The sequence below is a fragment of the Paraburkholderia solisilvae genome, from assembly GCF_902859875.1.
GTDB lineage: Bacteria > Pseudomonadota > Gammaproteobacteria > Burkholderiales > Burkholderiaceae > Paraburkholderia > Paraburkholderia solisilvae.
The window spans coordinates 56,408-113,513 of sequence record NZ_CADIKF010000017.1 but is presented as its reverse complement, the minus strand read 5'-3'; the positions used below and the strand labels follow the sequence as shown (position 1 = coordinate 113,513).

Here is a 57,106-nt window from a genome sequence, read left to right as displayed (position 1 = left end):
GCAGCGTCGACGATGTGCTGGCGCGGCTCGCGCACGACGGCACGCATGACGGGAGCGGCGTGGCCGGTACCGCCGACACTGAAAGCGGCGCGACCGACGCCGCGGACACGGCGGGCGTTGCCCTGGCGCGCGGCCGCGGCCGGCCGAAGCTCGGCGTGGTTGCGCGTGAGGTCACGCTGTTGCCGCGTCATTGGGAATGGCTGAATGCGCAGCCGGGTGGCGCATCGGTTGTACTGCGCAGGCTGGTCGAATCGGCGCGTCTCGCGGGCTCGGACAAGGAGCGGATGCGGCAGGCGCAGGAAGCGGCTTACCGTTTCATGACCGCAATCGGCGGCAATCTGCCGGATTACGAGGAAGCGACGCGTGCGCTTTATGCGAACGATCGCGCGCGCTTCGAAAGCATGACGGATGGCTGGCCCGGCGATGTACGCGCGCATGCGAGAAAGCTCGCGGCTGCTGCGTTCTGCGAACCGTAGTGACAAAAAAAAGCCGCTCGCACCGGGGAGTGCGAGCGGAAAGTCGGAGAGTTACAAAATCGCTTACGCTACACATGGGGTCGCGCAGCCAAACCAGTGTAGTGAGGCTGGTGGGTGCTGATAATCAGACTAGTCCCAATCCGTTCAGCGAATCGACAAGAGTTGGCGCTTCAGCGCTTATCCCGTCTCATATCTCGTGCTGCGTGCGTCATGGTCGATGCCTCGATGCTCATCTGAAGTTGTGTATCGAATCGACTCGAATTGGCGCTTTAACCCCAACTTCAGCCCCACGCAAGATGGGGTTGCCTTGCTTGTCAGTGGAATGGCCTCTCCGTACACTCGCGCGTAGCTCAGCCGTCCTATGCGGCTGATCGATGCATAAGCCATAACCAGACCAACATTGACGCCGTACAGAGGAGAACCCGCCATGGCCGAATCCTATTTCCCGCGCTGGCGCCTCGCGCAACGCACCGGCGAGCGCGTGATCTCGACCGATGAGCGGCTGCCGTTGCCGCAGATGTTCGCGATGGGCATTCAGCATGTGGTCGCGATGTTCGGCTCGACCGTGCTTGCGCCGCTGCTGATGGGTTTCGATCCGAATCTGTGCATTTTCATGTCGGGGATCGGCACGCTGTGGTTCTTCGTGATCACCGGAGGCCGGGTGCCGAGCTATCTCGGCTCGAGCTTTTCGTTCATTGCGCTCGTGATCGCGGTGACCGGCTATGCGGGGCACGGGCCGAACCCGAATATTCCGCTTGCGCTCGGCGGCATCATCGCGTGCGGCGTCGTTTATATGATCATCGGGGCGATTGTCGCGGCGTTGGGCACCGCATGGATCGAGACCTTGATGCCGCCGGTCGTGACCGGCTCGATCGTCGCGGTGATCGGTCTGAACCTCGCGCCGATCGCGGTCAGGAGCGTGAGCGCGAGTGCGTTCGACTCGTGGATGGCGCTCGTCACGGTGATCTGCGTCGGCGCGGTCGCGGTGTTCGCGCATGGCATGGTCCAGCGTCTGCTGATTCTCGTCGGCCTGCTGATCGCCTACGTGATCTACGCAATAGTCGCGAACGGCATGGGTCTCGGCGCGCCGATCGATTTCCCGGTCGTCGCGCATGCGCCGTGGTGGGGCATGCCGCGCTTTATGGCGCCGGCGTTCGATCCGCATGCGATGACGCTGCTCACGCCGGTCGCGGTCATTCTGGTGGCGGAGAACCTCGGCCACATCAAGGCGGTGGCCGCGATGACCGGGCAAAACCTCGACCGCTATATCGGCCGCGCGTTTATCGGCGACGGCTTCGCGACCGTCGTGTCCGGCTTCGCGGGCGGCACCGGCGTCACCACGTATGCGGAAAATATCGGCGTGATGGCGGTCACGAAAATCTACTCGACGCTCGTGTTCGTGATGGCCGCCGTCATTGCGCTGCTGCTGGGCTTCTCGCCCAAGTTCGGCGCGGTGATTCAGACGATTCCGGGGCCGGTGCTCGGCGGCGTATCGATCGTCGTGTTCGGTCTGATCGCGGTGACCGGCGCGCGCATCTGGGTGGTCAATAAAGTCGATTTCTCCGACAACCGTAATCTGATTGTCGCGGCGGTGACGCTCGTGCTCGGCGCCGGCGACTTCTCGCTGAAGCTCGGCGGCTTCGGTCTCGGCGGCATCGGCACCGCGACCTTCGGCGCGATCATTCTCTATGCGCTGTTGCGCCGCAAGCCGGCGCAGGAACCCGCGATCTGAGCTTTCACCTCCAGACGTTTCTTCACGTTGAGCTTTCACCTCCAGACGTTTCTTCACGTTGCGCATAGCCGATCCTGCATCGAACCCTGGTTGCCGCCGCCGCTAGCGCGCCTAAGCTAAAGAGGTGCGCGCGCAGGATGCGGCGCTGCGCGCGGCGTCCTGCGCCCGTATCGTCCGCCATCGGGCGCCGCGCACCGTCGCAGTGCGCCGCGCCCCATGCTCGACACGCGGACCTTGAGAGCGGTGCAAGTCTCACGGCAAAGCATGCGCGATCGTGCGCTACCGTGCGCATGGAGCTTGCTTAACAGGGACCGATATCGCACATTTTCAGTACGGGGCTCGCGGGATCGCATTCGCGACGGATGCGGCTTCGCTCTCGCGTGAGAGGAACGCATGACCACAGCGCAACAGGAAAGGACGGCCGCAGCGCCGCATGGATTCGAATTGAGCATGACCTCGGGGCTGCAGCGCTACTCGGTGCAGCACGGCGGGCTCGCGCTGACGAGCGTATTCCAGCCGATCTTCAGCGTGTCGCATATGCGCGCGGTCGGCTACGAGGGTTTATTGCGCGCGCACGATGCGTTCGACCGTCCGGTGTCGCCCATCGATGTATTCGGCGAAGCCGCTCGGGTCGGCGACCTGCTGCAGGTCGACCGGCTCGCGCAAGTGCTGCATATGGAGAATTTCCGGATGCTCGGCGCTGAGCGCGAGTGGCTGTTTCTGAACGTCCATCCGGGTGCGCTGATCGATCCTTATCATTCGGCGTCGCTGCTGGCGAACCTGCGGCGCCTGAACCTGCCGCCGCGGCGCATCGTGCTCGAGGTGCTCGAGCAGAGCGCCGACGATATCGAGCGTCTTGCCGAAGCGGTGCGTCAGTTCCGCGAGCGCGGCTTTCTGATCGCACTCGACGACTTCGGCGCGGGACACTCGAATATCGAACGCATCTGGCAGCTGAATCCGGATATCGTGAAGCTCGACCGCATTCTGCTGTCGCACGCCGCGCATCGCGCGGATGTCGCCGCGATTCTGCCGGGCCTTGTCGCGCTGTTGCACGAGGCGGGCAAGCTGGTGCTGATCGAAGGCGTCGAGACCGAGCAGGAAGCGCATATGGCGCTCGATTGCGACGTCGACTTCGTGCAAGGTTTTTACTTTGCGCGGCCGGCGCCGGGCATTGCCGACAGTGCGCATGCCGCCGCTTGCATCAGCGAGCTGAGCGAGCGCCACCAGACGCTTGCCGAAGCGCGCGAGCGGCGCGCAGCGACCCGGCTTGCGCCGTACCTGCGCGCATTCGAGCGTGCCGCGGAACGCCTCGCGGCCGGCGAAGCGCTCGATGAAGTGTGCTGGAACTTCCTCGCGCTGGACGACGCGGCGCGTTGCTATCTGCTCGACGCAAAGGGACGTCAGGCCGGGCGCAACGTGATGTTGCGCGCGGACCGCGCGACGCACGAGACGCGCTTTCTGCCGTTGGCCGACGCGCAAGGCGCGAACTGGCTCAGGCGTCCGTACTTCCGCACCGCGATGGCGGAGCCCGGGCACGTGCACGTCACGCGGCCGTATCTGTCGATCAACGAAGCGGTGCCGTGCGTGACGCTGTCGGTCGCGACGCAGATCGCCGACCGCACCTGCGTGCTGTGCGGCGATATCGACTGGCTCGACGACGGGCGCGTCTGACATCATGTCGTTTTCGACGACGACACGTGAGAGCCATGCCCGATTCCGCTGAACCGAGTACAGACACAAACGGAAACGCAACCACGCGCATCCTGCTCGAAGTGATTGCGACGACGGTCGCGGATGCGCAAGCGGCCGCGCAAGCCGGCGCGGACCGTCTCGAACTGATCACCGCATTCGGCGAAGGCGGCCTGACGCCGAGCATCGGCACGATTGAAGCGGTGCTCGATGCGGTGCGCATTCCAGTGAATGTGATCGTGCGGCCGCATAGCCACTCGTTCGTGTTCGATGCGCATGACCTGTCGGTGATGCTGCGCGATGTGCGCGCGATCGCGGCGGCGCGTGCGCACGGCATCGTGATCGGCATGCTGACGCCGGCGGGCGAGATCGATCGCGATGGGCTCGCGCGAGCGGTGGACGCGGCAGATGGCTTGCCGATTACGTTTCACCGCGCGTTCGATGAAGCGCGCGATTTGCCGCGCGCATTCGACGTGCTGCTTGGCTTCGACACGGTGACGAACGTGCTGACTTCGGGCGGTGCGCGGTCGGTTTTGCAAGCGGAGCCGGTTATCCGCGCGCTGGTCGCGCAGGCGCGGGGCACGCATTGCACGGTGCTTGCGGGGGCGGGGCTGACGGTTGATGCGCTGGCGGGTTTTGTCGCCGCGACCGGCGTGCGGGCGGTGCATGTCGGCAGCGGCGTGCGCGTCGGCGGCCAGAGCGGCGCGCCGATCGATGCGGACAAGGTGGCGCGCGCGAGGGCGCTGCTGGATGCGGCGGCTGGGCCGCGCGGCTGATTGAAACGTCAGACTTGCCGTGTCGCGTTGCGCCAGTTCACTTTGCTGTTACTACCGGAATGCTCTTGACCGCTCGCGCCTCGCGCATGTTTCAGCGCGTGCCGCGCTGCTATGCCGGAAGCTGCCTCAAGTTCCAACCGGCTCACTTCGCGACCACTACCGGAATACCCTTCAACGCGCCCGCGCCTCGCGCATGTTCCATGCGCGTGCCGCGCTGCTATGCCGGATGCGGCCTTAAGTTCCAACGGGTCACTTCGCAACCACTACCGGAATACCCTTCAACGCGCCCGCGCCTCGCGCATGTTCCAGCGCGTGCCGCACCGCCATGCCGGTTGCCGCGTCGAGATTCAGACGCGCAGCCAGTTCGCGTTCGCTGCGCTTTACCGCTGCGAGATTCGCGAGCTTCACGTGACCGTACCCGCGCACACGCGCATGCAGTTCCGCGAGTTGGGCGATGTCGTCCGCGGTGTCGATGGTGAGAATCGTCAGCGCGCGCTCGATTGTCGCCTGATAGTCGTCGGCGAGTTGCCGTTCCATGCGGCGCTCCGCCGTGCGTCCGAACGGATCGAACGGCGTGCCGCGCAGACGCCGGCCTCTCGCCAGCACGCGCAGCACGGGCCACATCCATGGGCCGAAGGTCCGCTTGCGCGGCGGCGAATCTGGCGTGCCCTTGGCGCTGCCACCGTGGTTCACCGCGCGCGACAAAGCTGGCGGCGCCATATTGAACTTCACGCGAAAGTCTTTGCCCGCGATGCCTTCGAATTGCGCCTCCAGTGCGGCGCGGAACGCCGGGTCCGCGTAGAGCCGTGCGACTTCGTATTCGTCTTTCACCGCAAGCAGGCGGTAGAAGGTCGTCGCGACTGCGCGGCTCACACGCTCGCCTGACGCATTGGGCGCGGCGGCGCTTGCATCGCGTTCGTCGTTTGTACTGCCAGCACCGCCAACACCGCCAACACCGCCAACACCGCCAACACCGCCAACACCGCCAGCACCGCCAGCACCGCCAACACCATACGCGCGGCGCTCCGCACGCCGCGCCGCATCGACCAGCGCGCGGTAGCGCGTCACATACTTGCGGCCACCATAAGCAGCGAGCCGCGCCTCGCGGTCCGCGACAAGCGCATCGAGCGTGCCGCCCGCATCGACAGCCGCAGTTCGCGGCGCCGCGCCCGCATGTCGTTGTTGCCACAACCTTTCGAGCGCGTCGGGGCCGGCGGCCGCGAGCCGCCCGATCGAAAACGCGAGCTGATTCATCGATACGGCGACATTGTTCAGCTCGATCGCACGCATCATCGCCGCGAACGACACCGGCACGAGTCCGAGCTGCCACGCAAAGCCCAGCGTCACGATATTGGCGCCGATCGTGTCGCCGAGAAAACGCGTCGCGAGCGCCTGCGCATCGCACGACGCAAGCCGTTCACCGCCCGCCGCGTCGCGCATCTTGTCGAGCAGTGCACTCGCGTGCAGGTTCGCATCCGGATCGCGCACGAAGGTCGCGGTCGGAATCGCGTGCATATTCACGACGATTCGCGTGCGCCCGTGCCGTACCGTCTGCAGTGCGTCGGCACTCGCGCCGACCACCATGTCGCACGCGAGCAGCACGTCCGCCTGCTGCGTATCGATGCGCACCTGGTTCAGCCATGCGTCGCGCGCGGCAAAGCGCACGTATGACAGCACCGCGCCGCCCTTCTGCGCGAACCCCATGAAGTCGAGCACCGACGCACTCTTGCCTTCCAGATGCGCAGCCATGCTGATCAGCGCGCCGACCGTCACTACGCCGGTGCCGCCGACACCCGTGACCAGAATGTCGTACGGCGCCGCATCGAGCGCGATGGCCGGCTGCGGCAGCGCATCGACTTGCGCGACGAGCGCCGCGCGATCGAATGCCACACCCGCGGCTTTCTTCAGCGCGCCGCCTTCGATCGTGACGAAGCTCGGACAGAAGCCGTTCACGCACGAATAGTCCTTGTTGCACGACGACTGATCGATGCGGCGCTTGCGGCCAAGCGGCGTCTCGACCGGTTCGACCGACAGGCAGTTCGACTGCGCGCCGCAATCGCCGCAGCCTTCGCATACCGCCTCGTTGATAAAGAGCCGTTTGTCGGGATCGGGGAACTCGCCCTTCTTGCGGCGGCGACGCTTCTCGGCCGCGCAGGTCTGGTCGTAGATCAGCACGGTCACGCCGTCGATATCGCGCAACTGGCGCTGCACCGCGTCGAGCTCGCTGCGGTGATGGAACGTCGTGCCCTTCGGAAAGAGGTCATGATGGCCATCATATTTTTCCGGCTCGTCGCTGACCACGACGAAGTGCGACACGCCCTCCGCCTCCACCTGCCGTGCGATCTGCGGCACCGAGATGCTGCCGTCGACCGGCTGGCCGCCGGTCATCGCGACCGCATCGTTATAGAGAATCTTGTACGTGATGGTCGCTTTGGCCGCGACTGCCTGGCGGATCGCGAGAATACCGGAGTGAAAGTAGGTGCCGTCGCCGAGGTTCTGGAACACGTGGCGCGTGCGCGTGAACATCGAATGCGCGGCCCAGTCGACGCCCTCGCCGCCCATCTGGATCAGTCCGGTCGTATCGCGCTCCATCCACGACGCCATGAAATGGCAGCCGATGCCTGCTTGCGCAATCGAGCCTTCCGGCACTTTCGTCGAGGTGTTGTGCGGGCAGCCCGAACAGAAGTACGGCGTGCGCCGCACCGCATCGGCTTCGTTCGACAGGATCTGCGGCGCGACCAGATCGACGACGCGCTCGCGCCGGTCGAGCGCCGGCTTGTGCCGCGCGAGCCAGCTCGCGAATACCGGCAGAATGCGCGACGGCCGCAGCTCGCCGAGTGCGGACAGCAGCGGCGTGCCGTCCGCCGCGTGTTTGCCGATCACGACGGGGCGCGAACCTGTCTGCCGGTTGTACAGGTAATCCTTGATCTGCTGTTCGACGACCGGGCCTTTTTCTTCGATCACCAGCACTTCGGTGAGTCCGCCGACGAATGCGTCGATGCGCGTCATCTCAAGCGGAAACGACAGCCCGACCTTATAGATTCGTACGCCGGCCGCATCGAGGTCGGCGGCTGTCAGATCGAGGCGGCGCAGCGCCTCCATCAGATCGGGATGCGCCTTGCCGCAGGTCACGATGCCCACATTCGCATGCGGGCTCGGCGCGATCCATTTGTCGATGCTGTTGATCCGCGCGAAATGGCGTACCGCGTCGAGCTTGGCCGCGAGGCGCGCTTCGATCGCGAGGCTCGGCAGGTCGGGCCAGCGATTGTGCAGACCGCCTGCCGGCGCCGCGAAGTCGCCGCTGGCGGTCCAGTCGGTGCGTAGCGCGTCGAGGTCGACCGTCGAGCCGGATTCGACCGTCTCCGAGATCGCCTTGAAGCCGACCCACGCACCCGAGCAGCGCGACAGCGCCCAGCCGTAGAGACCGAACTCGAGCATATCGGCGATATTCGACGGGTTCACGATCGGCATCGACCACGCCATCATCGCGTAGTCGCTTTGATGCGGCATCGACGACGATACGCAGCCGTGATCGTCGCCCGCGACCACCAGCACGCCGCCGTGCGGCGACGAGCCGTATGCGTTGCCGTGCTTGAGCGCGTCACCGGCTCGATCGACGCCGGGGCCTTTGCCGTACCACATCGCGAATACGCCATCGACGGTGCGCTGCGGGTCCGCTTCGACGCGCTGCGTGCCGAGCACCGCGGTGCCGCCGAGTTCTTCGTTGATCGCCGGCAGAAAGCGGATGTCGTTATCGGCGAGCAGCGTGCCGGCTTTCCACAATTGCTGATCGACCACGCCGAGCGGCGAGCCGCGATAGCCGCTGACGAAGCCGGCGGTGTGCAGACCGCGCGCGTGATCGAGCGCGCGCTGCATCAGGACGAGACGCACCAGCGCCTGCGTGCCGGTCAGAAAGATCCGGCCGCGCGTCGCGGTGAGATTGTCGGCAAGCCGGTAGGCGGCGAGTGCGGGCGTGTCGTTATCGGACGCGCCGGGGGACGGGGTGTTCGGCGCGACGTCATCCGGCAGGCGTGCGGTCATGGGGGCGTCTCCATGCCGCGTGACTCCCGGTTAGTGATTCAGCGCTTACCAGGAGTTGTGCGGCGAGTTATCGACCGGAGTCGCAGGTCGATCGGAGCGGCGCTTTGGCGCCGGCAACGAACGGTCCCATGCTTCCCCCGGCGCTCTGCAAGTTGCTTGCGTTTGCCGTTCGCGTGCTGCGCCATCGCGCCTGATGAGCTCAATGGCAGCATCGCAACGAAAGACACTCTATTTTTTCGCGCCGATGGGGGAAGATTTTTGCTAAGTTCGCGTGCCGTTGGAGCAACGTCGCGAGCGGCCGGGCGAATTCCGCCTTTTTTGAGATAAATCTGCCGAAGCCGGGCGCGCCGCGCGCGACGCCTCGGCGAGACTGGTTACGCGTGCTCGTGCCGGGCCGCGTCAAGTGCCGACGACTCGAACGGCATCACGTCGTGAAAGTATGTGTAGTCGACGTGGGTCACGCTGCCCTCTTCCCGTATCACGTCGACATAGCGATGCTGCCAGCGGATATCGTCGCTCGGCCATGCGTACCGCGCCTGCATCGTCTGTGCGGTATTTTCGTCCGAGCCTTCGATCGTGATCAGCAATTCCGCGTGGTGCTTCGCAAGCGATTCGGCGGTCTCACCAAAGAGCGGACTCGTCTCGTCGATCACATGCATCAGGTTCCAGCCGAACATGAAGAGCGGATGCTGATCGCGCACGAGTTTCAGATCGAGAATACGGCGGATGCGATAGCCTTCCGCCGTTGTTTCGAGGCGCATCAGCCGCAACCGCGCGCGCGCTTCCGCAATGACGTTTTGCCGCGCGTTCGCGGTGCGCACCATCAGCGTCGTGCGTCCTTCAACCGGATGCACGACCGCATAGCGCGCGAACATGATGTGCGCGCGCGGCCTCGAGAAGCGCGCGAACACGATGCCGGTGGCCAGCGCGATGCCCGACATGCCGACGAAGATTTCGAGCGTCGCGACCAGGTGCGCGTAGACGGTTTGCGGATGCATGTCGCCATAGCCGACCGTCGCGAGCGTTTCGACGCTAAAGAAGAACGCGCCGCCGAAGCCCGGCGGATACTGGTTTGCGATCGGCGCGTCGCCGAGCATGTAGAGCGACGCGAAGGCCGTGTTGAGCACGAGAAACAACCCGCCGAGCGACCCGAAGAAGACGGGCCACTTCATCGTCAGCGCGCGGTGGTAGATATCCTGCCAGAAGCGCAACGGCAGGCCTTGCGTGACGATCGTATGCGCGCGGATGCGCGTCGTGCGAGTGGTCACGCGCGCGTCGTGCTGACGACGATCGTGACGGGAAGGGTTCGGCTCGTCTGGCCGGGGTGACGTGCCGTGCGCCATCGCGTCCTCTCGGTTAGAAAAAACGCGCAAAGCGTAGCACGCGGCATACAGTCAGCGAGTGGATTTTCGTCACACCGGTTCGCGCCGACGTCGCGCCCGGCCGCCGCTCTGCATTCCGTCAGATCATGCGGCGGCCGGTGCGTGCTTCAAGGAAACGCGTGCTTCAAGGAGACGCGTGCTTCAAGGAAACACGTGCCTCAAGAAATGCGTGCTTCAAGAAATGCGTGCTTCAAGAAATGCGTGCTTCAAGAAATGCGTGCTTCAAGAAATGTGTGCTTCAAGAAATGTGTGCTTCAAGGAAACGCGCGCGGCTTCGGAATACCGGCGCCGTGTTCGATATCGGCCACCGCCTGCTGATGCGCGGATTCGATCGCCTCGGCTTCGGTCGCGTAGCCGGCGTCGCCGCCGACGGTCGTCCAGCGTTGCACCGCGTGGTCGCGATGCCGGATTTCATACTCGGCGTCCCAGCGCGCGCCTTGCAACGCGAGCGGCCGCACGTGTATGGCGTATACGCCGTAAAGGAAGAGCGGTTCAGTCATGTTCGCCTCCGCCTGTTGAGCACGACAATGCGCGACGAGATGCATTCAAACGATGTCGATGCATCGGCACGAATACGGTGAGGTGAGCAGCGGGACGGGACGCGGCACGCGGCGAACGCACGCCGCGTTCGCCCGCTAGAACTCGATTTCGCCGAGGATTCGATGGGCGAGTGCCTTCGCCTCTTCAAGCGCTTCTTCGGAACTGGCCGATACGCTTTCGACTTCGTAGACCGTGTTCTCGGTCTCGTCGCCTTCGTCGCGCTCGAGCGCGACGACGCCCTGATAGCGTCCACCGTCTACCGGCCGCACGCTTGCTGTGGCCGTGTAGATGCCTTTGGTGTAGGTGACGTCCTCCATGGTGCATCTCCTGCAGGAAGGAGATTCCATCCTAGCACGCCGTTGGGTCGCTTTCAGAGTGTGCGGCCCGCGTGCATCGATCAGACAGGTACGTGCTCCGGACCCTGAACGCCGGCGTCAGTCGTCGTCAGTCGTTCAGCAGCGACACGATTTCGTCGAGCGTCGGCGAGTGCGCGCCCGCATGGCGGCACGCGGCCGCGCCGGCTGCCAGCGCGAACGCGAGATGCTCGTTGCACTTGCGCTGCGGCGCGCTGATCAGACTGAACAGCAGGCCGCCGATCGACGCATCGCCGGCGCCGACCGTGTCGACGACTTCGACGCGCGGCGGCGCCGCTTCGACCGTCAAACCGCCTTCGCCGATAAACGTCGCCTTGTCTGCGCCGCGCGTGACGAGTATGTGCGCCTTCGGGTTCATCGCGCGCAACTGGTCGAGCGCGCTCGCCTCGCTGGTCTTGAACAGCAGGCGCAGGTCTTCGTCGGAGACCTTGATCAGGTCCGCGAGCGCGGCCATCTTGCGCAGCGTCGGCTCGTAGCCGTGCTCCATCAGGTTGCGGTAATTCGGGTCGAAGCTGATCTTCACGCCACGTTCGCGCAGTTGCGCCGCGAGGTTCGCGAGTGTCGTGCCAAGCGGTTGCCGCACGAGGCTGATGCAACCGAAGTGCGCCCACTTCACTTGCGACGTCCAGTCGTCAGGCAGCCGTTGCGGATCGAACGCGAGATCCGCAGCGTTTTCGCCCATGAAGAAATACGCGGGCGGATGCGTCTGATGGACGATCGCAAGCAGCGGCGGATGATCGACACGCTGCATGAAGCGCATGTCGAGACCAGCTTCGACGCTGGCCTGCCAGATTTCGTCGGAGAAACAGTCGGTGCCGAGCGAGCCCGCGCAGGCGGTCGGCAAGCCGAGCCGCGCGACCGCGCGCGCAACGTTCCAGCCGGCGCCGCCGGGGCGCGACAGCCAGTGCGAATCGCCAGTGCGCACGAGGTCGGTCAGGATGTCGCCGGCGGATACGAAAACAGGTAATGCGGTGCTCGCGGTCATGGTGCTCACCGTGCGGTTCGATTCAGGGGTAGGGCGGCGTGCGCGGCCGGGTTTGCCGTGCCGCGCGCGGTTGCGTCTGCTGCTGCGTCCGAGGTTGCGTCCGCTGTCGCGTCGTCGCCGAGCGCATGCATCAGCACTTCGTAGCACGCGCCCATCGTGTGATAGTCGGTCTTGCCGGCCGGGCTCTTTTCGTCGCTGTATTTGCGGTTGTCGCAGGTGAGAATGCGATACCACGCGCCGTAGCGGTGATCGACGAAATGGCTCCAGCTGTAGCGCCACAGTTCGTCGTACCAGTCCCAGAAGCGTTCGTTGCCGGTGCGCTTGCCGAGCACGGCCGCCGCCGCGAAGGTTTCCGCCTGCACCCAGAAGTACTTGTCGTGATCGCAGATCGTGCGGTCCGGGCCGAAGCCGTAATACAGTCCGCCGTGATCGTCGTCCCACGCGTACGCCATCGCCGCGTCGAACAGTTCGATGGCGCGCGGCAGCAGCCACGGCAGCGGACGATGCCGCTCGAGAATCAGCAGCAGCTTCGCCCATTCGGTCTGATGGCCCGGCTGGAAGCCCCACGGACGGAAGATGTTCGAGCTGTCTTCCTCGTTGTAATGCCAGTCGACCGACCAGTCCGCGTGAAAGTGCTCCCACACGAGGCCTTGCGACAGCTTCGCCTGGCGCAGCGTGATATTGCTTGCGACGCGTTCGGCGCGGTCCAGATAGACGAGATGCCCGGTCGCTTCATAAGCGGCAAGCAACGCCTCGGTCGTGTGCATGTTGGCGTTCTGGCCGCGGTACGAGCTCACGCGCCAGTCGGCCGTCGCTTCGTCCGCATAGAGACCGGAGGCGGCGTCCCAGAAGCGGTGCTCCATCAGATCGAAGGTTGCGGCGATCATCGGCTTCGCCTCTTCGATGCCCGCCATCGACGCGTGCGCATACGCGAGCAGCACGAATGCGAGGCCGTAGCAGTGACGCGTGCCGTCGAGCGTGCGCTTGTGGCCGTCACGCCATTCGAGCTCCCAGTCGTAGCCCTCGTTATGCGCATCCCAGTGCGCGTCGCGCAGAAACTTCAGACCGTGACGCGCGTATTCGAGGTGCTGCGGGTCGCCGAACTGCCGGTAGGCCATCGCGTAGTTGAACACGTAGCGGCAACTGCTGACGAGGTGGCGCGTGGTGCGGTTGTAGATCGAGCCGTCGTCGCGCAGGAAGTGGAAAAAACCGCCGCTCGGATCGAACACGTTCGGCGCATAGAAGCGCAGCGTGTGCTGGATGTGCGCGAGCAGGAACTCGCGATCGCGGAAGCTCTGGACCGGCGGCAGGTGGGCCGCGGACGTCGTCGGGTCGTTCAGAAGCGTGTCGGATTGGGTCATGACGGATTCACCGAGGTACTGGCGCGGACAACGAGATGGACGGGCAGACGCACTTCGAGCTCGGCCGGCGATTCTTCGAGCAGCAGCTCGACGCCGCGCCGGCCGAGCGCCTCCTTGTCGACGGCGATCGTCGACAGCGGGGGCGTTGCGTGCTCCGCGGCGGGGATGTCGTCGAAGCCGATGATCGCGATGTCGTCGGGCACGCGCAGGCCGCGCGCGATGCACGCGCGCAGCGCGGCAAGCGCGGCGGCGTCGTTATACGCAAACACGGCGTCGGGCCGCGGGCCGGGCGCATCGAGCAGGCGCTGCATCGCGAGGTCGGCGCCGGTGGCGGGGTCGAGCCCAGCGTCGATCGTCACTTCGAGCGACGGATCGAACAGCAGCCCGGCTTCGAAAAACGCACGGCGGTAGCCGAGCGCGCGCTGCGCAATGCTGTAGTGCGCGAGCGATCCGCCGATGAACGCGACACGCGTGCGCTTCTGTGCAAACAGATGCCGCATCGCCAGCGCGGCGCCGGTGGCGTTGTCGAGATTCACAGAGCGCAGGCCCGGCGCCCACAGGTCGATCAGCACGAGCGGACGCTGCATGGCGGCGAGCGTGGCGAGCGTTTCGGGTTCGACGAAGCCGGCCACCGCGATCGCGTCCGGTGCGTGCAGACGCATCTGCTGCGCGACGTCTTCGGTCGGACCGGCAGTCAGCACCGACGGCACAATGCCGCGCTCGCGGCACGCGTCTTCGACGCCGTGCAGCACATGGGAGAAAAACGGGCTCGCCGCGAAATTGTTGTGCTGCCGATGCAGCAGAAACGTGAGCCGGCGAATGCGCGGACGCAGTTGAGCGGCGTCGTAGCCGAGCCGGCGCGCCGCTTCGACGACGCGCACGCGTGTGGCGTCGGACAGGCCCGGCTGGTTCTTGAGCGCGCGTGAGACGGTGCCGATCGACACGCTGGCTTCGCGGGCGACGTCGCGGATGGTGGTGGCCATCGATGGATTAGGCCGGGCGCGATTGCACGCAACCCGGCGAGGTTCGAGTTCGGGCGATTGTATAGTAAAAATAGTAGAGAAAACCCGTCAGCTGGCCCTCAATGCACGCGGAGATACCCGTAGACGAAGGCTTTTGACGGTAAGTGCGTGTTTAGTAAAAATGCTAAACAAATGGCCTGAGTTGGCGGGAGTGAAGAGAGCGGCCCGGGGGCGACGAGCGGAGAGCGGGCGGGCGTGTGCCGCGTGCGGTGATTCAAACCCGGGCGCGGCGATAGGACGCGAAGGGGTTGCATCGAGCGTGCGCAACGCGCGACTGGCGGCGCATTTTCGTGGCGCGCAGCGACCGGCCTATCGTGATGGGCGTGATGACGTGATGGCGTGATGACGTGACGGGCAGCAGCGATAGCGACGCACGCGCACGCGGCCGCGCGCGGTTGGTGCGTCAGTTCCAGTGCGGCGCGCGGCTCAGTCCATCGTCGCGTGCGACGCTTCGGCGCGGCCTTGCATCAGCGTTTCGCTTTCGCGCGCATCGATCAGCACGAGTCCGGACGGCTCGTGTTTCGCGCGCCGTTTCGCGAGCGCCGCGACCGACGCGATGTCCTCGCTCGTATGCGGCGCGGGCTCGCCGCACGGCTGCACGTGCACGCAACCGATCGCCATCGTGACGAACCCGAAGAAAGTCGGATTGCCGCGCCGGTCCTCGCCGTGGATGCCGCCCGCGAGGCGGTCGGCCGGCGCGTAGAAACGCTGCGCGCCCTCGTTGAATGCGTAGATCGCGCGTTGCGCGCGCTCGATGCAATCGTCGCTCTGGAACAGGATCAGGAAATCGTCGCCGCCGACGTGGCCGAGAAAATCGCGCGTCGGATCGCAGACGTCCGCCAGCACTGCGGCCGCGAACTTCAGCACTTCATCGCCTTGCCAGTAACCGTACTGATCGTTGAAGGGCTTGAAGTGGTTCAGGTCCACGTAGCACGCGTAGAAGCCGGCGCCGTTGCTGAGCAGCCGCGCAATGTGCGAACTGATCGGAATGTTGCCCGGCAGGAACGTCAGCGGATTCGCGTAGCGCGCCGCTTCGATGCGCACTTCGGTCACCGCGCGCACAAGGTTTTCGCCGGTGCCGAGCCCCGCGTATTTGCCGTTGTCGGTGATCACGAAACCGTCGGCCAGATAGCGCTGGTCGTCGCTCGCGAGAAGCTTGGCCATCTGTTCGACCGTCATCGACTGCTCGATGATCACCGGCGATTCGTTCGCGAACAGCAGGCAGGGCCGCTTGCCGAACAGCTCGCGGTGATACGGCAGCGCATAGCGGTCCATAAACGCGCGCCGGTTGATCAATGCGACCGGCACGTCGCGTTCGACCACCGCGACCGCATGCAGATGCGGCAGCCGGTTGAACAGTTCGAGCACGTCGTTGTTGGTCGCGTGGCGCGGCAGTGCGGGCGCATGCACCATCATCTTCGCCGACGCCATGCCGCCCGACGGCGACGCGGTGAGCGTGCGCGTCGCTTCCGGGAACACCGCGATGTGTCCGGCGCGGATCGCCTGGCGCGCATCGTCGGCGACGTTGCGCGGCGGCCGGGCATTCGGCTTGCCGAGAAAATAGCCTTGTCCGCAGCCAATGCCCATATCGCGCACGACAATCAGATCGGCTTCGTTCTCGATGCCTTCGGCGACCAGCGTCGCGCCGCTCGCGTTGGCGAAATACTGCATCGCTTTCACCGCTTCGAACTTCAGCGGGTCGCTCGCGATGTCTTGAATAAAGAAGCGGTCGATTTTCACGACGTCCGGCTGCAGTCTCACCCACAGATTCATGCTGGCGTTCGCGGTGCCGTAGTCGTCGAGCGCGAACTGCGCGCCCGCGGTGCGCAGCGTCGCGATCGCGGGCAGCACATTGTTCACGTCGGGAATCGCGCTTTGCTCAGTGAGCTCGATCACGATACGGCTCGCGTCGACGCCCGAGCGGCGCAGCAACGCGAAGGTTTCGTCGCGCGCATCGGCCAGCTGGCGGATTGCGCCGGCGCTGAAATTCAGAAACAGCTTGCCGTCGCAGTCGAGCCGCGCGAATGCCTCGATGCAGGTGTGCGCGGCCGCGTGCTCGAGCGAGATCACCGCGTTCTCGGCGACCGCCTGCGAAAACAGCGCGCCCGGCGTTTCGAGATCCGACCCGGCCGGCCCGCGAATCAGCCCCTCATAACCGACGATCGCACCGCCGTCGAAATCGACGATCGGCTGGAAGACGGCGGACAAACTGCGCTGGGCAATCAGATCTGCAACGCGGGAGGCGCTGGACCGGGCGGGCGAGCGAAGTGACATGACGGACAGCCAGACAGGGGACGTTCGGCATATCGGCGGCGATGCTGAAGACTTGAATGAACTTTTAATGACTTTTGCACGGGCGCGGCGTGCGTATGCGGCCCGTCGCGCCGCGCTTTTTACCTATGCCATCCGGCCAGGCTGACGGCAAACGTGTGCGCGCGGTCAAATAGCGGCGCAACAACACGAATCAACGGCGGCAGGCAAAACGAAAGCCGCATCGCGCGGCTTTCAATCAGACTCAGGGAGAGCGTATATGAAGGTCTTATCAGGCTCGAGGTCCAACTCGGCCACTCGCGGCAACCGTTGCGTTCTGCTGGGCGGCGCGCTTCTGGGCGTCCGTTTCGCGGGCGCCCCAGCGTTGCGCGAGCGCGGCGCAGGTCATCAGCTGGATCTGATGGAACAGCATCAGCGGCAGCACGGCGGCGCCGACCGCATGGGTCGCGAAGATCACCTTCGCCATCGGCACGCCGGCGGCGAGACTCTTCTTCGAACCGCAGAAGATGATCGTAATCTGATCGGCGCGGTTAAAGCCGAGGCGCTTGCTGATCAGCATCGTGAGCGCCAGCGCGAGCGCAAGCAGCACCGCACACGCGACCAGCAGCCCGCCAAGCGCCGACAGCGGAATGTGGTGCCACAGGCCTTCGCTGACCGCTTCGCTGAAGGCCGCGTACACCACCAGCAGGATCGAGCCCTGGTCGACGTACTTGAGCACGCTGCGGTTGCGGTCGACCCAGTTGCCGATCATCGGGCGCAGCAACTGGCCGGCGACGAAAGGCACGAGCAGTTGCAGCACGATGTTCCAGACCGTATGCCACGGCGACACCCCGCCCGCCGTCTGGCTCGCAACGATGACGCTGACGAGCGCGGGCGTGATGAATATGCCGAGCAGGCTGGAGGCCGAGGCGCTGCATACGGCGGCGGGGACATTCCCCTTGGCTATCGACGTGAAGGCGATCGACGACTGAACCGTCGACGGCAGCGTGCAAAGGAAGAGGATGCCGACATAGAGCGATGGCGTGACGATCGGCGCAAGAAGCGGTTTGAGCGCGAAGCCGAGCAGCGGAAACAGCGCGAACGTGCTTAACAGCACGACCGCGTGCAGGCGCCAGTGCGTCGCACCGGCAACGATCGCCTCGCGCGACAGCTTGGCGCCATGCAGAAAGAACAGCAGGCCGATGGCGACGTCCGTGACCCAGTTGAACGCCATCGCGGCCTGCCCGTGAACGGGCAGGAGGCTGGCGAGAATCACCGTGCCGACGAGGCACAGCGTGAAGTTGTCCGGAAGCAGTTTCGGGCGAGCCATCTTGAAATCTCGTTGCGAGGAAAACGTGCGGCATTAGGGAAAACACGTATTTTCCATGCATTAGGATTAAATATGCAAATTCATTTGCAGAATCGATTGATGCATTTGACGCATGAACGCAACGGGCTTCGGCGAATCGGCGGTGGCGCGCACAGGGCATCCGTCGTCCATCTGGCAAGGGCGTTCCGAGCCCTTATTTCATCGTCGCGAAAATGCGTCAAACGTCCGCCAGTCGTGCTTTTCCGACAAGTCATTCGTCCGAAAAAGAACGCCGTAACATGGTGTTACAACCCTGCTCAGGGCATAACATTTTTTGCCTCGACACTGCCAGGCCCCCCCCATAAATTACTGCTGAAAGGCCATCGGGACGTGCGATTTGTTGAGCAACCGGCGCGGCCGCATGTGCCGCGTGCCACGCAGGCGCCGCTGGTCATCGCGCGGTGCGTCTGCCTGGTTGCAGCAGCGTCCCATGGCGGGGCTTCCGGCAGAGTGAGTGATGGTGAGTGCAGGGTTTTCTCGAACGAAGTGTTGGCTCTCGGGCGCGATCATCGCGGCCGCGGCTTCGTTCGCCCATGCAAGTCCCATGTTGACGACTCACGCACACGCGTCCTGGCGCGCATTCAGTGCGACGCTGATTCCCACCGCACCGCCCACGGCCGGGTTCGATACCGCCTGGCAACGCATGCAACCCGCGGTGCAACGTGCCGGCGATCAACGTGCGGGCGTCCAACGCGTCGGTGTCCAATATGCTGGCGCGATCACACCGGTCAGCACCGATACGCGGGTGACGCCGCGTCCGCCGGCCAATTCGCAGACCCTGCACACCGGTTCGATTCGCGACGACGTCGCGCGTTATAACGAAGAGCGCGTGTCGCGTCAGATTGTGCGCCCGCCAGTCGATAGCGGTCGGCAGCAAGGCGCGTCTCCGTATCGCAACTAGCGGCAACTAGCCCGCGACCAGCCGCAACGAGCCGCAGCTCGCTGCGCCCTGAGTTTCTCCCTCACCGCTTTCATCCGTCGGCTCACCGGCGCACCCGGGCGTGCTCGTCTGCCCATTGATGCGCGCGTGGCGAATCGATCGACAGCGCATCTCCGTCTTCCCTTTCATCCGCGTAAGACTCGCGGCGTAACCGCGCTGCGCTGAACCTGCCGCGCTGTTTCCGCCGCGCGAAGCGATGCGCGCGTCGCGTACTCGTCAGTCAACCAAACTACTCAGACCGCTATACCCGCAATAAGCCTGCGTGTTTTTGTCCAGAAAAATGGCCGGCAAAGATGATCCAGCCCAGCTTGGCTCGTCGTTCGGATCGCTAACCGAGACGGACCGCCGGGCGCCCCGCCGCCCAGCCCAATTCCAATTGACAAAGACAGGAGATCCGATGAGAACAGCGATCAGCCGTGAGGTCGACCGCGGCGTCGGCCGCGAGGCGAGTCCCGAGGTAAGTCCCGAGGTAAGTCCCGAAGCAGGCTGTAAAACCCGCTGTGCGGCAGGCCATGCACCGGGCCGTGCGTCAGGCCTGATGCTGAAGGCGAGCGCCGCGGTCGCGCTGGCCGTCGGCGCCGCTTCGGTCCATGCGCAGTCGAGCGTGCAGCTATACGGTCAGGTAGACGAATGGGTCGGCGCCCAGAAATTTCCAGGCGGCGAGCGCGCGTGGCAAGTGTCCGGCGGCGGGATGTCGACCTCGTACTGGGGTATCAAGGGCTCCGAAGATCTCGGCAACGGCGTCAGGGCGATCTTCACGCTCGAAGACTTCTTCCGCGCGCAAAACGGCCGTTACGGCCGTTTCGATGGCGACACATTCTTCGCGCGCAACTCGTACGTCGGTATCGAATCGCCTTATGGCACGGTGACGGCCGGGCGCCTGACCACGCACCTGTTCGTGTCGACGATTCTCTTCAATCCGTTTATCGACTCGTACGTGTTCTCGCCGATGGTGTATCACGTGTTCCTCGGCCTCGGCACGTTCCCGACCTATACGACCGACCAGGGCGTGGTCGGCGACTCGGGCTGGAACAACGCGATCCAGTATTCGTCGCCGAGCTTCAACGGCCTTTCCGGCAGCGCAATGTACGCGTTCGGCAACACGGCCGGGCAGAACGGCTCGAAAAAGTACAGCGTGCAATTCCTGTATTTCAACGGGCCGTTCGCGGCGACCGGCGTCTATCAGTACGTGAACTTCAACAACGATCCCGCCGACCTCGATACGCTCGTGTCCGGCATGAAGAGCCAGGGCGTCGGCCAGTTCGGCGTCACGTACGACCTGAAGTTCGTCAAGTTCTACGGCCAGTACATGTACACGAAGAACGACCAGCAGATGGGCAGCTGGCACGTGAATACCGCGCAGGGCGGCGTCACGGTGCCGGCCGGGCCGGGCACCGTGATGGCGTCGTACGCCTGGTCGCGCGACGCAGGCGGCCTCGATCAGACGCGCCAGACGTGGGCCGTGGGCTACGACTATCCGCTATCGAAGCGGACCGATGTCTACGCCGCCTACCTGTACGACCACTTTTCCGGCCAGTCGACCGGCGACACGTTCGGCGTCGGCATGCGCACGAAGTTCTGAGCGATTCCGCGCGGCGCGCGAGCGGCCCTGACGAGGCAGTTCCAGGTAATGCGTGCGCTTTGCTGACCGCTATTTGATAAAGTCGACGGGAATTCAACGATTGTTTCCTGTCGCGAGCGATTTGCCCATGGATACGCTGGTCAGCATGAAGGTGTTTCGTCACGTCGTCGAAGTCGGCAGCTTTGTCGGCGCCGCCGAGCGGATGGACATGTCGGCGGCGATGGCGAGCAAGCACGTGATGCATCTCGAGCAGCAACTCAACGCGCGCCTCCTGAACCGCACGACACGCCGGGTCGCGCCCACCGAGGCCGGTCGCGAATACTACGAGCGGCTCAGTCAGGTGCTGGCCGAGCTCGACGAGGCGGAGCAGGCGGTCGGCGCGGCGAGCGTCGTGCCGCAAGGGCGGCTGCGCGTGTCGTCGCTGTCGGCGTTCGGCTTGCGTCATGTGATGAGCGCGATCGCCGATTACGCGACGCTTTATCCGCAGGTCACGGTAGACATCACGTTGTCCGACCGCGTGGTCGAGATGATCGACGAAGGGTTCGACGTGGCGATCCGCGCGTCGCCGACGGGGCTCAAGTCGTCGTCGCTGATCGCGCGGCAGGTGGCGACCGCGCATATCGTGCTGTGCGCGTCGCCGGATTATCTGAAGCGGCACGGCGTGCCGAAGACGCTCGCGGATCTCACGCAACACAACTTCATCGAATATTCGGGCGTGTCCGCGCAGGAGCTGGCTGCCGCCGCGAACGGCGGCGGCGTGCCGTTGCGGGTTGCCGGCAACATGGTGGTCAATCACCTCGAGGCGCTGCGCGTGGTCGTGCTGCAAGGCGCGGCGATCGCGCTGCTCGGCACCGAAGTGGTCGGCGACGATCTCGCCGCGGGGCGGCTCGTGCCGCTGCTCGTCGATGCACTGCCGCCGCGCGAGCTGCCGATTCACGTGATGTACGCGAGTCGCCGGCATGTGTCGGCGAAGGTGCGTTCGTTCGTCGATTTCCTCGCCGAGCGGTTCGCGAGCGAGTCGTTGTGGCCGGCGCTCGAACAGGTGCGCGCGCTCGCGGTCAGTTGAAATACCCGCCGTTCCGGTCGCGATGAATACGACGCGATGCATCCGGACCGGCCGGTCGGCAAGCCGTTCGATGGCGGCTGATTTGCAAGTGTCGGCCACGGCCGCTGAACCGGCGCCGTTCCCGCTGCCGGCAGGCGGCCTATCCGACTCAACGCGCGATGCCGAGCCGCGCCTTCGCGTCCGCGTATTCCTGCTTGAGCCGCGCGACGAGCTCGGCGACGCTCGGCGCGTCGTCCATCAGACCGACGCCCTGCCCCGCGCCCCAGATGTCGCGCCAGGCCTTCGACTTTTCGTTCGCAAAGTCCATTTTCGATTTGTCCGACGCGGGCAGCGCATCCGGATCGAGCCCTGCGGCAACGATGCTTTCGCGAATGTAATTGCCATGCACGCCGGTGAACAGGTTCGTATAAATGATGTCCGCCGCGCTCGCATTGACGATCGCGTGCTTGTAGCCGTCGGCCGCATGCGCCTCCTGGGTCGCGATGAAACGCGTGCCCATATACGCGAGATCGGCGCCCATCGCTTGCGCGGCGAGGATCGAGCCGCCGTTCGCGATCGCGCCCGACAGCACGATCGGCCCGTCGAAGATGCGCCGCACTTCGCCGACGAGCGCGAACGGCGACGTGGTGCCCGCATGTCCGCCCGCGCCGGCGGCGACCAGAATCAGCCCGTCGACGCCCGCTTCGAGCGCCTTGTTCGCATGACGCAGATTGATCACGTCATGCAGCACGATGCCGCCATAGCTATGCACCGCATCGATGATCTCCTTCGCAGGCGCCCGCAGACTCGTGATGAAAATCGGCACCTTGTGCTCGACGCAGACGCGCACGTCGTGTTCGAGCCGCTCGTTCGACTGATGGACGATCTGGTTGACCGCGATCGGCCCGATCACCGCATCCGGATGCGCGGCCTGATGGTCGGCAAGGGCGGTTTGAATCTGCGTGAGCCATTCGCCGAGGCGCTCCGCCGGACGCGCATTGAGCGCAGGAAAAGCGCCGACGATGCCGGCCTTGCACTGCGCAAGCACGAGTTCCGGGTAGCTGACGATAAACATCGGCGCGGCGACGACCGGCAGCGTGAGGTTCTGCAGAACGGCGGGCAATGCCATGGCGGAGATCTCCCTTCAGAAGGCGGAACGGGGCGCTCGTCGAGCGCCGGTCCGGCACGATGAGTGTAGCGGTAAGCCGCGCGTGACCGGCAATGCGTGACCGGCAATGGCGGATGGCGGTAGACGCATTGAATACATGCGAACGCATTCGCATGCGTCCAATGCGCGCCGCAGCAATGCAGCCAGCGCCAGCCGGCTAAAGATATCGACTTAAGAACGATCGTTCGATTATAGACATGCGTGTCACGCTCCGTCTGCGGCCGACGACTGGAAGGAGAGTTCGGTTTCTATATCTGCGTGGGCTAACCCACCTCGCGCGATCGCATCGGGCTTCTACAATGCGCAGACTCATAACGACAACAGGCATGCACCGATGTTCTTCGAGCACTTCACACCGTTTCGCGTCGATGCGAACGGCGTCGACATACACGGCGTCAAGGGCGGAGCGGGACCGCCTCTGCTGCTGCTGCACGGTCATCCGCAGAACTATCTGATCTGGCATCGGTGCGCCGCGCGCCTCGCCGAACACTTCACCGTGATCGCGACCGACCTGCGCGGCTACGGCGCGTCGGCGAAACCGCCGAGCGACGCCGCGCACGAGCCGTATTCGAAGCGTGCGATGGCGGCCGATCAGGTCGCCGTGATGCGTCACTTCGGCTTCGAGCGTTTTCTCGTTTGCGCGCACGACCGCGGCGCGCGTGTCGCGCACCGGATGACGCTCGATCATCCGCACGCGGTCGAGCGTCTGATGCTGCTCGACATCGCGCCGACGCTGGCGATGTACGAGAACACCGGCCGCGACTTCGCGACGTCGTATTTCCACTGGTTTTTCCTGATCCAGCCGGCGCCGTTTCCGGAGACGCTGATCGAAGCGAATCCGTCGGCCTACGTCGACCAGGTGATGACGACTCACGCGGGGCTCGCGCCGTTCGCACCCGAGGCGCTCGACGCGTATCGGCGCGCGCTGCGGCAGCCCGGCGCGGTGCATGCGATGTGCGAGGACTACCGCGCCGCTGCTACGATCGATCTCGAACACGACCGCGCGGACCTCGAGCGCGGCAACCGGACCGGTTGCCCGCTGCGTGTGCTATGGGGCGCGCAGGGTGTGATCGAGCGATGCTTCGAGCCGCTTGCCGAGTGGCGCAAGGTCGCGCGGGATGTGAGCGGCCGGGCGCTGCCATGCGGCCACTACATTCCCGAGGAAGCGCACGACGAGCTGCTTGCCGAAATGCTGTCGTTTTTCGAAGCTATCGAATCCTAGCCGCCGCTAGCTGCGCTTTGCCGCATGCGCCGCACGCACGTCGAGCGGCGGCAGTCGGCGCGGCACCGGCGTCGACTTGACGATCGCGGTGCTGGTCTCCGCGCGCTCGGTCACCTTCGACAGAATGTCGTCGAGATGTTCGATCGAGCGCAGATACAGGCGGCAAATGAAACAGTCGTCGCCGGTCACCTTGTCGCATTCGACGAACTCGGGAATGCGCCGGATCACCTCTTCAACCAGATGCAACTGGCCGGGCAACGGCTTGACCCGCACGATGGCCTGCAACGTATAACCGAGCGCGCGCGGATCGATCTGCACCGTGAAGCATTCGATCACACCCGACGCTTCGAGCCGGCGCAAGCGCTCGGCCGTCGCTGGCGCCGACAGGCCGACGCTGCGCGCCAGTTCGCTGACCGGCTGACGCGCGTTCCCGGCCAGCGCGCATAGCAGCGCGCGGTCGGTGTCGTCGAGCGGCGCGGCGAATTGCGCTGCAGCGACGGCAGGGGATTCGGCCGACATACCGGAACTGAGGCGTTTTGTCATAAGAGCCTATTTTTGAAAGGTCGATAAGCGCATCAGCTTTAGTTTAGCCATGTATTCGCCCCCGCACATTCATTACACTGCTTCCATCAATGTGATGGGTGCAGGGGGCAACATGGCTGTCAGCAACGACGTCCGGCGCGGCGCGCTCGAGATGACCATGGCGATGCTGATATCCGGCACGGTCGGCTGGCTGGTCGTGTCGTCGCAGCAATCGTCGCAGAACGTGGTGTTCTTTCGATGCCTGTTCGGCGGCGCGACGCTCGCGCTCGCGTGCGCGGCGCTTGGCCTGTTCCGGCGCAAGCTGTTCACGTGGCGCATGCTTGCGCTCGCGACGCTTGGCGGCGTGGCGATCGTCATCAACTGGGTGCTGCTGTTTGCCGCGTATTCGCGCGCGTCGATCTCGATGGCGACCACCGTCTACAGCACGCAGCCGTTCATGCTGATCGCGCTGGGCGCGTTTGTGTTTCGCGAGCGCGTCACGGCGTCGACGATTGCCTGGCTGGCGATCGCGTTCGCCGGACTGGTGCTCGTCGTGAAAGTCGAGCCCGCGGTGCTCGCCGTGCCGGGACAATATCTGCAAGGCGTGGCGCTCGCGGCCGGCGCGGCGTTTCTGTGGGCGGTGTCGTCGATCATCACGAAGTACCTGAAGTCGACGCCGCCGCATCTGATCGCGTTGATGACCGCGGCAACCGGCGTGGTGATGCTCGCGCCGTTCGTGCGCTTCGATGCATTGCCGACCAGCGCCGTTCACTGGCTGCAACTGGCGACGCTCGGCGTCGTCAATACCGGCGTGATGTACGTGCTGCTGTACGGCGCTATCCAGAAGCTGCCGACGGCGATGACCGGCGCGTTGTCGTTTATCTATCCGGTGGTCGCGATCGTGGTTGACAGGTTTGCCTTTGGACAAAAGCTCGCGTGGGTCCAGGTGCTCGGCGCGGTGCTGATTCTGCTGGCTGCCGCGGGCGTCAATCTGGGGTGGCGCATCGTGCCGATACGTCGATATTCATCAACTTGAAATACTACGGATTCCGGAACATAAGGCGGACATCGATGCGCGCGCCGGTACGCCTGTAAAGCCAGGGTTGACGGTCTTATTTTCCGAATTCCGATGCCTGTAGGGAAATCACCGATGCGGGATTATGCGTCGTGGAAGTATTATCTGTAGCGACGCTGATCACGTCACATAGCATTGCGCCGCTCGCCAGACTTGCCGAGCGGCTTTCTTTTTTGTGCCGCCGGCATTCAATTCACGGCAGCCGCGCGGCCACGCATTCGCCGTCGACGCGCAGCGCGCCGCCGTCGCCCGCAAGCTCGCCGACGATCTGCCGCACCAGCGCCGGCCATGCGTCGCGCGGCGCCAGCAGTGCCGCCGCGGCGCGCATCGCGCTGGCGTTGTCGAGCATCCCGGTCAGTGCGTCGAAGTGCGTCGTGCGCACGTCGAGCAGTCTGAACACGAACAACACCTTGAGCGCATTTTTCGCGTTACGCCGCGGATCCGCGCGCAGCCATGCGACACGCGAGAACGCGCGGTCGAGCGCCTGCTGCACGTTGGCAAACGGCGCACCATGGCCGGGAATGACCAGCGATACGTCAAGGCTCGCGATCAGTTCAAGCACCGCTTGCTGTTCCGCAAAGCCGCTTGCGCCGTCCAGTTCCGGAAAAATCACGCCGAAGCCGTTTTCCCACAGCGCGTCCGCGCTGATCAGCACGCGCTCGTCCGCGCAGTACAGCATCAGCGAATGCGGATCGTGGCCCGGCGCCCCCAGCACCTGCCAGTCGAGCGCGCCGAGTTCGAGGTGCATGCCGGGCGCGAGCGTGCCGGTAGCCGCAAAGCGTTCGCAGCACTGCCCGGTTGCGTGAAACGTCAGGCGCGACTCGTCCCATTGCTGCACGGTGTCCAATTCAGTGGATGGAATCAGCGTGTCGCACGGCCATGTCCGTTGCAGCAACGCATTGCCGCCGCAATGGTCCGAGTGCAGATGGGTATTGATGATGCAATCGAGCGGCCGTGCGCCAAGCGCGTGCCGCACGAGCGCGACGGTTTGCCGCGCATGAGTCGCGTAGCCGGTATCGACCAGCACGGTGTGACGCTCGTCGGTCAGCAACACGTTGTTCGACGACAGCCAGCCGCGTTCGAAAACGCGTATCGACGCAGGCAGGCGGATCATTGCGCACCGCCTTCGCGTTTGCCTTCGCGCTCGCCGTTGCGCGCAGGTCGGGATACGGGCTTCGGCATCACGAGTACCGTCGCGCGAGCGCGCAGCACGGTTTCGCCGCGCTGGTTCACCACCTGGCCGTCGAGCTGCGCCAGATCGCCGTTCAGGCTCGGCTTCCAGAACGCGCTGCGCACGTGCCATGTGAAGGTCAGCGTGTCGTCGCTGCGCACCGCCTGCGTCAGCTTGATATCGAACTCGAGGCCAAGCGGCTGTGCGTACTGCGAGAAATGCGTGGCGACCAGCGCCATCAAATGCGCGCTCGGCTGTGTGCCCGATGCGATCAATCCGCCGAAGCGGCTGTGCGCCGCATATGCGTCGTCGTGATGCAGCGGGTTCAGGTCGTTGACCAGCGTCGCAAACGACTTCACCGACGCCGCGCTCAATGCGAGCGTCGAGCTGAACGTTTCGCCGATCGTCACGACGCGCGGCGGCGCGTTCATCGGGGCGCCTCGCCGCGTTGCGCGATCCATTGCGCGTGCCGCGCTTCGAGGGCGTCCCAGACCGTGCGCTTCGCCGCATCGTCGTACAGCGACCAGTTGGCAATCTCGTCGATCGTGCGCAGGCAACCGTCGCACCAGCCGGTCGCTTCGTCCATCCGGCAGATGTTGATGCACGGCGACGGCACCGGCAGCGAGGCCGTCTCGTCAGTCGGGCAAGCGCGGCCGGTCATGCCGGTTCACGCAGCGCGACGTCGGCGACCGGCGCGCCGGTCAACGCGACGAGCTCCTGCGGCGACAGATTGAACACCGCATGCGGATGCCCCGCCGCGGCCCAGAGGCTCTCCAGCGCGAGCAGGTCCGCGTCGATCAGCGTGACCGGCGCTGTCGCGTGGCCGATCGGACACACGCCGCCGATCGCATAGCCGGTCTTTTCGCGGACGAATTTCGCGTCGGCGCGGCCGACTGCGCCGACCTGTGCGGCGACCTTGTGCTCATCGACGCGATTCGCGCCGCTCGCGATAACGAGCACCGGCGCGTCGTCGTCGCGGCGCCGAAACAGGATCGACTTCGCGATCTGCGCGATCGAGCAGCCGAGTCCCGCGGCCGCTTCGGCCGAGGTCTTGCCGGTCTCCGGCAGCATCACGATCTGGCCGGCGTGGCCGCGCTCACGCAATAGCAGCGCGACGCGGCGCGCAGCGTCGGGCAGTGCGTCGAGTTCGCTGAATGCGGGGGCGCCTTGAAATGAAGGGTTGTCTGTCATCGTGTGTGGTGTTGTCGCTGAAGTGGATTTATGCGCAGCTTGCGTCGCTGCTGCGCGCCTTCGCGAGCAAAGCCTTGCCCGCGCGCGAGACGTTCGGCCGTCCGATCGACGTCGAGATAAAGTCGCCGATCTCGACCACGCGGGCGAGATCGATGCCGGTTTCGATGCCGAGGCCATCCATCAGATAAAGCACGTCTTCAGTCGCGACATTGCCGGTCGCGCCTTTCGCGTACGGACAGCCGCCGAGGCCCGCGACCGATGCGTGAAAGATCTCGATGCCTTCCTGCAGCGCCGCGTAGATGTTCGCGAGCGCCTGGCCGTAAGTGTCGTGAAAATGCCCGGATAGCCGCTCGCGCGCAAAGACCTGCGTGACCGCGGCGAATACCTCTTTCGTGCGTTCGGGCGTGCCGACGCCAATCGTGTCGGCGATGTCGATTTCGTCGCAGCCGAGCGCGGCGAACCGCTCGACCACGTCGACCACCGACGCGACCGGCACCTCGCCCTGATACGGGCAGCCGAGCGAGCACGACACGCTGCCGCGCAAGCGCAGGCCTTTTTCCTTCGCGGCGTGCGCGACCGGCGCAAAACGCTCGATGCTCTCCGCGATGCTGCAATTGATGTTCTTCTGCGAAAACGCTTCGCTGGCCGCGCCGAAGATCACGATTTCATCGGCGCGCGCGGCGAGCGCGCCGTCGAAGCCGCGCAGGTTCGGCGTCAGCACCGAGTAGATCGTGCCCGCGCGGCGCTCGATGCCGCTCATCACGTCGGCGGCGTCGGCCATTTGCGGCACCCATTTGGGCGACACGAACGAGGTGGTCTCCACATTGCGAAACCCGGCCGCGGAGAGCCGGTTGACCAGCTCGATCTTGGTGGCCGTCGGCACCTGCTGCTTCTCGTTCTGCAGCCCATCGCGCGGACCGACTTCGACGATCTTGACCGATTGCGGGATTGCCATGTCGTTTCTCCTGCCGCTGCACGCGGCGTGACTCTCGTGATTCAGCTGCCGCGTCAGTAACCGCGCGCGACATCGACGATACCGGTGACCGGCTCACCGCGCGTCAATGCGATGATCTTCTGCGCAATCTGCGCAACGCTTTCGGCGCGCAGCGTGAGCGCCGAGCTGTGCGGCGTGATCGTGATGCGCGGCTCGCGCCAGAAAGGATGATCGACGGGCAGCGGCTCGTCGCGGAACACGTCGAGCGTGGCCGCGGCGATCTGACCGTTGTGGAGCGCGTCGAGCAGGTCCCGCTCGACCAGATGTGCGCCGCGCGCAACGTTGATCAGGTAGGCGCCGTGCGCGAGCTTCGCGAGTGTTTGCGCATTCAGCACGTCTTGCGTGTCCGGCGTATGCGGCAACAGGTTCACCAGTACCTTGAGGCCGTCGAGAAAAGCGTCGAACTGTGCCGGACCCGCGTAGGTCCCGATGCCCTCGATGCGTCGCGCGCTGCGGCTATAACCGCGCACCGGCAGCCCAAACGACGCAACCGCCTGCGCGACCGACGCGCCGAGCACGCCCAGCCCCAGCACGCCGACCGTAAACGATGCGCGCGGATGCGGATCGAGCACGTGCCAGCGGCGTTCAGCCTGCAACTGCGCGTATTCGTCGAAGCGCCGCATATAGCGCAGTACCGCATGGACGATGTATTCGACCATCTGCGCGGCCATGCCGGTGTCCTCGAGCCGCACGAGCGGCACACCGGACGGCAGCGTGCCGGGCTGCTCACGTTCGAGCGCAAGGATCGCGTCGACGCCGGCGCCCAGGTTGAATACCGCGCGCAGGTCGCTGCGGCCCGCGAGCATGTCGTGCGGCGGACGCCACACGATGGCGAAATCGGCTGGCCCGCGGTCGCCCGGCTGCCATTCGCGCACCGTGGCGTCGGGCAACGCGCGGCGCAGGTCGGTGAGCCATGCTGCGGCGTCCGATTGCGGCGTGTAGAACAGAATCTTCATGCGGGTGACTCGTGGTGGCTCGTGGTGGCTCGAGCGGCTGTTCTGCGGCGCATGCCTGCGGCAAAGGGGACGCGGAGGCCGATCACCAGCGCTTCGTGCGCAGCGCGCACGGCGAATGACGTCTCCCTGGAAAGCGGCCTGCGGCATGAGCCAGTCCGAACCGGTCTCTTATTGGATAGACCTCATTCTACTTTTTTGAGCCAGCGCGCGTCCGGCCCGCAGACCGGGCGCCGTACGCACGCAGCGCGAAGAACTTGTGCGGCATTCGTCCGATATGCAAAGCACGAAAAATTGGTTCGACCGCACCGGCCAGCGCGCCACAATGGTTTCTCTGACTTCGCCAGCGAGGAAAGAATCATGTTTTCGTGCAGAACAACGGCATGGCCGCCTCGGCTCGTGACGGTGCCGGGCTTGCATGGCAGCGAGGGCGCGCATTGGCAGACATGGCTCGAGCGACAATTTGCGCGTTCGTTGCGTGTCGAGCAGGCCGATTGGGAGGCGCCGAACGTCGAGCGATGGGCGCAGGCGGTTAATGATCTGCTTGCGCGGCAGCGCGGCCCATTTGTGCTGGCGGCGCACAGCTTCGGCTGCCTCGCCGCGGCGCACGCGCTCAAGCAGCGTGCGCAACGCGCGAGCTCCGCGGACGTAGTGGGCGTGCTGTTTGTCGCACCCGCGAGTCCGCGAAAATTTGCGTTCGCCGGTGCGTTCGACGCGACGCGTGTGGCGGTGCCGTCAATCTTGATAGGCAGCGAGACCGACCCGTGGATGCCACTGGAAGAAGCGCGCGAACTGGCGCAACGTTTCGGCAGCGCCTTTGTGAACCTGGGTGATGCGGGACATATCAACACGGCCGCGGGTTTTGGCCCGTGGCCGCGTTCCAAGTACTTCGTGGATACCCTGGCGCACTGTGCTGCGCCACTGCGGTTTCGAGACGACACCGCATTGCTCGACCCGGCTTCACCGGTTGCCGCTTGAGGCTAACGTGATCAGAACCAGTGGAACCCCTTCGCGATCATCGTGCAGACACCGATCAGCCCGGCCCAGGTAATGTGAAAATCGGACCGCTGAGCCTTGCGGATATCCTTGATATCGCCGCGCAACGAGAGGATGTCTTCGTGGACTTGCTCGAGCGAGGTTTCAACGCGGGTGGTACGTGCTTCCATAACTTTCTCTCCAAATTGATGCAATCGACTAGACGGCTTAACACCTGCAGCACGATTCAATGATTTCGAAAACATAGGCTAAACGAAACCTCTCTTAAGCTGTGCACTTTTTCACGAGAAAAACAGCAGAACAGCAACCATAAACAGAGCAGCGAATCTCACCGCTCCACCTTTCGCAACACGCGATGGAAAGAATCGTACGGGATGCTGATCGATATCTGTAGTCGGCCAGATGGCATAGGCAAGCACTAGGCAGATATCAGAAAGACAAAGGCCGCCTCAACGGGCGGCCTTCGATTCTTTGCGCAGCCTAACTCGAGCGCAAGCCGCATGCGAAAGCATGCGATGAGAGGACCTCAGTTCTGCATCGGATGACCATCGCAGCCGTGTTCGCAGCCGCTTGCGTCACGCGGCATCTGCTGGGCCGCTTCCGCGCGCATGCCGAGGCGCGCGAGCAACTGACGGTCGGCTTCGGCTTGCGGGTTGCTGGTCGTGAGCAACTGGTCGCCATAGAAAATCGAATTGGCGCCCGCGAAGAAGCACATCGCCTGCAACGCCTCGTCCATTTGCTCGCGGCCGGCCGAGAGCCGCACCATCGCGCGCGGCATGGTGATGCGCGCAATCGCAATCGTGCGCACGAACTCGAACGGATCGAGCGCTTCGGTGCCGGTGAGCGGCGTGCCTTCCACTTGCACGAGGTTATTGATCGGCACCGACTCCGGATACGGCTCCATGTTCGCGAGCTGCGCGATCAGGCCCGCGCGTTCGCGGCGCGATTCGCCGAGGCCGACAATGCCGCCGCAGCACACGTTGATGCCGGCGTCGCGCACCCGCTCGAGCGTGTCGAGACGGTCCTGATACGTACGCGTCGAGATGATCTGGCCGTAGAACTCGGGCGACGTGTCGAGGTTGTGGTTGTAGTAATCGAGGCCCGCCGCCGCGAGGTCTTGCGCCTGATGCGTTTCGAGCATGCCGAGCGTCACGCAGGTTTCGAGCCCCATCGCCTTGACGCCGCGGATCATGTCCTTGATCGGCTCGAGGTGGCGGTCTTTCGGGTTGCGCCATGCGGCGCCCATGCAAAAGCGCGTCGCGCCGTTGTCTTTCGCGGCGCGCGCGGCGGCGAGCACGTCGTCGATCGGCATCAGCTTGTCGGCCTTCACGCCGGTGTCGTAGTGCACCGACTGCGGACAGTACGCGCAATCTTCCTCGCAGCCGCCGGTCTTGATGGACAGCAGCGTCGACAGCTGCACCGTGTTCGGGTCGAAGTGCTCGCGATGCGCCTGCTGCGCGCGAAACAGCAGATCGTTGAGCGGCAGTTCGTACAGCGCGACGATGTCGGCGACACGCCAGCGCGCGTGCGATGCCGCGCTGGCCGCGGCCGGGGCGCTCGCCTGTTGTGCGTCGGCCGCAGCCGGCGTCGCGTGAGAGGTTGCGTGGGTCATGGGTTCAATCCTTATGGATGGATTCGATTCGAAAAAGGTTCAGCGCTGCGCGTCGCGCGCAGCGTTCGCAACAGGCCGGACATGTCGAGATGCGCGAGCGCCGCATCGGGCGAGGCCGGCCGCAGATGCGGCACGACGCCGATCAGCGGCGCGCTGTACTGGCGGCCGAGGCGTTCGCGCAACGCATCGATGTTTTCGTCGGCGAAACGCATTGCCGGGTCGACGCGGTTCGCGACCCAGCCGGCGATGCGCAGTCCGCGCGCGGCGATCGCCTCGGCTGTCAGCAGCGCATGGCTGATGCAGCCAAGGCGCATGCCGACCACGAGCAGCACCGGCAGATTCAATGCGAGCGCGAGATCGGCGGTATCGCGCGTGTCGTCGAGCGGCACGCGAAAGCCGCCGACACCCTCGACGACCACGATATCCGCGGCGCGCAACGCTTGCGTATGGCCGTCGACGATACGCGCGATGTCGAGCGTGACGTGCTCCCGGGCGGCGGCGATATGCGGCGCGGCGGGCTCCTTCAGCAGATACGGCGTGCGTATTTCAGGCGGCAACGGCGCATTGGCGGCGGCGTCGAGCTGATCGGCATCCTCGTTGTGCCAGACGCCGTCCTGCTCGAACGCGCCGGCGGCGATCGGCTTCATCGCGGCCGCGCGCAGACCTTCGCGCGCGAAGCCGCGCAACAGCGCGGCCGAGACCAGCGTCTTGCCGATCTCGGTATCGGTGCCGGTGACGAAGAGCGACAACGCGCGGGCTTGCATGCCGTTCATGCGTGCGCTCCCGGCAGCACGGTCAGCGCCGCTTCGAGCCGGTCGAGATCCGTATGCGAGTGCGCGGCCGACAGCGAAATGCGCAGCCGCGACGTGCCCTCCGGCACGGTCGGCGGCCGGATCGCGGGCACCCACAGACCGGCGCGGTCGAGCGCGGCGGCGATGTCGAGCGTCGCTTCGTTGCTGCCGACGATCAGCGGCTGCACGGCGGTGTGCGAATCGACCGGCAGCCACGGCGTCACCTTCAGCAGCGTGCGCGTGCGTTCGATCAGCGTATGCAGATGCGCGCGTCGCGCGTCGCCTTCGTCGCCGGCGATGATGCGCAGGCTCGCGGAAACCGCATGCGCGGCAGCCGGCACCGACGCGGTCGTGAAGATATACGGACGCGCGCGCTGCACGAGCCATTCGATCACGGTCTCGTGCGCGACGACGAACGCGCCGGATACGCCCGCCGCCTTGCCGAGCGTGCCGATCGACACTAGGTTCGGCGAACGCAACCCGGCTTGCGCCAGCGCGCCGCGTCCTTGCGGGCCGAGCACGCCGAAGCCGTGCGCGTCGTCGACCACGAGCCATGCGCCATGCCGTTGCGCGAGCTCGACGAGGCGCGCGAGCGGCGCGAGATCGCCGTCCATGCTGAACACGCTGTCGGTGACGATCAGCTTGGCCGGCGCATCGGACGCGTCGAGCATCGCGGCCAGCGCGTCGGTGTCCGCGTGCGGATAGATCTGCACTTCGGCGCGCGACAGTCGTGCGCCGTCGATCAGCGACGCATGATTCAGCGCATCGGAAAAGAGCATCGTGCCGCGGCCCGCGAGCGCGGTGAGCGTCGCGAGGTTCGCCATATAGCCGGTGCTGAAATAGAGCGCGCGCGGCGCGTCCGAAAAGCCGCCGGCAAATTCGGCGAGCTCGTCCTCGAGCTGCGCGTGCGCGCGCGAGTGGCCGCCGAGCAGGTGCGAGCCGCCGCTGCCCGCGCCATAGCGCCGCGCGCCTTCGATCAGCGCCGCCACCAGCAGCGGATGAGCGGCGAGGCCGAGATAATCGTTGCTTGCAAAGCCGATCACTTCGCGTCCGTCGACCGTCATATGCGCGGAGCACGGGCTGTCGGCGACGCGCCGGTGGCGGCGCAGCCCTTGTGCGTCGAGTTCGGCGAGCGACTGTTCGAGCCGGTCGAGCATGGACGTCAACGGCGGCATCAATGGCCCTCCGCGACAGTCTCGTCGAAGATTTCGATTGTGCGCGCGGCGAGCCATTCGAGTTCGGCGGTGTCCAGCACGTACGGCGGCATCAGATACACGGTCAGGCCGATCGGGCGCATCAGCACTTCGTGCGCGAGCGCGCGTTCGAAGAAGCGGCGCGCGAAGGTTCGGGCGAGCGGCGCATCGTCGAGCGCGGCATCGAACGCGAAGATCGTGCCGCACTGGCGCAGGTTGCGTGCGCGCGGATGCGTCGCGAGCGGCTCGAGCGCCGCGCGCAGCTGTGCCGACTTCGCGGCGTTGGCGGCGAGCACGCCGTCGCTGTCGAACAGGTCGAGCGTCGCGAGCGCCGCACGGCATGCGAGCGGATTGCCGGTGTACGAGTGCGAATGCAAAAAGCCGCGCGTCGTGTCGTCGTCGTAGAACGACGCGAAGATCTCGTCGCGCGACAACACAATCGACAACGGCAGGTAGCCGCCGCTGATGCCCTTCGACAGGCACAGGAAATCGGGCCACACGCCCGCCTGTTCGCTCGCGAAGAAGGTGCCGGTACGCCCGCAGCCGACCGCGATTTCGTCGGCGATCAGATGCACGCCGTAGCGGTCGCATAGCGCGCGCAAGCCCGCGATATACGACGGGTCGTGCATCGCCATGCCGGCCGCGCACTGCACGAGCGGCTCGACGATCAGCGCGGCGATGCTGGTGGCGCGCGCTTCGAACAGCATGCGGACGTTGTCGAGCGCACGGCGCGCGACGTCGGCGGCCGTTTCGCCGTCGCGCGCATGGCGTGCGTCAGGCGATGCGACCACATGCGCGTGACGGATCAGCGGATCGTACGCGTCCTTGAACAGCGCGACGTCGGTGACGCCGAGCGCGCCGATCGTTTCGCCGTGGTAGCCGTTCGCGACGCAGACGAACTCGCGCTTGAACTCAAAGCCGCGATTGCGCCATGCGTGAAAGCTCATCTTCAGCGCGATTTCGACCGCGGACGCGCCATCGGACGCGAAGAACGCATGGCCGAGCGTGTGTTGCGTGAGCGCGGCCAGCCGCTCGGCGAGTTCGACTGCGGGTTCGTGCGTGCAGCCGGCGAGCATCGCGTGCTCGAGCGTGTCGAGCTGGTCTTTGAGCGCGGCGTTGATGCGCGGGTTCGCGTGGCCGAACAGGTTGACCCACCATGAGCTGATCGCGTCGAGATAGCGCCGCCCGGTGCGGTCGTACAGCCACGGACCCGCGCCGCGCGCGATCGGCAGCAGAGGCATCTGCTCGTGATGTTTCATCTGCGTGCACGGATGCCAGACGGCGCGCAGGCTGCGCGCGACCCAGTCGTCGGGCTGGGGCGCGTGGGTTGTCGACGGCTCGGGCGTCGCTGGGGCTGCTGCGGTTACTTGCGTTTCCAAAAACCACTCCGGGCAAAACGGTCGCGCTCGGCGCGGGCCGGGCGCGGGCATGCGAATGCAATAAGGGCAAGTCGGGACGGCAAAGGCGTCCTGGACACGCGGCGAATACGGGGAGGCAGTGAGATTAACGCGTTATTGCGCGTAATGCATCAGGTGAAAATTGCCGCGCAGGGCTCGAGTCGTGCTGGCGCGATGCCTGATTCATCACGATATTTCGACGATCGAAGCAGCACGGCACCGTTCGCCCACGAAACGCGCAAATCGACGCAGTTAGCGACGGCAGAGTGAGCCACTGCGTCCTCCGAAAATTGTGGCGTAGATGGAACTGAGCGCGCGCGGACGCCGCTCGGCGCGCCTGGTGTGCGCCGGGCCGGAGTGAGACAAAGTCTTGAGGGGCGCGCGTGCCGGGCGTATGACGACATCGCACGCGTCTCTTGCGCGAACGAAATCGGCAAGCGGGCGATACGACGGGGCGCACTACAGGACTATGGGACTACAGGACTATGGAAAGGACGCGCTTGCGGCGCACTGCAAAACGCCGCGCGCTCGAGATCAGATCAATTGCGGCTTGCGAGGGCCGGCTTGCTGGTGCTGCTCTCGGCGGTTTGCGTATCGCCGGACGTGGTCTGCTTCCAGACGACCGTATCGTTGACCGCGTACAGCCGGCACGGATCGCTGCTTTGCTTCTGGCAATTCGAAATCGCGACCGCCATCGGATCGTCGCCGCCTTCGGCCCACGACCAGGCGCCCGACGCCGACACCGCAAACGCGCGGCTCGGATACTGATGCAGGAAGTTGCGGTAGCCGTTGCGGCCGGCGTCATCGACGAACGGCACTGAACTGATCGCGTCGATCGACGCGAAGTCGGTCGCCTTCGGCTGCGCCGGCTCGGACACCTGGTACTGAACCCGCGTCGGCATGCCCGAGCGCGCGAGGAAGCGTTCGACCGACGGCCACCAGATATGCACGCCGTCGCGGTCGCCGACGAGGCGATGCGCGTCGTTCTTGTACATGCCGAAGTCGACCATCTTCGCATTCGCGCCGTGCGCTTCGAAGGCCGCGTACATCTGTCCGACGAGATCCGGCGACCAGATCGAGTCGTTATCGCCGTAGAGCCACAGCGACGGCACGCTCACCTTTTCTCCGTAGGTGCCGAATGCGCGGGTCAGATTGCCCTGCCAGTCGGTGCACGCGTCCTGGCGCAGGCCGCCCGAGAAGTTGATCAGTCCGCGCACGCCCGGCGCGGCTTCGGCGCCGTAAGCGATGGTCGCGAGACCGCCGTGCGAGGTGCCCGCGATCACGATGTGCTGCGCGTCCACATACGGCTCTTTCGACATGAAGTCGACCGTCGACGCGATGTCCGCCGCCTGGCTCAAGCCGTTGCGCTCGACGTCGCAGCCGTCCTGCACATAGGTGCCGCCCGACTGCGCGAAACCCTGGCGGTTCGGCGCGACCACCACATATCCGCGGCGCACGAATTCGCGGGCGAACGAAATCGGATCGCTGCGCGCCTGCGAGCGCGGATCGCCGTGAATCTTGCCGTGGTTGAAGACGACGAGCGGGAATGGGCCCGGGCCGTCCGGTTTGTAGACCGTCGTTTGCAACGTGACGCTGCCGTCCGGGCCGCCGGGAATGCCGATGACTTCTTCGTTCAGGTGAACGGTCGGCAGATAGCGGTCGTCGTCGAGCGCGATGCGCGGCACCGCGGCGTTCGCGAGCGGGCCGCCGTCCGCGTCAGCGGCCGTGCCTGCCTGTGCAAGCGTCGTGGCCAGCGCTACGCACGCTGCCACCACTGCACACCCCGTTCGGATCTTCCTCGACATCATCCGCTTTACCTGCTTCCAAAAACGCCTGAATAGTGCTTGCCGGCGTGAATCGTTTGTCTGCATCGCGCGGGTTGCGCAAAAAAAGACAAAAAACAGCGCACCCGCGTGCCGAACTTGCGCTCGCACGCTGATCGAATCGCACCGAGAGTGAATCACCCACCTTGGTCGACGCCACCCCACGCGTCGATGAGGAGCGTCGCGCGATGCCTCGCAGCACGCCGCGCTGGAGCCTGAAAATAAGCTTTCAGTTGCGGCATGCCCGGACATCATGCGGGGGCGGTGTGGCCGCACCTCCGCGACGGACGCTCAGGACTATGGCTCGATCCTGGCACGACAATTTCCCTTTGTGCAATTCGGTAGAAACCCCTGCCGTACGAATTGCCGTTGCGCGATGTGGGAAATCGCGGGCGGAAGCCCGCTGTGCGTGGCTTCAGGCCGGCGTCGCAAACTGTCGATGTCGCGGACAACCAACGATCGACAGCGGAAAAAAACCGGCTGTTCACGGGGCGCTATCGCGAATCCGATCGCATTTCTCCGTGACTTTCAATGAAACGAGATAAATCTGTCATAAACGACGCGAGGTCAGCGCTCGCTTACGTCGCCGTCCACATAGCGCCAGCGGCCGTCGTCGCCGCGCACGAAGCGGCTCGATTCGCACAGCCGGTGCGCCCGCCCGCCGACCTTGTAACGCGCGACGAATTCGACTTCGGCATGCGTGTCGTCGAGGGCCGCGAAGCGCTTGATTTGCAGGCCGAGCCAGCGCGGCGCGTCGGGCGCCGTGCGGTCGACATCGAGGACGGCGGGGCAGGTTTGCGGCGCCCATGTGGCGCGCAGGTAGCCGGCATCGCCGAGCACGTACGCGCTGTAGCGGGAGCGCATCAGTTCGAACGCGTTCGGCGCGGCTGCGCCGCCGTCGATATAGCGGCCGCAGCAATCGGCGAAACGCGGCGCGGCGGCCGGCGCGCCGCGCCGGGCGGTGTGCGCCGCGGTGTTTCCAGCCGCGCTTCCAGCCGCGTTTGCCGCGACGGTCCCCGTCGTGTTCCCTTGCATCCGCTCAGGCACAGCGCCGCCGCACGGACATTCAAGCGGGCGGGGTGTCGCAGCGGCCGGCGCCGCGGCGCGTTTCGGAGTGGTGTGAGTTGTCATCGTGTCAGCGGCGATTACCGCTCGTCATGCGGCCGCTTCACCAGTCGAGCGGCGTGCCGTCGTACTGGAAGAAGCGGCCGTGGAAAAATGGTGGCGCGCCGGCCGCCTGCGCGAGCACGTCGCGCAGGCCGGCCTGCCGATACTGCCGCGCGAATTCCCAGCCGATGCCGCGCGACGCGCCGACGATCAACACGGTTTTCATGCCGTCTCCCCGGGTGGCTCCGGCATGCGTGGGTCGCGGGCGCTGCGCACGGCCGCCGGCGCCGCGCGCTAGAGGAGCTCGACGCCCAGTGCGGTCGCTTCGCCGCCGCCGATGCACAGGCTCGCGACGCCGCGCCTGAGCCCGCGCTGCTTCAGCGCGCCGATCAGCGTGACGAGGATGCGCGCCCCCGATGCGCCGATCGGATGGCCGAGCGCACAGGCGCCGCCGTGCACGTTGACCTTCGCATGCGGCAAGCCGTGCTCCTTCATCGCGGCCATCGTCACGACCGCGAACGCTTCGTTGATTTCGTACAGGTCGACTTCGTCCGCGCGCCAGCCGTTGCGCTCGAACAGTTTGCGCAGCGCGCCGACCGGTGCGGTGGTGAACTTCGCGGGCTCCTGCGCGAAGCTCGCATGCCCGACCACGCGTGCGAGCGGCGTCACGCCAAGCCGCTTCGCGGTCGACGCGCGCATCATCACGAGCGCCGCGGCGCCGTCCGAGATCGACGACGAATTCGCGGCCGTCACCGTGCCCGTTTTGCTGAAAGCGGGCTTGAGCGTCGCGATCTTGTCGAGGTTCGCCTTGAACGGCTGCTCGTCGCGCTCGACGAGCGTGTCGCCCTTGCGGCTCGTCACTTTCACCGGCGCGATTTCCCATGCGAACGAGCCGTCTTCGTTCGCGCGTTTTGCGCGCGTCAACGATTCGACCGCGAACGCGTCCTGCGCTTCGCGCGTGAAATCGAACGACGCCGCGCATTCCTCGGCGAACGCACCCATCAGCCGGCCTTTGTCGTACGCGTCTTCGAGGCCGTCGAGGAACATATGGTCGAGCACCTGGCCGTGACCCATGCGCATCCCGCCGCGCGCCTTCGGCAGCAGATACGGCGCGTTGGTCATGCTCTCCATGCCGCCCGCGACGATCACATCCGCCGAGCCGGCCGCCAGCATGTCGTGCGCGAACATCGCCGCGCGCATGCCGGAGCCGCACATCTTGTTGATGGTCGTGCAGCCGGTCGAAAGCGGCAGGCCCGCGCCGAGCGCGGCCTGGCGCGCGGGCGCCTGGCCCTGGCCGGCGGGCAGCACACAGCCCATCAGGGCTTCGTCGACCTGCCCGGGCTTCAGCCCCGCGCGTTCGACTGCCGCCGTGATGGCCGCCGCGCCGAGCTGCGCTGCGGTGAGCGCCGCGAAATCGCCCTGGAATGCCGCGATCGGCGTGCGGGCCGCGCCGGCGATCACGATTGGATCATCTGTGTCACTCATGTTTGAGCTCCTTGATAACGCCCGCGACGACCGCGGGCACGTCGCCGAGCTTCGCCGCGTCGGCGGCGACGACGTCGTTGTCGGCGTCATGCGCGCCGCTGGCCGACACGGCGGCCACGCAACGCTCGTAAGTGGCTTCGAGTATGTCGAGATCGGCGATCGTCATGCCGAGGTCGCGTACGCGGCCGTCATGCACGCCGTATACCCAGCCGTGAATGGTCAGGTCCTGGCCGCGCGCCCATGCGTCGCCGACGCTCGTCGTGCGGCATACGTTGACCACCTGCTCGATCGTGTTCAGTTCGACGAGGCGCCGATGGCGCGCCTCGCCGATCGGCCACTGCTCGAGCAGGTCGGCATGTTTCGCGCGCACGTCCTGCACGTGATGCAGCCAGTTGTCCGCGAGGCCGACGCGCCGGCCGAGCAGCGCGGCGCCGACGCCCGAGCAGCCGTAATGGCCGACCACGAGAATGTGCTTGACCTTCAGCAGATCGACGGCGAACTGGATCACCGACAGGCAGTTCAGATCGCTGTGCACGACGACGTTCGCGATATTGCGGTGCACGAACACTTCGCCCGGCGGCAAACCGATGATCTGGTTGGCCGGCACGCGCGAGTCCGAGCAGCCGATCCACAGATACTCGGGCGTTTGCTGATGCGCAAGACGCGAGAAGTAGTCCGGATCCTCGGACAGCTTGCGCTTGACCCACGCTTCGTTGTTGTCGAACAGATGCGCGAGCGGGTGAGTGTCGGAAGTAGCGTGGGTTGTCATGATTGCCTGAAGCCGTGGTGAGGACCGGCGTGCCGGTCCGTTGGAAAGTGCGGGCGCCGCTTGCCGTCGCACGGGCGACGCAGCGGCTGGGGTTGGGCGGCGTGCCGCATGGTGTGGCGTCTCATGCGGCGCGCGCCGCCGCGGCGGCGGCGCCATCGTCAGTAAGGGACGCAAAGCGTTCCGGGTAGCGGTTGCGAAACCGGATGCCGCGCTCATACGGATAGAAGTCGGGTAGCTCGCCTTTGAGAATGTGATCCTTGTGCCGCTGCCACAGCGCCGGATCGAAAAAATCCGCGTGATGCCGGATAAAAGACCGGCGCACGCGCGGGTCGCCAAGCAGGAACGTGCCGTATGTCTCGGGAAAGATGTCGTGCGGGCCGACCGTGTACCACGGCTCGCCGGACATCTCGTCTTCTTCGTGGCGCGGCGGCGGCACCGCGCGGATATTGCAGTCGGTCAGATATTCGATCTCGTCGTAGTCGTAGAACACCACGCGGCCGTGGCGCGTGACGCCGAAATTCTTGTACAGCATGTCGCCCGGAAAGATATTCGCCTGCATCAGTTCCTTGACCGCGTCGCCGTATTCCCTGATGCCATGGTCGATGTCGTCGTCGGTGCCGTTTTGCAGGAACAGGTTGAGCGGCACCATGCGCCGCTCGATGTACAGATGCTCGATCACGAGGTTGCCGCCTTCGTATTCGAGCAGCGACGGCACTTCCTTCTGCAATTCGCGCAACAGCGCGTCGTCGATGCGCGACAGCGGCAGCGCGACGCTCGAATACTCGAGCGTATCGGCCATCCGGCCGAGCCGGTCGTGACGTTTGACGAGCTGATACTTGTCCTGGATCTGCGCGCGCGTGGTGTCTTTCGGCGGCGGGAAATGATCCTTGATCAGCTTGAACACGTACGGAAACGACGGCAGCGTGAATACGAGCATCACGAGGCCCTTGATGCCCGGCGCGATTGTAAACGGGTCGCTCGAGTGCGACAGATGATGCAGCAGGTCGCGATAGAACAGGTTTTTGCCCTGCTTCTGCAAACCGACCGACGTGTAGATTTCCGCTTTCGGCTTGCCCGGCATGATCGTGCCGAGAAACTGCACGAACGCCGACGGCACTTCCATATCGACCAGAAAATACGAATGCGAAAAGCTGAAGATGATCAGCAGCTGTTCGCGTTTGAGCAGCACCGCGTCGAGCGCGAGCACGCCCGGCCGCACGTGATGCACCGGAATCGCGAACGGCACCAGCAGATCGCCGTTGATGATGCGCCCGACGATATACGCCGCCTTGTTGCGGAAGAACAGCGACGACAGCACGTGAATCTGGAAGTTGGGCGCTTCGGTGAAGGCGCCGAATGTGTCGTGAATGGCCTGCAGCACGCAGCCGACGTCGCGTTGCAGGTCTTCGAACGGCGGGTTCAGCTGAAAATTCGTGACGATGCGCTCGAGCGTCTGCGCAAATCCGTCCTTGCCCGGGTAGTACGCGCGATAGGTGGGCTTGGCCGCGGGTTCGTCGTTTTCGATGTACTCGGTCGAGATGGCCGGGCGCACGAAAATAAAGTCGTTGTTGAAGTACGAGCGGTGCAGGATCTTGCAGCAGACGGAATTGAAGAATGTCTCCGCGCATTCGGGCTGCCGGTGCGCGGTCAGGAGGCCGATGTAGTGCAGCTTGATCTGCTGCCAGACTTCGTCGTCGATATTTTCGGCGTCGTATTCGTCTTCGAGCCGTTCGACACATTCCTGCACGCGCTCGTCGTACGACGTGATGCGCTCGCGCGCGAGGCGCGCAATGCCGTGCCAGTCCGCCGCCTCGAACAGATCCTGCGCGCGAACCGCCGCGTCGCGGAAAATCCGGTAGTGCCGGTCGAAACCTTCGAGCATGGCTTGCGCGACGTCGAAGCCGATCTGCGAAGACAGCAGTTTAGGAAAGTGATTCATGTCGACCGTGCATCCGCTCAATGTCGTGAAGACACCTGCCATTGTAGCGTTCGGGTAACCTGCGCCGCCCGCATCAGGTCCGTTCCCGCCGCGCGCCGCGCACGGCGCGCTCCGTCTCCCGCTCCCGCTGCAGGGGTTGCCGCGCTTGTTCCGATGATTCCGATGATTGCGATGCGTGCGGTTGTTTCGTATCGTGCGGCGCTCGTGCGCTGCGCTCGAGCAGTGCACGTGCTTCGGCTTCATATTGCGCAAGTTCGTCGAGCGTCGCGTTCAGATCTTCACGCTGCTGCTCCAGCACTTCGCGATGGCGGACCACGGTCGCGAGAAATGCCTGCAATTGCGGCGCCGTGTCGGTCGGCGAGTCGTACAGATCCAGCAGATCGCGTATTTCAGACAGCGTGAAACCGAGCCGCTTGCCGCGCAGCGTCAGCTTGAGCCGCGTGCGGTCCCGCGCGGAGTAGACGCGGCGCAGGCCGCCCGCGCCTTCGCGGCTCGGTGCGAGTAAACCCTGATCTTCATAGAAACGGATCGCTCGCGGCGTGACGTCGAATTCGCGCGCGAGTTCGCTGATCGTGTATTGCACGCTCATGGTTCTGCATTCCGGTGGAGCGGCCCGCCCGGCGAGCCGGCGCAACGGCCTCTCGACGAGGCGCCGGGCCTGCCAGCGAACCTGGCTTAAGCCGGTGCGCCGCGCACGATGCCGGGTTGGACGATAGAATCGACGTTTACGTTATCGTCAACCTGCGCAAAGCGCAACCGCGCCGGGCGCGGCCATGCGTGTTGAAACGCACCGGTCGCGACGATGGCGGTCGCAAAGACCTCGGACCGAACGGCGCGAGAGCGCCCATCCGCGCGGCCCACTCGCAAGGGATTCTCCTCCACGATGAATGAACTCGAACACCAGCTCGACTATCCGTTCGGCGACACGCTGCCCGAAGCGGGCACCGCGTATGAAGTCGCGCCTGGCGTGCACTGGCTGCGCATGCCGCTGCCGTTTGCGCTCGACCATATCAACCTGTGGCTGATACGCGATGAGATCGACGGGCGGCCGGGCTGGACGGTGATCGATTGCGGCATCGCGTCCGACACCATCAAGGCGAACTGGGAGCGCGTGTTCGATACCGTGTTGGGCGGCTTGCCGGTGCTGCGCGTGATCGTCACGCATTGTCATCCGGATCATGTCGGTCTCGCGCACTGGCTCTGTGACGGCGGCGACCGGCAGCGCTGGAATGCGCGGTTGTGGATGTCGCTTGGCGAGTACATGTTCGGGCGCGTGATGGCCGCGGGCGAAGGCTCGAACGCGGGCGGTGAAGGCGCCGCGCGCCACTTCGGACGGCACGGTCTCGCCGACCCCGACCTGCTCGAACAATTGCGCAATCGCCAGAGCTACTACCCGAGCCTCGTGCCCGCGGTGCCGCGCCAATATCGCCGCATGCGCGAAGGCGACATCCTGACGATCGGCGAGCGCAGCTGGCGCGTCGTCACCGGTTTCGGTCATTCACCCGAGCACTGCGCGCTGCATTGCGAAGAGGCAGCATTGCTGATTTCCGGCGATATGGTGTTGCCGCGCATTTCGACCAACGTATCGGTGTTCGATATCGAACCCGAGGGCGATCCGCTCGCGCTTTACCTGCAGGCATTGGCGCGCTACGAACCGATGGCCGGCGACACGCTCGTGCTGCCGTCGCACGGCAAGCCGTTTCGCGGCTTGCGCACGCGTATCACGCAGTTGCGCGACCATCACGCGGCGCGGCTTGCCGAGGTGCGCGCCGCTTGCGGGGAAGCGCCGCGCAGCGCGGCGGACATCGTGCCGTTGATGTTCCGGCGCAAACTCGACCTGCATCAGTTGACGTTTGCGATGGGCGAGGCGCTCGCCCATCTGCATCTGCTATGGCACGCGGGAGAATTGCGGCGGGTGGAAGGCGAAGACGGCGTCGTACGCTTCGCGGCGCTGTGATATCACGATCGCGGTGACCGGCAGGGTCGCGGCGAACTTCACCGCGAACTTCATTGCGAACTTCACGGCGAACTTCACGGCGAACCTCACCGCGAACCTCACCGCGAACCTCACCGCGAACCTCACCGCGAACCTCACCGCGAACCTCACCGCGAACCTCACCGCGAACCTCACCGCGCTAGTAGGTCCGGTCCCGAGCAGCGCGCGCGCCGGCACGACCTGGCGCTCGTCTAAGGCTCTTTCACTGGCATTCCGGGCACCACGACCGGCAACGCCGTCGCGCCCGCGGATGGCGGCTGCATCACCTTGCGCACCGTTTGCCGATACCAGTGCGGAATCGTCGCGCCGAACAATGCGCCGATTACCGCGCTGAGCGCGACCGGCAGCCACGGCTGCGCGGGGGTGCGCCAGCCGGTGGCGGCGAGATCGGCGGCCAGCCATGTCACGACCCCATAGCCGACGAGCGCCATGCTGCCGGCGATACTCGCGCTTTCGGCCCATCTCAGCCAGCGCGGCGCCTGCGCTTCGGTCACATAGTTGTCGCATGCGAACGCCAGCAGGACAGCCAGCACGGTGGACAGCGCGAGCCACTTGCATTGCGCGCCGAACGGCAGCAGTGCTTCCGCGTGCGGCAGGCCGAGCCTGATCGAATAGACGACGGCGGACAGCGCGAGCACGACGGTCAGCGTCAGCAGCCCGGACAGCACGTAGGCGAGCACCGGCCGCTCGCCGCCGCGATCGCGGTTCGCAAACGCCCACAGCTGCTTCGGCAGGATCGCGAACGCGGCCGCGACGCAATGATTGACGGCCACCAGCAAGCCGATCGAGAGCCGGCGTGTAATCACGTCGCCCCCCGGCGCCGCGGTCAGGATGGCCACGATACCGAACAGCACGACGACGCCGATCCAGTCGAGTGCGAGCAGGTTGAACGGGAATGCCACACCCGCGCGCGGCGCGATCGTGAAACCCAATGTCCTGAGTTCGCTCGCGATCTGCGCTTCACGGTTGTTGCTGTACAGCAGCAGGCGCGCAAGCATCAGTCGCGCATCTTCATACGCATCCTTGGACAGCACGCGGAAATTTCGCACCGAGTCCGGCAACGCGGCGAGTTCCGGCGCCGGCAATTGCGCGGCCATGGCGAAAAAGCCGGCGCTCTGCGCGAAATAGCTGCGCATGCGCTTTTCGAATGCGTCGGCATCGTCAGGGAAGTCCGCGTCGAAACGGGCGCGGCTGCGGTACTTCTTCAGCCAGACATACAGCGCGAGCACGCGGGTAAAGCGATACTGCTGTGGCGCTCCGTCTCTGTCGGCGCTAAGTTGTGCGGCGAGCGAGGTGGCCAGATCGTCGCTGTCGCGCACGTAGGCCGCGGCATCGTCGACGAGGCTCGCGCGCATCTCGAACGGAGCGTCGTCCATTCTCTGCGCCCAGCGAACCGCGCCGAACGGAATTTCACCGATCGTATGGAAAAACGCGAGTATCTTGCCGTCGACGGTGTTGAGCATCGGCACCGACGGCAATAACGTGGTGAGCATCAGCGCGGCGACCAGCGGGGCTTCCAGTGCGTCGAGCCGCGTACCGTCGGCGGGCGCCGGATGCAGTATCGCGAGCCATTGCGGATTCTGCTCGATGGCCAGCGTGATGCCGATCCACAGGCCCGCGCAGGAAAGCACGTAGGTGATGCAGCTTGCGAAGTACTGGAACCGGCTCGTCTGCGCCCGCACGGTCCTCGGCGTGTTGAAGCGGCTCCACGCGTAGAAGCAGACAAGCAGAAATGCGAGCACATGGCTCGCGTGCAACTGTGCAATGAAACTTGCGCTCATGGTCGACCTCCGCGCCGCGTGTAGCGTATTGCTGTTTGCACTGCATGGCGGCACGCAATGACGGCGGACGCCAGCGGATGAAAACAGAACGAACGGGTGCGGCGCAGTTTTTAAACGGAGCGACGCAGGCGTGCGAGAGATCGCGCTGCACACGGAGCGATGAGGTTCGTTATCTTCGTCGGTTGCAGCAAGCGATAGCAAACGACAGGCGAGTGACCGGGAGCGGGCGAAATAGGCGAAATGGGCGAAACACAGAAACGGCCATCCAGATGCAATTCGGGCGCGGCATGGTCGCCGCGCCCGAATGCGTTCAGCTCACTCAAACGTCACCGCTTACGGCTCGTGACGCAGGTACCCCACCTTCGACGGATCGCGCATGGTGAACGACACGAGCAAGCCGATTGCGCACAACGCGGTGACATACCAGTAGAACGTGGTCTCGCTGCCCGCCTGCTTGAGCCACAGCGCGACATATTCGGCCGAGCCGCCGAAGATCGCATTGGCCACCGCATACGAGAGCCCCACCCCGAGCGCGCGCACTTCCGGCGGAAACATCTCGGCCTTGATCAACCCGCTGATCGACGTATAGAAGCTCACGATGGCCAGCGCCACCACCACGAGCACGAACGCCATATACGGGCTCGTCACGTCCTTCAATGCATGCAGCAGCGGCACCGTGCCGATCGTCGCAAAGAAGCCGAACAGGATCATCGACTGGCGGCGACCGATGCGGTCCGACAGCGCGCCGAACAGCGGCTGCATCAGCATGTACACGAAGAGCGCCGCGGTCATCACATTGCTCGCGGTCTTCGCATGCATGCCGGCGGTATTCACCAGATACTTCTGCATATACGTTGTGAACGTGTAGAAGATCAGCGAGCCGCCGGCGGTGAAGCCCACCACCGTGAGAAACGCGCGCTTGTGCTTCCACATGCCGGCGAGCGTGCCCGCGTCGCGACGCTGACGGCTGGCGGCCGTCGACGTTTCGTCGAGCGACTTGCGCAGATACAGCGCGATCAGCGCGGCAACCGCGCCGACCACGAACGGCACGCGCCAGCCCCACGCCTTCAGCTCGTCGGTGGTCAGTGTCTGCTGCAGGATCACGAGCACGAGCAGCGCGCACAGCTGGCCGCCGATCAGCGTGACGTACTGGAACGACGCAAAGAAGCCGCGCCGGCCCTGCAACGCGACTTCACTCATATACGTCGCGCTCGTGCCATATTCGCCGCCGACCGACAACCCCTGGAACAGCCGTGCGACCAGCAGCAGCACCGGCGCGAGCACGCCGATCTGCGCGTACGACGGCAGCGCGGCGATTACGAGCGAGCCGCCGCACATCATGAACACCGACACCATCATCGCAAAGCGGCGGCCGCGCTTGTCGGCGAGGCGCCCGAAGAACCAGCCGCCGATCGGGCGCATCAGGAAGCCCGCAGCGAATACGCCCGCGGTGTTGAGCAACTGCGTGGTGGTGTCGCCCTTCGGGAAGAAGGCCGGTGCGAAGTACAGCGCGCAGAACGAGTAGACGTAGAAATCGAACCACTCGACGAGATTGCCCGATGACGCGCCGACGATCGCCATGATGCGGCGGCGGGTGTCGCGTGCTGTGACTTCTGCGGGGATATTGAGATTGGTCATTTAACGATGTGCTCCTTCATGTTCCCCTGTCTATTCTGATATGGATGCCAAATTATTAAGACGCTCGTGCCGGCGACTTGGTTTGGCATTCTAAATGATGAATCGGGTTTGTTGAGAAAATATCGATCGATATCAATGCAGTCGATGCCGAGTGATGGTGAACTACGTATTGCCACACAAAATGCATAGTCACATCGGCACCGGTGTTGTCGAATTGCAGAATGAGTGGCCGCTCAATGTGGCGGCCTTTATCTCGATATTCGGCACATCAACCAGGAGACGCCAATGAAAACAGAAGGTGCGTTCCGTAGCGAACTTCCATCCGCTCACAGCGAAGTCGCTTCGAATAACACGCCTGCCACGCGAAGCGCCGGCCGCGCAGTGCAACGCGCAGGTGAGGCACAAGGCAAAAAAGCGTCGGCATCCGATCCGCAGCAACCGGATGCACAGACGAAGTCCGGCAAGCCGGCCACGCTCAGCCAGTACAACACCTATGCGAAGTACGCGAGCTCCATCGTCCGGCAACTGCTGTTCGGTGAAAGCCGCTTCAACAATTCGAAGCTCGTGATGGGCACGATGCTTTCGGCACTACAGGTCAAGGGCGGCCTCGTGCCGCCTGGTGTCCGCCTGGGTACGCTCGGCATGACACGGCTGAATTCGGCGACTGCGAACTTCTCGAGGGCGTGTGGATATATCGCGAGCGCCGCGGAGAAAAGAAAGGCTGGCAAGAACGCGGACGACGATATCGTCTCCGCTACCGCGCTGATGGGCGAAGGGCTGACGGAGGTGTCCGCGGGCCTCGGCGCCGACGTCGGGAACTACCTCGTCAAGCAATGGCAGACCCAGCTGGGAAAAACGAGCAGTACCGTCGCCACGGCGGCGCCGTCGCTCACGGAAAGCGACACCGTCCTCGAGGCGGAAACCGGCACGCCGATTCCGCGTGCGGCGATCGGTTCGGATGTCGATGCAACGCTTGCGCACGTGCCGCCGATGTCGCCGGAGCAGCACGAGGCATTGATGAAACAGAGCGAGCAGACGTACGTCGCGAAACTCGACAGTCAGCTCGACGCGATGCGCGAACGTGAAGTGCAAGGTATCGTCGAGGAACTCGAGAAGACACCGCCGGCCAGCCAGCCTGCGAGAATTGCGGAAATTTCCGCGCAGGCGCACGGACGGCTCGACACGGCGGCGGAGCTCGCTCAGGCGGCGAAGCTGGATATTTCGCAGAGAAAGACGCAATCGGTGGCGGACCTCACGCAGCTCGACAAGGACATGACGCAGGTCCGCGAGCAAATGAAGAGCGGCAAATATACCGACCCTGACGTCGCCGGCTTGTCGCACGAAGATGCGGCAAAAAAACTCGGCGCGCGGCTGCTTTCCTATCGCCGCCGCGAAGAGGAACTCGCGCAAGGATTCGAGATGCTCACCGAAGACGCATCGCCGGATCTCGAGGGAATGCGGCAACAGGTCGACGCGGCGAAAAGCATGGGGAGCCTCGAGAATCTGCCGAAAGAGGAAAGGCTCGCGAAGCTGGAGAAAATGAAAACCGCGTATCGGGAGAATTTCCTGAAGTACCAGAACGCGATCTCCGAGCCCAGCGCGAATCTGCCCGAATGGTTGAAGATCTCGCCTGCGCTGAAAGCTCAGCTCGGTCCCGCCGTGCTCAATACGGCGTTTGCCACAGCCGATGTGGGCGCGAGAATCGACGATTACGTCAAGAAGATCGCGGACGGTTCAGCTACCGAAGCGGACAACTGGAAGCTGGCCGGCAGTGTCGTCGGACTTGTCGGCGGCATGGCGTCGTTCATTCCGGTTGTCGGGCCGCTCGTTTCAATCGGGTTATCGCTGGTCGGCATCAGTCTCAGCAGTTTCCCTGAACATCTGGCCGAGCAGAAAAAAAGCGAAGCGATCGACGCATTGCGCGATCAGGCGGTCGACGCGTATCGGAAGAAGCATCCGGGTTCGGAAAACTACGTGTACAAATCGGACGTCGGGGCGGGCGCGTAACGCGGTTGCATGTGAAGTTGCCGGCGAAGGCCGGCAACCGGTTGATTGATACGATTCGTGAAGACCGCTGTCGCCGCGCTCGAGAGGTCCGTCCGATGCGAGCGACAGCAGCCGGTGCAACCTCGGAGCGTCAGGCCGATGCGCCGCCTTGACCGCCAAGGAGGCCAGATGCGAGGCCCGATGCGAGACCGCCCGCGCCACCGCCACCGCCACCGCCACCGGCGCCGCCCAGCATGCCCAGCAGCGGCATGATCGCGCCCATCACCATCTGCATGATCTGCGAAGGATCGATCTGCTGGCCGCCTGCGCCGCTACCCTGTCCACCGCTCGCTTGCGCACCGCCGTCGCTTCCCGCACCCTGTCCGCCGCTCGCTTGCGCGCCGCCGTCGCCTCCCGCACCTTGGGCCGCGGCCCCAGCCGCTGAAGCGTCGTCCGGAGAAAAGATGCGCGGACCGCCGCTCAGTGCCTGGGCCGCGTCGAGCGTACCCTGCATCCGCCCCTGGTCAAATGCTGCCGGTGCAGTATTGCCCAGCGTCGCACCCGCGCCGGACGACATGGCATTGCCGCCGGTACCCAGCGCCTGGGCCGCATCGAGCGCGCCCTGCACTCGCCCCTGGTTGAATGCTGCCGGCGCGTTATTACCCAGCATCGAGCCCGCCCCGGACGACATGTAGTTGCCGCCGGCGCCGAGTGCCTGTGCCGCATCGAGCGTGCCCTGCAGCCGGCCGTGGTTGAATGCGGTCGCTGCCTGATTGCCCGATGCAAAGCCCGCACCGGGCATCATCGAGCCGGCATGATTGTAAGAAGAGAATGAAGTCGACGTCGTTTGAACCTGCATGAAGATTTGTCCTTTTGATGATCGCTCTGTATACGGTTAGAGCGGATTCCGAATGGCCTGTACGGCTCGAATATCAGATGACGATTCTTTTTCTACATCAACACCTCCTGATTGCCGGATTAAGCGCGCTTTCGAGCTGACGCGAGCGGCCGGCCTGATGGCTCATTGAACGTCGCGCGCATTGGCGAGGCCGGTTGAATTCGCCGCGCCATCGGTGGGCATCGAACCAGAACGTTTCATCAACTGAACCACGCAGATCACACGCACATAGCCGGTGAAGTTCCACACGTCCTCATGCGCGAGATCCATCTCCAGTGCCCAGCGGGAAATCAGTTTCCCGACTGTCAAAGATTCTTCGCGCGCCAGCTTTTCGATGATTGTCCAGTAGACCTCTTCAAGCCTTAGACATGTCGCAAGACCATTGACGCGCACGGATCGCTGTCGCGGCCGTGCGAGGTCTGCGCTGAAATTGCAATACTGTGTAATGGGCATTTGAACCTGCTCAGAAATTTCGAAGCTGCTCAAAGTTATCGTTTGAAATGCAAAGTGGAACTTTCTGCAATCCGCTGCCCGGAGACAAATGATTAGGCATATTGATCAAATAAACTAAAAAACATTTGCCTGCCGGGTGTGTCGACTATCCTCGCGCAGTTCGCGAAACTCCGGTGATATATTTGTATGACCGTGATGCATGCGCGCACAACTAAAGTTCCGTCATGACGTAGCCGGCCTCGCCGGCAGAGGAGCTTTGATGTTCATGACGTGGTGCAACGCGGGCAAAGAGAGTCGATGTCGTTATCGGCGGCGCTATTCGACAGGCGTCGCGATGCGTCGTCTTGCGTTTGCATGGGTAACGTTGCAAGCGTGCGTGACGCATGCGGGCGAGCCGCCATGGCGCAACGCGCCGATGCATTACTTCGCGCGTAACTCGCAGCTAGCCGATGTGCTGAAAGATGTGGCGAGCGCAGGCGGGTTGTCGGTCGACATCGCGAAGAACGTCAAGGGCATGGTGAACGGCGCGTTCGACGAGCCGCCCGCCGCTGTGTTTGCAAAGCTGACGGAGGCCTATGGCCTCGCATGGTATTTCGACGGCAGAACCTTGCACGTGTCCGGCGGTTCCGACATCAGAACCAGAACGATCCCGTTTGCGCCGATGAAGCGCGAGGCTGTCGCCGGCCTGTTGCTCAGCCTCGATCTCGACGACCCGCATTTGCCGGTGCGCTATTCGGACACGACCGCTAAAGCCACCGGGCCGTCACGTTTCGTCGATTCAATCGCCGACGCAATCGAAAAGGCACGTCAGCAGGCGACGATCGACACGCCGTTCGATCAGACGCAGATTCGCGTGTTTCGCTTGCGCTATGCGCAGGCACAGGACATCACTTACACCAGCAGCAACCGCACGCATACGATTCCCGGCGTCGCGTCGCTGTTGCGCAAGTTGATGGGCGATACCTACGTGTCGCGTCCGCAACACCCGCCGCAACCTAAAGAAGTGCGCGCGTCGCGTAACGGGCCGCCGCCGTTGCCGAGCCTGCGCGGACTCGGGCTCGCGAGCGGCGATCAGCCGGCCGAGATGCTGTCGCCTGAGCCGGGCGCAACGCAGGTGGATGTTGCCAGTGTGCCCGACGTGATGTCGGCGCGCCGCAATATCGTGGCCGATGCGCGCACCAATTCGGTCGTCGTGTACGACGTGCCTGAAATGATGTCGAACTACGAGCGCGCGATTGCGATGCTCGATCAACCGCAGGATCTCGTCGAGATCACCGCGGCCGTGATCGACGTGTCGACCGACGCGGTGCGTGAACTCGGCATTCGCTGGGGCGGCGCAACGTTCGGCAGCGATGGCGCGGCGCATGCGATGGTGAATGCGTATCCGCCGTCCGCTGCGCAGACTGCGCTAACGGGTGTGCAAAGCGCGCTGCAAGGGGTGAACCTCACCACGCTGATCGGCAACACCGCGAACTATCTGTTTGCGCAGATTCGCGCGCTCGAAGAAAGCGGCAAGGCGCGCATCCTGTCGCGTCCGCAGGTGCTGACGCTGAATAACTCGGAAGCGGTGCTGTCGTCGCGCAACTCGATGTACGTACGCGTGGCGGGCAATCAGGACGTCGATCTGTTCAACGTCGACACGGGGCTGACGCTGAAGGTCACGCCGACCGTCGAGTCCGCTGACGACCCGCGCCGGAATATTTTGCTGAACGTGCAGATCGAGGACGGCGGCTTCGATTCGACGCAAACGGTGGACGGTATTCCACGCGTCAACAACCATTCGATCGTCACGCAGGCGATCGTCGCGGATGGCGAGAGCCTGCTGATCGGCGGCTACGAATATGAACGAAGCGAAACGTCGAAGTCGCAGGTGCCGGTGCTCGGCGACATTCCGTATCTCGGCGGCCTGTTCAGCGGCAAGCGAACCAGTACGCAGCGTCTCGAGCGCCTCATTCTGATAACGCCGCGGCTCAAGCGGATGACCGGCGGCGCGCCCGTCGACGTTGCGGCCGCGCAGCCGGTACCGGCTGCCGTGCGTACCGGCCTGCAGCCTGTCGCGCCGGCAGCGGATGTCGCGGTGACCGGCGCGTTGCTGTCGCTGTCGCAGCCGGCGGCTGCGTCGAACCGGCCGATGCTGCAAGGCACAGCCGCGGGCGCGCTGCCGATGCAGGACCTGCACCGATGAGCAGCGCCGCACTGATCGTCGTGACAGGCGGAATTCACGTAGGCGCAAGTGTGCAACTGTCGGAGGGTCACGATCTGTCGATCGGCAGCGGCGATGACGTCGATCTCGTGCTGATCGATGAAGGCGTTGCCGCGCATCACGCGACGATTCGCGTTGCCGGCGAGAAGCTGGCGCTCACCGCGCTGCAGGATCGGGTGACCGTGTTTGGCCGTCCGCTGCGCGCCGGCAAGTCCACCGAGTTGCGTTACGGCGGATCGTTCGCGCTCGGTGTCGCCACCTTGCAGTATGGCGGACGCGATGCGCTGACGCCGCGCGCGGTGCGCAAGGCCGAACTCGCGTGGCTCCTCGCACACGCGCCGTTGGCCTATGCCGCAAGGCGCAGCGCGCTGACGCCCGGGCCTGCGAAGGCCGGCCTGGCGGCGCTCGTGCTGGCGCTGATCGCGGGCGCCGGCTGGCACCTCGCATCGCCGCTTCTCGCCACGAAGGCAACACGCGATACCGGCAATCCGGCGTTTCGTTTCGTGCGCATGCATGTCGACGAGAGAGCCGGCGTGCCGGTGTACGAGGGGTACGTGCAGAGCTACGCGGATCTCTCCGCGCTGGCCGTCGCCGCGCGCAGCACGGCACGCAGCCCGGTGCTGAAAGTGATCGTGGTCGATCAGTTGCAGGAGCAGTTGCGCGCGTTTCTCGACAAGTACTACCGCGCCGCGCAAGTGCAGCCCACGCAGCCCGGTGCGTTTGCGATTACACCGCCCCCTGCCGACGGCTATCTGTTGCCCGAGTCGTGGGACTACGCGCGCGTGGCGCGCCTCGCGCGCGCGGAGATCGACGGCCTCGCCGGATTGACGTTCACCGGGCATCCGGCGAACAGCGGCGCGGTGCGCGTCCCGCTGGAATCGATCGGCATGAACCTGATGCGATCGACGCACGGCGCGTGGCTCGTCGATCAGCAGGGCGGCATGTACTTCGCGGGTTCGCATCTGCGCATCGGCAAGCTGACGCGCATCTCCGAATGTGTCGCCGAGGTGGTGCGCGATGACGATGGGTCGGTGTACGAATTCTTCACCAAAGGCGCGCGGGAGGAAGGCAAATGTTGATCGCGCGCTGAAGAGCCAGCAACAGGGCCAACCCACCCATTCACCTTTCGACGGAAAACAGGAATCGGGCGCAGCAGTCGAGCGTCCCGCTCCGCTTGCCGGGCGCGCGCGTCGCCAGGCAGGCGGTCGATGGAGCAGTCGCTCCGCAGAAATACGCGTGATCAAACTTTGAGGATCGAAATCATGGCTATAGGTGCAATCAGCCCGTACGCGGGCCAGTACGGCGCGGCGGGCGGCGGCTACGACAACGGCACCGTCTACAACGCATTGGGCAACGCGACGCGCGGCAAGGACGCGGCAGCGACCAAGTCTGCGCAGAGCGGTACGCCGCAGGACGCGCAAGCCGCCAAGCAGGCCGCCAACAAGGAGTCTGAAGCGGCGCAGACCGCGGCAATGCTCGAGCAGAGCCGCAATCAGTCGGTGATGGCGCTGTTGCGCTAAGCCCGCTTTTTCTCCCGCAAGGGGTTGGGGCGCCCTGAACGGGGCGCCTCGGCAGCCCGGGCATCCGGATGGTCCGTGCCCGGTTCGAACGTCCATGCTTTCACCGCAGAACACTCATTGAAGAGAACAAGATGGTGCCGCACATTCCCGCCATTGCAGTGACTATTCCCGAAGTTCAGCCGGCGACGCCATCATTCGACGCAGCCGGCGCCGCCCCGTACCCCCTCGGCGACCCGCTCTCCGGGCCGCCGGTCGCCTCGGCCGACGCGCGCCGCAGCGCATTCACCGACGACGCGGCGTCGCGCAGCGTCGCATGGATCGAGCGTGCCGAAGAAGGCTCCCGGGCATCGACCGAGAATCTGGATCAGGAAGTCCAGCGCGTGCTGGGCGGCGCGTTGAAGCCCGCCGATGTGTTCAGGCTGCGCACGCATATCAACATGAATGCGGAGGCGCTGCAGTTGTACAAGAAAGTAGCCGACCACTTTACCAACGGCGTGCAGACATTGGCGCGAGGCAATTGATGCGGCGCCTGCTGATCGTGCTGTCGTTCGTGCTGCTCGCCGGCTGCAAGACGTCGCTATTCGAAGGGCTCGACGAAGACCAGGCGAATCGCATCGTCGCGGTGCTGAGTCGTCACGGTATCGAAGGCGCCAAACAGCGCAATCCCGACAAGACGTGGACCGTGTCGGTCGACAGTCGCGACGCGGTCGCCGCGACTGAGCTGGCGGGTGCGTATGCGCTGCCGCGCAGCGGCCACGCGAATCTCGGCGAACTGTTCAGCCGTCAGGGGCTCATTTCGAATCCGGACGAAGACCGGGTTCGCTTCATCTTCGGCGTATCGCAGGAGCTTTCGGAAACGCTGGAGAAAATCGATGGCGTGCTGGTTGCACGCGTGCATATCGTGCAGCCCGAGCGGGACCCGGTGCTCGGCCTCGTCACGCCGCCGTCCGCATCGGTGATGCTGCGTTATCGCACCGACTACAACCTCGAGCTGATGCGCGACAGGATTCGCGCGCTCGTCGCGGGCGGCGTCGAGGGACTCACGCCCGATCGCGTGAACCTGACGCTGATTCCCGTCACGCCGGTGCTCGTCGCCGCCGACGCATGCGGCGGCGGCAGCGCCTGCGCGACAGAGCGCGAACGCGACGAACATGCGAGCGCAACGCTCGTGCTGCTTGCGATCGCGGCCGGTGTGATGTTGCTCAGTATGTCGGTGTGGGTATGGCGTCGCGGCATCCGCTCATTTTCATCCGCGTTTTCAGGGCGCGGCCGGCGCCGCCGCGCACCGGCCTCTGAAGCCGACGGCAAAGCGCCACTGGCCGCGCAAGCGAAAGGAGACACGCGATGACGGCTCTATCCGCGTTGTCGATCGGCAAATGGGCGCATCACAGCTGGTTGATGCGCGACACACCGATTCGCGGCGAACGTGCGCTTGCTGAAGCGAGCACGCGGCTGATCGCCGAATACCCGCAATTGGGTCGTATCGATTTCACGCAAACGCTGCCGTGTGTCGGCGCCTTGCCGCGTGCCGCATGCGCGCGCCTGTTCCGCGTCAGCGCCGCGCTCGCGTGTTCGCGTTCGCTGCGCCGCGTCGTAGCGGGGTCGGCGCATCTCGCGTTCGCGAGAAACGTCGCCCCGCACGTACTGCGCAAGATTCAA

General features: G+C 64.9%; 51 protein-coding genes and 2 pseudogenes (2 of these 53 cut by a window edge). 18 read left to right on the top strand and 35 right to left on the bottom strand.

Features of this window, described 5'->3' with window-relative positions:
- From HV675_RS13005 to HV675_RS12990, 4 genes are all read left to right on the top strand, one after another.
- Positions 1 to 476 carry the 3' portion of a DUF2239 family protein gene (locus HV675_RS13005; RefSeq protein ID WP_175111322.1) on the top strand. The gene continues 172 nt to the left of window position 1, outside the view, so only the last 476 of its 648 coding nucleotides appear in the window; its start codon lies beyond the left edge, outside the window; it ends in the stop codon at positions 474 to 476.
- Positions 477 to 903: 427 nt separating this feature from the next.
- The gene (locus HV675_RS13000) at positions 904 to 2,208 is read left to right on the top strand and encodes a solute carrier family 23 protein (RefSeq protein WP_175111321.1); all 1,305 of its coding nucleotides are present in this window, start codon (positions 904 to 906) and stop codon (positions 2,206 to 2,208) included.
- Between the two features lie 393 nt (positions 2,209 to 2,601).
- Positions 2,602 to 3,879: a sensor domain-containing phosphodiesterase gene (locus tag HV675_RS12995; protein WP_175111320.1), complete on the top strand. Its 1,278-nt coding sequence runs from the start codon at positions 2,602 to 2,604 to the stop codon at positions 3,877 to 3,879.
- A gap of 35 nt (positions 3,880 to 3,914) precedes the next feature.
- Positions 3,915 to 4,673: a copper homeostasis protein CutC gene (locus HV675_RS12990; RefSeq protein WP_175111319.1), complete on the top strand. Its 759-nt coding sequence runs from the start codon at positions 3,915 to 3,917 to the stop codon at positions 4,671 to 4,673.
- Positions 4,674 to 4,922: 249 nt separating this feature from the next.
- Here the strand turns inward: HV675_RS12990 and HV675_RS32855 are convergent.
- From HV675_RS32855 to HV675_RS12945, 10 genes and pseudogenes are all read right to left on the bottom strand, one after another.
- Positions 4,923 to 5,570, bottom strand: a pseudogene (locus HV675_RS32855) (DUF6537 domain-containing protein); the annotation flags it as partial.
- 126 nt (positions 5,571 to 5,696) lie between these two features.
- A pseudogene (locus tag HV675_RS12985) lies at positions 5,697 to 8,714 on the bottom strand (indolepyruvate ferredoxin oxidoreductase family protein); the annotation flags it as partial.
- Positions 8,715 to 9,088: 374 nt separating this feature from the next.
- A complete protein-coding gene (locus HV675_RS12980; protein WP_175111317.1) occupies positions 9,089 to 10,057 on the bottom strand; it encodes an ion channel in 969 nt (322 codons plus the stop codon).
- 293 nt (positions 10,058 to 10,350) lie between these two features.
- A complete protein-coding gene (locus HV675_RS12975; RefSeq protein ID WP_175111316.1) occupies positions 10,351 to 10,596 on the bottom strand; it encodes a hypothetical protein in 246 nt (81 codons plus the stop codon).
- A 135-nt stretch (positions 10,597 to 10,731) separates the two neighbouring features.
- The gene (locus tag HV675_RS12970; protein WP_175111315.1) at positions 10,732 to 10,953 is read right to left on the bottom strand and encodes a hypothetical protein; all 222 of its coding nucleotides are present in this window, start codon (positions 10,951 to 10,953) and stop codon (positions 10,732 to 10,734) included.
- A gap of 127 nt (positions 10,954 to 11,080) precedes the next feature.
- The gene (locus HV675_RS12965; protein ID WP_175111332.1) at positions 11,081 to 11,995 is read right to left on the bottom strand and encodes a carbohydrate kinase family protein; all 915 of its coding nucleotides are present in this window, start codon (positions 11,993 to 11,995) and stop codon (positions 11,081 to 11,083) included.
- Between the two features lie 5 nt (positions 11,996 to 12,000).
- Positions 12,001 to 13,356: an AGE family epimerase/isomerase gene (locus tag HV675_RS12960; protein ID WP_246270223.1), complete on the bottom strand. Its 1,356-nt coding sequence runs from the start codon at positions 13,354 to 13,356 to the stop codon at positions 12,001 to 12,003.
- The gene (locus HV675_RS12955) at positions 13,353 to 14,339 is read right to left on the bottom strand and encodes a LacI family DNA-binding transcriptional regulator (RefSeq protein WP_175111314.1); all 987 of its coding nucleotides are present in this window, start codon (positions 14,337 to 14,339) and stop codon (positions 13,353 to 13,355) included. The genes HV675_RS12960 and HV675_RS12955 overlap by 4 nt, the downstream gene beginning before the upstream one ends.
- 465 nt (positions 14,340 to 14,804) lie before the next feature.
- Positions 14,805 to 16,652: a GGDEF domain-containing protein gene (locus tag HV675_RS12950; protein WP_175111313.1), complete on the bottom strand. Its 1,848-nt coding sequence runs from the start codon at positions 16,650 to 16,652 to the stop codon at positions 14,805 to 14,807.
- A 268-nt stretch (positions 16,653 to 16,920) separates the two neighbouring features.
- Positions 16,921 to 17,958, bottom strand: a complete 1,038-nt coding sequence (locus tag HV675_RS12945) for a bile acid:sodium symporter family protein (RefSeq protein WP_175111312.1) — start codon at positions 17,956 to 17,958, stop codon at positions 16,921 to 16,923.
- Positions 17,959 to 18,541: 583 nt separating this feature from the next.
- Between HV675_RS12945 and HV675_RS12940 the strand changes: the two genes are divergently transcribed.
- From HV675_RS12940 to HV675_RS12930, 3 genes are all read left to right on the top strand, one after another.
- Positions 18,542 to 18,898, top strand: a complete 357-nt coding sequence (locus HV675_RS12940; RefSeq protein ID WP_175111311.1) for a hypothetical protein — start codon at positions 18,542 to 18,544, stop codon at positions 18,896 to 18,898.
- 577 nt (positions 18,899 to 19,475) lie between these two features.
- Complete coding sequence (locus tag HV675_RS12935; RefSeq protein ID WP_175111331.1) at positions 19,476 to 20,519, top strand: porin; 1,044 nt, start codon at positions 19,476 to 19,478, stop codon at positions 20,517 to 20,519.
- A 127-nt stretch (positions 20,520 to 20,646) separates the two neighbouring features.
- A complete protein-coding gene (locus HV675_RS12930; RefSeq protein ID WP_175111310.1) occupies positions 20,647 to 21,585 on the top strand; it encodes a LysR family transcriptional regulator in 939 nt (312 codons plus the stop codon).
- Positions 21,586 to 21,733: 148 nt separating this feature from the next.
- Here the strand turns inward: HV675_RS12930 and HV675_RS12925 are convergent, their stop codons facing one another.
- A complete protein-coding gene (locus HV675_RS12925; protein ID WP_175111309.1) occupies positions 21,734 to 22,693 on the bottom strand; it encodes an NAD(P)H-dependent flavin oxidoreductase in 960 nt (319 codons plus the stop codon).
- A gap of 373 nt (positions 22,694 to 23,066) precedes the next feature.
- Here HV675_RS12925 and HV675_RS12920 point away from each other — a divergent pair, with 373 nt between their 5' ends.
- On the top strand, positions 23,067 to 23,954 hold the full coding sequence (locus HV675_RS12920; protein WP_175111308.1) for an alpha/beta fold hydrolase: 888 nt from the start codon (positions 23,067 to 23,069) through the stop codon (positions 23,952 to 23,954).
- Between the two features lie 6 nt (positions 23,955 to 23,960).
- On the opposite strand, the gene HV675_RS12915 is transcribed toward HV675_RS12920, so the two are convergent.
- Entirely contained in the window at positions 23,961 to 24,497 is a 537-nt protein-coding gene (locus HV675_RS12915; RefSeq protein WP_377700446.1) for an Lrp/AsnC family transcriptional regulator, read from the bottom strand.
- Positions 24,498 to 24,609: 112 nt separating this feature from the next.
- Between HV675_RS12915 and HV675_RS12910 the strand changes: the two genes are divergently transcribed.
- Entirely contained in the window at positions 24,610 to 25,512 is a 903-nt protein-coding gene (locus HV675_RS12910) for a DMT family transporter (RefSeq protein WP_175111306.1), read from the top strand.
- Between the two features lie 232 nt (positions 25,513 to 25,744).
- Here the strand turns inward: HV675_RS12910 and HV675_RS12905 are convergent, their stop codons facing one another.
- From HV675_RS12905 to HV675_RS12880, 6 genes are read right to left on the bottom strand one after another with little or no spacing between them, the layout of a single operon-like run.
- A complete protein-coding gene (locus HV675_RS12905) occupies positions 25,745 to 26,665 on the bottom strand; it encodes an MBL fold metallo-hydrolase (protein ID WP_175111305.1) in 921 nt (306 codons plus the stop codon).
- On the bottom strand, positions 26,662 to 27,153 hold the full coding sequence (locus tag HV675_RS12900) for a MaoC family dehydratase (protein WP_175111304.1): 492 nt from the start codon (positions 27,151 to 27,153) through the stop codon (positions 26,662 to 26,664). The genes HV675_RS12905 and HV675_RS12900 overlap by 4 nt, the downstream gene beginning before the upstream one ends.
- A complete protein-coding gene (locus HV675_RS12895) occupies positions 27,150 to 27,383 on the bottom strand; it encodes a DUF1289 domain-containing protein (protein ID WP_175111303.1) in 234 nt (77 codons plus the stop codon). The genes HV675_RS12900 and HV675_RS12895 overlap by 4 nt, the downstream gene beginning before the upstream one ends.
- Positions 27,380 to 27,913 (bottom strand): YbaK/EbsC family protein, encoded by a 534-nt coding sequence (locus tag HV675_RS12890; protein WP_175111302.1) that lies wholly within the window; start codon positions 27,911 to 27,913, stop codon positions 27,380 to 27,382. Before HV675_RS12890 ends, HV675_RS12895 begins: the two co-directional genes overlap by 4 nt.
- 28 nt (positions 27,914 to 27,941) lie before the next feature.
- On the bottom strand, positions 27,942 to 28,868 hold the full coding sequence (locus tag HV675_RS12885) for a hydroxymethylglutaryl-CoA lyase (protein ID WP_175111301.1): 927 nt from the start codon (positions 28,866 to 28,868) through the stop codon (positions 27,942 to 27,944).
- A gap of 53 nt (positions 28,869 to 28,921) precedes the next feature.
- On the bottom strand, positions 28,922 to 29,863 hold the full coding sequence (locus tag HV675_RS12880; RefSeq protein WP_175111300.1) for a 2-hydroxyacid dehydrogenase: 942 nt from the start codon (positions 29,861 to 29,863) through the stop codon (positions 28,922 to 28,924).
- A 357-nt stretch (positions 29,864 to 30,220) separates the two neighbouring features.
- On the opposite strand from HV675_RS12880, the gene HV675_RS12875 reads away from it, so the two are divergent.
- Complete coding sequence (locus HV675_RS12875) at positions 30,221 to 30,838, top strand: RBBP9/YdeN family alpha/beta hydrolase (protein WP_175111299.1); 618 nt, start codon at positions 30,221 to 30,223, stop codon at positions 30,836 to 30,838.
- Positions 30,839 to 30,849: 11 nt separating this feature from the next.
- Here HV675_RS12875 and HV675_RS12870 read toward each other — a convergent pair whose 3' ends face one another.
- The 12 genes from HV675_RS12870 to HV675_RS12815 all read right to left on the bottom strand — a co-directional run bounded on the left by HV675_RS12870 (position 30,850) and on the right by HV675_RS12815 (position 43,561).
- A complete protein-coding gene (locus HV675_RS12870; protein ID WP_175111298.1) occupies positions 30,850 to 31,026 on the bottom strand; it encodes a hypothetical protein in 177 nt (58 codons plus the stop codon).
- Between the two features lie 356 nt (positions 31,027 to 31,382).
- Positions 31,383 to 32,468, bottom strand: a complete 1,086-nt coding sequence (bioB, locus tag HV675_RS12865; RefSeq protein WP_175111297.1) for a biotin synthase BioB — start codon at positions 32,466 to 32,468, stop codon at positions 31,383 to 31,385.
- A gap of 11 nt (positions 32,469 to 32,479) precedes the next feature.
- Entirely contained in the window at positions 32,480 to 33,232 is a 753-nt protein-coding gene (bioD, locus tag HV675_RS12860; RefSeq protein WP_377700462.1) for a dethiobiotin synthase, read from the bottom strand.
- 5 nt (positions 33,233 to 33,237) lie between these two features.
- A complete protein-coding gene (gene bioF, locus HV675_RS12855; RefSeq protein ID WP_246270222.1) occupies positions 33,238 to 34,434 on the bottom strand; it encodes an 8-amino-7-oxononanoate synthase in 1,197 nt (398 codons plus the stop codon).
- Entirely contained in the window at positions 34,434 to 35,741 is a 1,308-nt protein-coding gene (gene bioA, locus HV675_RS12850) for an adenosylmethionine--8-amino-7-oxononanoate transaminase (protein ID WP_246270226.1), read from the bottom strand. The genes bioF and bioA overlap by 1 nt, the downstream gene beginning before the upstream one ends.
- 647 nt (positions 35,742 to 36,388) lie before the next feature.
- On the bottom strand, positions 36,389 to 37,657 hold the full coding sequence (locus tag HV675_RS12845) for a dienelactone hydrolase family protein (protein WP_175111293.1): 1,269 nt from the start codon (positions 37,655 to 37,657) through the stop codon (positions 36,389 to 36,391).
- A 582-nt stretch (positions 37,658 to 38,239) separates the two neighbouring features.
- Positions 38,240 to 38,707 (bottom strand): YchJ family protein, encoded by a 468-nt coding sequence (locus HV675_RS12840; RefSeq protein ID WP_175111292.1) that lies wholly within the window; start codon positions 38,705 to 38,707, stop codon positions 38,240 to 38,242.
- Between the two features lie 133 nt (positions 38,708 to 38,840).
- Positions 38,841 to 39,005 carry a hypothetical protein gene (locus HV675_RS32940; RefSeq protein WP_377700447.1) on the bottom strand — a complete coding sequence of 55 codons (165 nt, stop codon included), beginning with the start codon at positions 39,003 to 39,005 and terminating at the stop codon, positions 38,841 to 38,843.
- 68 nt (positions 39,006 to 39,073) lie between these two features.
- Complete coding sequence (locus HV675_RS12830) at positions 39,074 to 40,264, bottom strand: acetyl-CoA C-acetyltransferase (protein ID WP_175111291.1); 1,191 nt, start codon at positions 40,262 to 40,264, stop codon at positions 39,074 to 39,076.
- On the bottom strand, positions 40,257 to 41,033 hold the full coding sequence (can, locus tag HV675_RS12825) for a carbonate dehydratase (RefSeq protein ID WP_175111290.1): 777 nt from the start codon (positions 41,031 to 41,033) through the stop codon (positions 40,257 to 40,259). Before can ends, HV675_RS12830 begins: the two co-directional genes overlap by 8 nt.
- A 121-nt stretch (positions 41,034 to 41,154) precedes the next feature.
- Complete coding sequence (aceK, locus tag HV675_RS12820; RefSeq protein WP_175111289.1) at positions 41,155 to 42,972, bottom strand: bifunctional isocitrate dehydrogenase kinase/phosphatase; 1,818 nt, start codon at positions 42,970 to 42,972, stop codon at positions 41,155 to 41,157.
- A 73-nt stretch (positions 42,973 to 43,045) separates the two neighbouring features.
- A complete protein-coding gene (locus tag HV675_RS12815) occupies positions 43,046 to 43,561 on the bottom strand; it encodes a MerR family transcriptional regulator (RefSeq protein WP_175111288.1) in 516 nt (171 codons plus the stop codon).
- A gap of 294 nt (positions 43,562 to 43,855) precedes the next feature.
- Here HV675_RS12815 and HV675_RS12810 point away from each other — a divergent pair, with 294 nt between their 5' ends.
- Positions 43,856 to 44,929: an MBL fold metallo-hydrolase gene (locus HV675_RS12810; RefSeq protein WP_175111287.1), complete on the top strand. Its 1,074-nt coding sequence runs from the start codon at positions 43,856 to 43,858 to the stop codon at positions 44,927 to 44,929.
- Here HV675_RS12810 and HV675_RS12805 read toward each other — a convergent pair.
- The 3 genes from HV675_RS12805 to HV675_RS12795 form a co-directional block, all read right to left on the bottom strand.
- Positions 44,861 to 45,145, bottom strand: coding sequence for a hypothetical protein (locus HV675_RS12805; RefSeq protein ID WP_175111286.1), 285 nt, complete (start codon positions 45,143 to 45,145; stop codon positions 44,861 to 44,863). The two genes, HV675_RS12810 and HV675_RS12805, sit on opposite strands and share 69 nt — an antisense overlap.
- Positions 45,146 to 45,159: 14 nt before the next feature.
- Positions 45,160 to 46,749 carry a hypothetical protein gene (locus HV675_RS12800; RefSeq protein WP_175111285.1) on the bottom strand — a complete coding sequence of 530 codons (1,590 nt, stop codon included), beginning with the start codon at positions 46,747 to 46,749 and terminating at the stop codon, positions 45,160 to 45,162.
- A gap of 333 nt (positions 46,750 to 47,082) precedes the next feature.
- Complete coding sequence (locus HV675_RS12795) at positions 47,083 to 48,387, bottom strand: MFS family transporter (protein WP_175111284.1); 1,305 nt, start codon at positions 48,385 to 48,387, stop codon at positions 47,083 to 47,085.
- Positions 48,388 to 48,672: 285 nt separating this feature from the next.
- Between HV675_RS12795 and HV675_RS12790 the strand changes: the two genes are divergently transcribed.
- The gene (locus HV675_RS12790; RefSeq protein ID WP_175111283.1) at positions 48,673 to 50,394 is read left to right on the top strand and encodes a hypothetical protein; all 1,722 of its coding nucleotides are present in this window, start codon (positions 48,673 to 48,675) and stop codon (positions 50,392 to 50,394) included.
- Positions 50,395 to 50,524: 130 nt separating this feature from the next.
- On the opposite strand, the gene HV675_RS12785 is transcribed toward HV675_RS12790, so the two are convergent.
- Entirely contained in the window at positions 50,525 to 51,232 is a 708-nt protein-coding gene (locus HV675_RS12785; RefSeq protein ID WP_175111282.1) for a hypothetical protein, read from the bottom strand.
- A gap of 162 nt (positions 51,233 to 51,394) precedes the next feature.
- Positions 51,395 to 51,757, bottom strand: coding sequence for a ribbon-helix-helix domain-containing protein (locus tag HV675_RS12780; protein ID WP_246270221.1), 363 nt, complete (start codon positions 51,755 to 51,757; stop codon positions 51,395 to 51,397).
- 226 nt (positions 51,758 to 51,983) lie between these two features.
- Between HV675_RS12780 and sctC the strand changes: the two genes are divergently transcribed.
- From sctC to HV675_RS12750, 6 genes are all read left to right on the top strand, one after another.
- Complete coding sequence (gene sctC / locus HV675_RS12775) at positions 51,984 to 53,909, top strand: type III secretion system outer membrane ring subunit SctC (RefSeq protein WP_175111281.1); 1,926 nt, start codon at positions 51,984 to 51,986, stop codon at positions 53,907 to 53,909.
- Entirely contained in the window at positions 53,906 to 55,006 is a 1,101-nt protein-coding gene (locus HV675_RS12770; protein WP_175111280.1) for an FHA domain-containing protein, read from the top strand. Before sctC ends, HV675_RS12770 begins: the two co-directional genes overlap by 4 nt.
- Before the next feature lie 183 nt (positions 55,007 to 55,189).
- Positions 55,190 to 55,447, top strand: coding sequence for a hypothetical protein (locus tag HV675_RS12765; protein ID WP_175111279.1), 258 nt, complete (start codon positions 55,190 to 55,192; stop codon positions 55,445 to 55,447).
- 131 nt (positions 55,448 to 55,578) lie between these two features.
- The gene (locus HV675_RS12760; protein WP_175111278.1) at positions 55,579 to 55,968 is read left to right on the top strand and encodes a hypothetical protein; all 390 of its coding nucleotides are present in this window, start codon (positions 55,579 to 55,581) and stop codon (positions 55,966 to 55,968) included.
- On the top strand, positions 55,968 to 56,795 hold the full coding sequence (gene sctJ / locus HV675_RS12755; RefSeq protein ID WP_175111277.1) for a type III secretion system inner membrane ring lipoprotein SctJ: 828 nt from the start codon (positions 55,968 to 55,970) through the stop codon (positions 56,793 to 56,795). Before HV675_RS12760 ends, sctJ begins: the two co-directional genes overlap by 1 nt.
- On the top strand, positions 56,792 to 57,106 hold the 5' portion of the coding sequence (locus HV675_RS12750; protein ID WP_175111276.1) for a hypothetical protein. The gene runs 267 nt beyond the window's last position; only the first 315 of its 582 coding nucleotides appear in the window; the start codon lies at positions 56,792 to 56,794; its stop codon lies beyond the right edge, outside the window. The genes sctJ and HV675_RS12750 overlap by 4 nt, the downstream gene beginning before the upstream one ends.

Excerpts from the sequence above, each read along its gene's own strand:
- HV675_RS12885 (WP_175111301.1), bottom strand. The coding sequence starts at position 28,868 with ATGGCAATCCCGCAATCGGTCAAGATCGTCGAAGTCGGTCCGCGCGAT.
- HV675_RS12930 (WP_175111310.1), top strand. The coding sequence starts at position 20,647 with ATGGATACGCTGGTCAGCATGAAGGTGTTTCGTCACGTCGTCGAAGTC.
- HV675_RS12980 (WP_175111317.1), bottom strand. The coding sequence starts at position 10,057 with ATGGCGCACGGCACGTCACCCCGGCCAGACGAGCCGAACCCTTCCCGT.
- can (WP_175111290.1), bottom strand. The coding sequence starts at position 41,033 with ATGACAACCCACGCTACTTCCGACACTCACCCGCTCGCGCATCTGTTC.
- HV675_RS12800 (WP_175111285.1), bottom strand. The coding sequence starts at position 46,749 with ATGAGCGCAAGTTTCATTGCACAGTTGCACGCGAGCCATGTGCTCGCA.
- HV675_RS12845 (WP_175111293.1), bottom strand. The coding sequence starts at position 37,657 with ATGATGTCGAGGAAGATCCGAACGGGGTGTGCAGTGGTGGCAGCGTGC.
- HV675_RS32940 (WP_377700447.1), bottom strand. The coding sequence starts at position 39,005 with ATGAAAACCGTGTTGATCGTCGGCGCGTCGCGCGGCATCGGCTGGGAA.
- HV675_RS12990 (WP_175111319.1), top strand. The coding sequence starts at position 3,915 with ATGCCCGATTCCGCTGAACCGAGTACAGACACAAACGGAAACGCAACC.
- HV675_RS12900 (WP_175111304.1), bottom strand. The coding sequence starts at position 27,153 with ATGAACGCGCCGCCGCGCGTCGTGACGATCGGCGAAACGTTCAGCTCG.
- HV675_RS12950 (WP_175111313.1), bottom strand. The coding sequence starts at position 16,652 with ATGTCACTTCGCTCGCCCGCCCGGTCCAGCGCCTCCCGCGTTGCAGAT.
- HV675_RS12970 (WP_175111315.1), bottom strand. The coding sequence starts at position 10,953 with ATGGAGGACGTCACCTACACCAAAGGCATCTACACGGCCACAGCAAGC.
- HV675_RS12890 (WP_175111302.1), bottom strand. The coding sequence starts at position 27,913 with ATGACAGACAACCCTTCATTTCAAGGCGCCCCCGCATTCAGCGAACTC.
- HV675_RS12925 (WP_175111309.1), bottom strand. The coding sequence starts at position 22,693 with ATGGCATTGCCCGCCGTTCTGCAGAACCTCACGCTGCCGGTCGTCGCC.
- HV675_RS12870 (WP_175111298.1), bottom strand. The coding sequence starts at position 31,026 with ATGGAAGCACGTACCACCCGCGTTGAAACCTCGCTCGAGCAAGTCCAC.
- HV675_RS12880 (WP_175111300.1), bottom strand. The coding sequence starts at position 29,863 with ATGAAGATTCTGTTCTACACGCCGCAATCGGACGCCGCAGCATGGCTC.
- HV675_RS12995 (WP_175111320.1), top strand. The coding sequence starts at position 2,602 with ATGACCACAGCGCAACAGGAAAGGACGGCCGCAGCGCCGCATGGATTC.
- HV675_RS12895 (WP_175111303.1), bottom strand. The coding sequence starts at position 27,383 with ATGACCGGCCGCGCTTGCCCGACTGACGAGACGGCCTCGCTGCCGGTG.
- HV675_RS13000 (WP_175111321.1), top strand. The coding sequence starts at position 904 with ATGGCCGAATCCTATTTCCCGCGCTGGCGCCTCGCGCAACGCACCGGC.
- HV675_RS12795 (WP_175111284.1), bottom strand. The coding sequence starts at position 48,387 with ATGACCAATCTCAATATCCCCGCAGAAGTCACAGCACGCGACACCCGC.
- HV675_RS12770 (WP_175111280.1), top strand. The coding sequence starts at position 53,906 with ATGAGCAGCGCCGCACTGATCGTCGTGACAGGCGGAATTCACGTAGGC.
- HV675_RS12875 (WP_175111299.1), top strand. The coding sequence starts at position 30,221 with ATGTTTTCGTGCAGAACAACGGCATGGCCGCCTCGGCTCGTGACGGTG.
- HV675_RS12830 (WP_175111291.1), bottom strand. The coding sequence starts at position 40,264 with ATGAGTGACACAGATGATCCAATCGTGATCGCCGGCGCGGCCCGCACG.
- HV675_RS12960 (WP_246270223.1), bottom strand. The coding sequence starts at position 13,356 with ATGACCCAATCCGACACGCTTCTGAACGACCCGACGACGTCCGCGGCC.
- HV675_RS12920 (WP_175111308.1), top strand. The coding sequence starts at position 23,067 with ATGTTCTTCGAGCACTTCACACCGTTTCGCGTCGATGCGAACGGCGTC.
- HV675_RS12975 (WP_175111316.1), bottom strand. The coding sequence starts at position 10,596 with ATGACTGAACCGCTCTTCCTTTACGGCGTATACGCCATACACGTGCGG.
- sctC (WP_175111281.1), top strand. The coding sequence starts at position 51,984 with ATGTTCATGACGTGGTGCAACGCGGGCAAAGAGAGTCGATGTCGTTAT.
- HV675_RS12760 (WP_175111278.1), top strand. The coding sequence starts at position 55,579 with ATGGTGCCGCACATTCCCGCCATTGCAGTGACTATTCCCGAAGTTCAG.
- HV675_RS12935 (WP_175111331.1), top strand. The coding sequence starts at position 19,476 with ATGCTGAAGGCGAGCGCCGCGGTCGCGCTGGCCGTCGGCGCCGCTTCG.
- sctJ (WP_175111277.1), top strand. The coding sequence starts at position 55,968 with ATGCGGCGCCTGCTGATCGTGCTGTCGTTCGTGCTGCTCGCCGGCTGC.
- HV675_RS12945 (WP_175111312.1), bottom strand. The coding sequence starts at position 17,958 with ATGGCTCGCCCGAAACTGCTTCCGGACAACTTCACGCTGTGCCTCGTC.
- HV675_RS12765 (WP_175111279.1), top strand. The coding sequence starts at position 55,190 with ATGGCTATAGGTGCAATCAGCCCGTACGCGGGCCAGTACGGCGCGGCG.
- HV675_RS12785 (WP_175111282.1), bottom strand. The coding sequence starts at position 51,232 with ATGCAGGTTCAAACGACGTCGACTTCATTCTCTTCTTACAATCATGCC.
- HV675_RS12790 (WP_175111283.1), top strand. The coding sequence starts at position 48,673 with ATGAAAACAGAAGGTGCGTTCCGTAGCGAACTTCCATCCGCTCACAGC.
- aceK (WP_175111289.1), bottom strand. The coding sequence starts at position 42,972 with ATGAATCACTTTCCTAAACTGCTGTCTTCGCAGATCGGCTTCGACGTC.
- HV675_RS12915 (WP_377700446.1), bottom strand. The coding sequence starts at position 24,497 with ATGACAAAACGCCTCAGTTCCGGTATGTCGGCCGAATCCCCTGCCGTC.
- HV675_RS12905 (WP_175111305.1), bottom strand. The coding sequence starts at position 26,665 with ATGATCCGCCTGCCTGCGTCGATACGCGTTTTCGAACGCGGCTGGCTG.
- bioD (WP_377700462.1), bottom strand. The coding sequence starts at position 33,232 with ATGCAAGCCCGCGCGTTGTCGCTCTTCGTCACCGGCACCGATACCGAG.
- HV675_RS12840 (WP_175111292.1), bottom strand. The coding sequence starts at position 38,707 with ATGCAAGGGAACACGACGGGGACCGTCGCGGCAAACGCGGCTGGAAGC.
- bioF (WP_246270222.1), bottom strand. The coding sequence starts at position 34,434 with ATGCCGCCGTTGACGTCCATGCTCGACCGGCTCGAACAGTCGCTCGCC.
- HV675_RS12965 (WP_175111332.1), bottom strand. The coding sequence starts at position 11,995 with ATGACCGCGAGCACCGCATTACCTGTTTTCGTATCCGCCGGCGACATC.
- bioB (WP_175111297.1), bottom strand. The coding sequence starts at position 32,468 with ATGACCCACGCAACCTCTCACGCGACGCCGGCTGCGGCCGACGCACAA.
- HV675_RS12955 (WP_175111314.1), bottom strand. The coding sequence starts at position 14,339 with ATGGCCACCACCATCCGCGACGTCGCCCGCGAAGCCAGCGTGTCGATC.
- HV675_RS12940 (WP_175111311.1), top strand. The coding sequence starts at position 18,542 with ATGTTGACGACTCACGCACACGCGTCCTGGCGCGCATTCAGTGCGACG.
- HV675_RS12815 (WP_175111288.1), bottom strand. The coding sequence starts at position 43,561 with ATGAGCGTGCAATACACGATCAGCGAACTCGCGCGCGAATTCGACGTC.
- HV675_RS12810 (WP_175111287.1), top strand. The coding sequence starts at position 43,856 with ATGAATGAACTCGAACACCAGCTCGACTATCCGTTCGGCGACACGCTG.
- HV675_RS12910 (WP_175111306.1), top strand. The coding sequence starts at position 24,610 with ATGGCTGTCAGCAACGACGTCCGGCGCGGCGCGCTCGAGATGACCATG.